This is a genomic window from Pseudomonas sp. IT-P74 (assembly GCF_949768175.1).
In the GTDB taxonomy this organism is placed as follows: Bacteria; Pseudomonadota; Gammaproteobacteria; order Pseudomonadales; family Pseudomonadaceae; genus Aquipseudomonas.
Genome location: NZ_CATKQD010000088.1, coordinates 281047 through 336097 on the forward strand (window position 1 = coordinate 281047; position 55051 = coordinate 336097).

The following is a 55051-nucleotide window of genomic DNA, read 5'->3' on the forward strand; positions in this document are numbered from 1 at the left end:
GCCGATGCGCATGGTGATTGCGTAGGAAATACCCGCCGGGACCATGAACGCTACTGAAACGATTTGCAGGGCGATCTGGTGTGCGCCCAGCTGCGTGCTGCCCATGGTGCCCATGCACAGCGCGGCGAAGGCAAACAGCCCGACTTCCACCGCGTAGGTGCCGCCAATCGGCAGGCCCAGGCGCCACAGTTCCTTCAGGTACTGGCGGTTCAGCCGCGACAGGCCCTGGCGCAGCGGATAGGCCTCATAAGCCGGATGCCGACGAATGTGCCACGCCAGCGCAAGTGCCATCAGGTTGGCGACTATGGCCGTGACCAGACCAATGCCGACCAGTCCCGGTTTCGGCAGACCGAACATACCGGTGATCAGCGCGTAATTGAGCACAAAGTTAGCCACTGTCCCGCCGAGGCTGATGACCATCACCGGCGTCGCACGGCCAATGGCGCTGGTGAACCCGCGCAGGGCCATGAAGCTCAGGTAGCCGGGCAGGGCGAACGGCAGGAAGATCAAAAACTGCCCGGCCATCTGGACGTTGCTTTCGGTCTGGCCGAACAGCAGCAGCATCGGTTTGAGGTTCCATAGCAGCAAGCCGGCGGCCAGTGCCATCAACCACGCCAACCACAACCCGGCCTGGGTCAGGCGAGTGGCACCGACAATATCGCCGGCACCCTGACGGATCGCCACCAGTGTGCCGACCGCCGCGATCACGCCGATGCAGAAAATCGACACGAACGAATAGGTCGCCGCGCCGAGCCCGCCACCGGCCAGCGCCTCGGGGCTCAGGCGCGCCATCATCAGGGTGTCGGTGAGGACCATCAGCATGTGCGCCAACTGCGAGGCAATCAGCGGCCCCGCCAGCCGCAAAATGGCCCAGAGTTCAGTACGTGCTGGATGCTGCATGGTCATCACGCTCGATTATCAAAGGGAACAGGAAACACCGATTCTCGGCGCTCTGCGCGGTTTGCACAAAGGGATAAAAAGGATGGATGGCATGATTAAAACTCATGCTGGAGAGTTTCTGCTAGGGTAGACGAACCCCGCAGTAGGAGCTTTCCCAATGTCTCGTCGTCTTCCTCCCTTGTATGCCCTGCGCGCATTCGAAGCGGCGGCGCGGCACAGTTCGTTTACCCGCGCTGCCGAAGAGCTGTCGATTACCCAAAGCGCGGTCAGCCGACATATTCGTACGCTCGAAGAGCATTTTGCTTGCCGCTTGTTTCACCGCAGTGGCCGCAACCTGCAACTGACCGAGTCGGCCCGTCTGCTGCTGCCGGGCATTCGCGAAGGCTTCACCGCCCTGGAGCGCGCCTGCAATACCTTGCGCGCCGAAGACGACATCCTGCGCATGAAAGCCCCGTCGACCCTGACCATGCGCTGGTTGCTGGCGCGCCTCAGTCGCTTCCGTCATCTGCAGCCGGGCAATGAAGTGCAATTGACCAGTGCGTGGATGGACGTCGATTCGGTGGATTTCAATGACGAGCCGTTCGACTGTGCGGTGCTGCTGAGCAATGGACATTTCCCCCCGGACTGGGAGGCGAGTTACCTGTTCCCCGAGGAATTGATCCCGGTGGGCGCCCCCAACCTGCTGAACGATCAGCCTTGGGATGTCACGCGTTTGGCCAATACCGAATTGCTGCACCCGACACCGGACCGTCGCGACTGGCGCAACTGGCTGGAGCGCATGGGGTTGGCCGATCAGGTGTCGCTCAAGGGCGGACAGGTGTTCGATACCCTGGAGCTGGGCATGATCGCTGCCGCTCGAGGTTACGGTGTGTCCATGGGCGATCTGCTGATGGTGGCGGAGGATGTCGCGCAGGGACGTCTGAGTTTGCCGTGGCCGACCGCCGTCGCCAGTGGTGAGAATTATTACCTGGTCTGGCCGAAAACCCGGCCCGGCGGCGAGCGCATGCGCCGGCTCAGCGACTTTCTGCAAAACGAAGTCCGGGCCATGGAATTGCCGGATGTCGTGCATCTGAGCTGAACGATGAAGCCGGCGCAATGACGGCTTCAGGCAATTGTCTTTCTTGGCATTTGCCATCGATGTTTCGATTTTTATGCTTGCTGAAACGTTTCTTCAGGTCTATAAAAATCGCACAACTCCAAGAAAGGCTGTTGCCATGACTCCACTCAAACTCTTCGTTGCCCTCAGCGCACTGTCCGCTGCCTCCCACGCCGTGGCCTGGGATTACGCCCTGCTCGACACCGACAAAGCCGCCCAGAACTGGCAAATCACCAGCCAGCAACTCGGCGTAAAAACCGACAAACCCTTCAGCGTGACCCTGCGCACCTTGCACGGCGGTCGGCAGGAAGGTGTCAGCATCGTCGACATCGATAACGGCACGATGAAACTTTCGGTAGTTCCTACTCGCGGCATGAACGTCCTGCAGGCCTCGGTCGGTAACGTGCGCATGGGTTGGGATTCGCCAGTCAAGGAAGTGGTCAATCCGTCCTTCATCGAGCTCAACGGCCGTGGTGGCCTGGGCTGGCTGGAAGGCTTCAATGAGCTGGTCACCCGCTGTGGCTACGAATGGGTCGGCCACCCCGGCATCGACAACGGCGAACTGCTGACCCTGCACGGTCGTGCTGCCAATATCCCGGCCAATAAAGTCACCCTGCACATTGATGAAAAACCGCCGTACGCCATCAGCCTGCGCGGCGAGCTGAAAGAGCAGGCTTTCAAGAAAGTCGACTTCTCGGTCGCGACCGAACTGGTCACCGAGCCCGGTAGCGTAGCGTTCGCCCTCAACGACACCCTGACCAACAACGGCGACTATCCGAAGGAATACCAGGCGCTGTATCACAGTAACTTCAGCACCCCGTTCCTGGAGCAGGGCGCCCGCTTCGCCGCGCCGGTGAAACAGGTGTCGCCGTTCAACGATAAAGCCAAAAGCGATTTACCGGACTGGCAAACCTATCGAGGACCCACCAAGGACTACGACGAAACGGTTTACAACGTAGTGCCGTACGCCGATGCCAAGGGCGATACATTGACCGTCCTGTATAACAAGGCCGGCAGCCTGGGCGTCTCGGTCGGCTTCAACACTCAAACACTGCCGGTGTTCTCCTTGTGGAAAAACACCGATACCCAAGGGCAGGGCTATGTCACGGGGCTGGAGCCAGGCACGAGTTTTTCCTACAACCGCCGGTATCAGCGGCCACTGAACCTGGTGCCAATGATCGGGCCGAAGGAGCAGAAGCAGTTCCGCATCAGCTACGCCTTGCTGGCGGATAAGACCGCTGTGGATAAGGCGTTGAAGCAGGTGAGCGAGATCCAGGGTGGGCGGGAGACTGAGGTGCGGCAGACGCCGTTGGTTGATCTCAGCAAGGGGGGACGCTGACTAAAGTGTTGTTGGCCGATATTGCAGCGCTTCGGCCAAGTGCTCGCGTCTGATCTCATCGACTTGTTCAAGGTCCGCAAGAGTGCGCGCTACTTTGAGCAGTCGATGGGCCGCTCGCAGTGACAAGGTCAGTCGTTCACACGCCGTCTCCAGCCAGGTTTCGTCTGTTGTGGATAACTTGCAGTAACTGCGCAGGCCCGGCAAGTCGAGAAAGGCATTGGCACAGCCTTGGCGCTTTTGTTGCCGTTCTCGTGCGTCGGCAACCAACTCGGCGGCGGTGGCAGTGTCGTCGCCGGGTTTTAACGCAGGATTCAATGTCGTGGCTTCGCGAGCAACCGTCAGGTGCAGATCAATACGATCCAGCAGTGGCCCCGACAGTTTGTTGCGATAGCGCTGAACCATGTCCGGCGTACAGGAACAACGGCCACTCGGTTCGCCAAGATATCCACAGGGGCAGGGATTCATCGCGGCGACCAATTGAAAGCGCGCCGGGAAGCGTACGCGGTCCTTGGCGCGGGAAATTACGATGTGGCCGGATTCCAGTGGCTCTCTCAATACCTCCAATACCTTGCGATCAAATTCCGGGAGTTCATCGAGGAACAACACGCCATGGTGAGCGAGGGTGATTTCGCCCGGTTGTGGTTTCGAGCCACCGCCCACCAGTGCCGGTCCTGAGGCGGAATGGTGTGGTTGTCGGAAGGGGCGCTGCGGCCAATGGCTCAGTGGCACACAACTGGCGACGGATTGAATCGCTGCGACTTCCAGTGCTTCGCTCTCGGCCAGGGGTGGCAGCAGCCCTGGTAATCGGCTCGCCAGCAGTGTCTTGCCCGTACCCGGTGGCCCGCTGAACAGCAGGTTATGCGCACCCGCTGCCGCAATCAGCAGCGCGCGTTTGGCCGCCATTTGCCCCTGAACTTCGTTCAAGTCGGGATAGGGTTTGCTGGCGTAGAGCAAACCGTTGGAAACGTAAGGCTCGATGGGGGTGTGCCCATTGAAGTGCGCCACCGCCTGCAGCAGATGGTCCACTGCAATGACCTTCAACCCCGACGCCAGGCAAGCCTCTTCGGCATTCGCCTGCGGCACCATCAACCAGCGCCCGGCCTTGCGCGCCGCTAATGCCGCCGGTAGCACCCCGCGGACCGGCCGCACTGCGCCGGAAAGCGCCAGCTCCCCCAAACACTCCACGTCATCCAGTGTCAGCGTCGGTACTTGCACGCTGGCCGAGAGAATCCCCAGCGCAATCGCCAGATCGAATCGCCCGCCATCCTTGGGCAAATCCGCCGGGGCCAGATTCAAGGTGATCCGTCGCGCTGGAAATTGCAGCCCGGAATTGATGATCGCGCTGCGCACCCGGTCCTTGCTTTCCTTCACTGCCGCCTCGGGCAGGCCGACCATGGTCAGCGATGGCAAACCATTGGCCAAGTGGACTTCAACGGTGACGGCTGGCGCCTCCACGCCGACCTGGGCGCGGCTGTGGACGATGGAGAGGGACATGGTCGTTCCTTGAGCTAAACGGGGGCCGCTTCCTGCGGGTTGTTGAAGGGTAGTCGTGGAGTCTGGCCGGAGAATAGGGAAACGTTCGCAGAATGTTGCCGAAGCCACGATCTTTAACAGCAGCCAAATGCTGCGTTCGGCTGCGGTCATTTATTCCGCGTGTAAAATATTATGTTGCGACAGAGTCTTTGGGAGAGGTTTTGTTGGCAAACAAGCTGCTGTCACCCTTAATGATTTTACTGATGAAGCTCTCAGTGTCCTTGTTCTTTGTACCTTCTGCGATATGCGTAATATAGTTGAAGTCTGAGTCTATCCAGTCTTTAAGCTTGGTTTCGTAGTTGTTTGGATACTGTGCTTGCACCACCGGAGGCAGTCCCTTGTAATGGTCAAGGACACTTTGGAAGAATTTTGTGAGTTTTCCGGTGCTGTTGTATTCAAACTCTGCTTCGGCCACCACTCTCTTTCGCCATGCGTACTCTTGTTTGGCTGATTCTTCCAGTGCTGCCCGTCTTTCATTGACGGTAAAGGTGTCGCTGTCATCGTAAGTGATTAAGGCTAGTTGATCCATGGGCATTCCAGAAAACGGATTTTTGCCGAGCCCGTTTGTATACTGTGTTGCATTTTTTGCACGCGCTAATAATGTGGGGTTATCTGAGTCGGGAATTTCAGCATCGTATTTTGATTTGTTGGCAGTGTAATTGGCGCTCTCCAACTCGTTGAATGTATTTCTAGCCAGCAAACCCAGTTCCGTTCTAGTGAGGCGCGCATCCCGGGCCTGTGCGCGTACTGAGGCTTCGCTCAACTGGTTCGCTAGCGTGGAAACAGTACTGCTGTCTCGTACGTCGCCAGATGGGCCTTGGGGTGTGCTTTGGTTGACAGCTGGTGTTTCGCTGGGAGTCGCTGTCAATGTTTTTGCTCCAGCCAGCGCTGTGCCGCTGTTAGCTGCAAAGTTGATTGGTGAATTAACCATTTATTGCCACTCCCTGCTCGAAGACTAAAATATGATATATCGCCTAATAATATTGATGCTTTAGCAAAACCTTACACGCACCTTAGGAATCGCTATGTGCTTTACTTCATGGTGATTTCTACTGACCAAGCATAGGTGGACGGATTTGTTTTAGTCACTTTTATGGTGCAGGTGGCCCCGCCACTAGGTGTGGCCGTATTATTCCATTTTGGAATTTTGCTCGCGCCTGAGCCAGTTGCGGCCACAAATGTAGCCAGGTAAACGCATTTTTTGTTGCCAATTTGATATCGCAAGTTAGCATGGTTGTAATCAGGCGATATCAGGCTTTGTATGGTGTAGGTGTCTGTGCTATTTGCGATCACGGACGCTTGTGGAGTAGGTGATGCGTTTGCTTTCGTTATAGCTTCGTTGTTGGATATAGGGGTGTACGTAGCAGTCTGGCTTCCAAGATTTTTAAATGTAACCGTTACAGGTGGTCCCGCGACAACTGGGCCTATATAAAGTGCAGTCAGTGCGGCAATCAGAGCCTTATAGGTTTCCATGGGTATTGCTCCTTGTAGAGTTATGAACATTCCTTTGGGTGTATCGCACTCGTCATAATCCATTATTCAAGCTGGACTGAATTTTTTCCGAGTGAGTGCAGCGCTCGCGCTTTGAGATGTGAGCTTAGAAAGGGTGGCTTTGAGGCGCAATCAGACCGCGGACGAGAACGTTGTAGGGCATTGCCGGGATTACTGCGGGTGGAAAGATCGCAGGCTCGGCAATTCCTACAGGTAAATCTGAAGGTCGTTCCGACTTTATCGCGAGCAGGCTCCCACGTAGATCTTCGATCTCCACCGGGTAATCGCCTGGAAGCGTTGGAGGGCGGTCGAAAAGGGCAGCATCTGCATCAACGCTCAATGGCGCATTTGCTTCATTTGGGGTCCTAACGGACCCGAGAATGTCGAAATTGTCGATTTTCACTGAGGTGAGTAATGACTAAGAATGGATTGCGCCCGGTGCATCCTGGCGAGACCCTCAAAGAGGAATACCTGGAGCCTTTGAACCCCACGCCGAAAGCGTGGGGGTTTTTATTCAGAATGCGTGAAGCATCTTGGTGGCTTTCCACCAAGGCGCATTGATAGCAGGCCTGGGAGTAACCTGATCAGGCAATAGCTGCGGCACATCCTGCAGCCGAATCCACGGCTGGTTGTTCCAGTGCAACAGGCTCAATGACCTTTCCGGCCAGTTGAGCAGGCTCAGTTGTGGGCGCTCGATTGTGGTGGGGTGTTGGGCGTCTCGCAGGGCGGGAACGACTTCGTGTGTGAGCCATTCGCGTAAGGCTCGGTATTCGGGGCAGTAGTGATAGACCAGCAAGGCGTAGACGCCGGATTCGCTGATCAGCAGGGCGTTTTCGATGCGGCCGTGGATCAGGATTTTGGTGGTTTGATATTGGTCAGGATCGAGTTTCTGGACTAGGCGTTCGTTGAGATAGATGCGTAGTAGTCGGCCAAGGTCGCGAGCGCAGAGCCACGGTTGGTTTTGAAGGAGTAAGGCGTGGAGGTGAAGCTTGTGGCGGGTGAAGATGTGAGGGATTAGAAAGTTTTCTTCCATGGAGCAGTACCCAAGTTCGCTTGATAGATAACTGCCATTTATCGTCGCCAAACAATAAGGGTGGCAGCTGCGTGCGGGTTGGCGAACCGGCCAAGCGAATACCGGCAGACCTTAAGGTCTCCCACACACAGCCGCCATAATTCGAATCGAGATAATTGCCCGAAAACGGATGGTTGCGGTGCATTGCTTGGTTCCAGGTCGCCAAACCCAGTGCTGAATATTCAGCATTGGGATGAGCTTAGAGACCGGATACCTGGCGACGCAATCGGACGGCGGTGTGATGTTTGTAGGACGTTGCCGGGATTGTTGCGGGGCTGAAGATCAAAAGATCGTCCGAACGCGGCCCGAACCTTTGGCAGGTCCTACAGGTGAAGCGCAAGGTCGTTCCGACCTTCAATCGCGAGCAGGCTCGCTCCCACAGGGGGGCTGCATTTCACATCAGCATTTATTCGGTCGGCGGATTCAGCTTCGCTTCCAGCTCCGCCACTTTCGCTTCAAGGCTCTCCAGCCGCGCCCGCGTGCGCGCCAGCACAACCATCTGGCTATCGAATTCTTCCCGGCTCACCAGATCCAGTTTGCTGAAGCCACTCTGCAGCAACATCTTGAACTGGCTTTCGATTTCAGCTTTCGGCAGAGGCGTGTCGCCGCTGAAGAGGCGGGAGGCGGTGCCGGTGAGGGCGTCGAGGAAGTCTTTTGGCGCGAGCATGGGCAATGTCCTGGAAACAATGACGGGCAGTGTATCACGCAGTGTCTATAGTCATTTGCGCGGGCAAGGGATGCACGCTTTTCGCGCATGGGGACGGGCGGTATCGCACCGTTGTTGTGCGTATCGCGTCGGCTGTTGTTGCGAAGTGGCAGTCATCTGCGGGTAAAGGCTTGAAAACAGTAGTTTTTGTGGAGATGGCAAGCTTTCTGCTTAGACCCTGATGACCCATGCACTGATGCAGTCACTGTGACGAACGCAGTGCGCCAAGCGAAGCGGGGGAGTGTTTCGTGAGGAGCGTCGGACGGGCAGGTCAGGGCCGACGATGCGTTACAAAGCCAGGCACTGCGCTTAGACTTGAGTCGGGTTTGTTTTCCTGGGGCAAGTCCACCAATTCGGGAGAGAGTTTTCATGAAGCTAGTCACTGCCATCATCAAGCCGTTCAAGCTGGACGACGTACGCGAGTCGCTGTCCGAGATCGGCGTGCAGGGCATTACCGTCACTGAAGTCAAAGGCTTTGGTCGGCAGAAGGGTCACACCGAGCTGTATCGCGGCGCGGAATACGTGGTCGATTTCCTGCCCAAGGTGAAGATCGACGTCGCCATCGACGACAAGGATCTGGACCGGGTAATCGAGGCCATCACCAAGGCTGCCAACACCGGCAAGATCGGTGACGGCAAGATCTTCGTGGTCAATCTGGAACAGGCGATTCGCATCCGTACCGGCGAAACCGATACCGACGCAATCTAAGCCGCCACAAACCCAACGCCCCAGGAGAAAACAATATGACTCTGCGTAAATTCGCAGGGCTAGGAGCCCTGTTGTCCATCGTAATGCCCAGCCTTGCTCTGGCGGCAGACGAAGTGGCGGCCCCAGTCCTCAACTCCGGCGACACCGCCTGGATGATGACCTCGACAGCCTTGGTGCTGTTCATGACCATTCCCGGCCTCGCGCTGTTCTACGGCGGCATGGTTCGGTCGAAAAACATTCTTTCCGTGATGATGCAGTGCTTCGCCATTACCGGTCTGATCAGCGTCCTGTGGGTCATCTATGGCTACAGCATCGCGTTCGACACCACGGGCATGGAGCAGGGCGTCGTCAACTTCAACTCCTTCTTCGGCGGCATGGGCAAGGCGTTCCTTGCCGGTATCACGCCAGCCAGCCTGACCGGCCCTGCGGCGCTGTTTCCCGAGGCGGTCTTCGTCACCTTCCAGATGACTTTCGCGATCATCACCCCGGCGCTGATCGTCGGTGCGTTCGCCGAGCGGATGAAGTTCTCCGCGATGCTGGTGTTCATGGGCATCTGGTTCACCCTGGTGTATGCGCCGATCGCGCACATGGTCTGGTCCGGCAACGGTGGCCTGATGTGGGACTGGGGCGTGCTCGATTTCGCTGGTGGCACCGTGGTGCACATCAACGCCGGTGTGGCTGGTCTGGTTGCCTGCCTGGTGCTGGGCAAGCGCAAGGGCTTCCCGACCACGCCGATGGCGCCGCACAACCTCGGTTACACCCTGATGGGCGCGGCCATGCTGTGGGTCGGCTGGTTCGGTTTCAACGCCGGTTCCGCCGCTGCGGCCAACGGCACCGCCGGCATGGCGATGCTGGTGACTCAAATCGCTACCGCTGCTGCCGCACTGGGCTGGATGTTTGCCGAGTGGCTCACCCACGGCAAACCTAGCGCACTGGGCATCGCTTCGGGCGTGGTTGCCGGTCTGGTGGCAATCACCCCGGCTGCCGGCACCGTTGGCCCGATGGGCGCGTTGGTTATCGGTCTGGCGGCTGGCGTGGTGTGCTTCTTCTGCGCCACCACCCTCAAGCGCAAGCTCGGCTATGACGATTCCCTGGACGCCTTTGGTGTGCACGGTATCGGCGGTATCCTCGGCGCAATCCTGACCGGTGTGTTCGCTGCTCCGTCCCTGGGTGGCTTCGGCACCGTGACCGACATCGCCGCACAAGTGTGGATTCAGTGCAAAGGCGTGGGCTTCACGGTGATCTACACCGCGATCGCTACCTACATCATCCTCAAGGTGCTGGATATGGTCATGGGCCTGCGCATCAACGAAGAAGAAGAAGCGGTCGGCATCGATCTGGCGCTTCACAACGAACGCGGCTACAACTTGTAAGCACGCGGATAAAAAACTTGCCCGGCTTGCCGGGCATTTTTTTGTCTGGAATTTGTCATTGAAGGCTGAGCTGAAAGGTTTTTTCCTACAGGTTTTACGATGTTTGCGTCGGGTGTTTTTGTGCAGCCAAAGGCTTACAGGATTGAAGGAATATTAGGGCCTTTGTTTTTTCACAGAGCGCGCTAGAATGCGCCCCGAACGTGCGGAGAACTGTATGTGGCAACAGACTCTGATTACCTTGCGGGCGAGGCCCCGGGGCTTTCATCTGGTAACGGACGAGTTACTCGCCGGCTTGCCTGAACTCAAGGCGTGTCGGGTCGGTCTGTTGCATTTGTGGCTACAGCATACCTCGGCGTCGTTGACCATCAACGAGAACGCCGATCCGGCGGTACGTCGCGACTTCGAACGATTTTTCAATCGTCTGATCCCACAAGGAACAGACGGCTATGAGCATAACGACGAAGGCCTGGACGACCTCCCGGCGCACTTCAAGGCCAGCGTGCTTGGCTGTCAGCTCAGTTTGCCGATTTCGGCAGGCCGGTTGGCGTTGGGGACCTGGCAAGGCGTTTATCTGGGCGAGCACCGTGATCATGGCGGTGCCCGTAAAGTCCTCGCCACCGTGCACGGTGAAGAGGCATAGCCGCTGGTCAGCAGCGGCTGTTGATTTTTTTCCGGCAGCCTTCGACAGAGGGCAAAGCTGGGCTATAACTAATCTGCTTTTCGCAAGTCATGAGGTAGAACATGAGCGACGATGATCTGGAAAACGACGACCTCGAAGTAGGCGACGACGACGAAACCGAGGAAGGTCTGGAAGCAGCGGCGGAAGACGTCGCTGAAGACGACGGCGGTGATGCGCCGGCTCCGACCGCCAAAGGCAAGGCCAAGGCAGCGGTATCGGTCGATGAGCTGCCGAGTGTCGAAGCCAAGAACAAGGAGCGCGATGCTCTCGCGCGGGCCATGGAGGAGTTTTTGGCCAAGGGCGGCAAGGTGCAGGAAGTGGAGGCCAATGTGGTCGCCGATCCGCCCAAGAAGCCGGACAACAAGTACGGCAGCCGGCCTATCTGAGCCTGCTATCCGCTTGCTGAAAAAGCCCGCCGTCGCTGCGGGCTTTTTCATGCCTGAAACAAAACTTCGGGTTGAGCACAGTCCTCTGTGGGAGCGAGCTTGCTCGCGATGACAATTGACGCCGATAGGCTGACTGTCAGTCCGCTATCGCGAGCAAGCTCGCTCCCACAGGTTTTTTTGTCAGGCCGACACCGAATTCCACCGCGCCAGCAACGCCGGCAAATCGGTCAGGCTGCGAATCTCCGCATCGGGCAAGCGGTCGGCTTCCCAGGCCTTGCCCGCCGGGTTGAACCAGATCGCCCGCATTCCCGCCTGCTGCGCACCTGCTATGTCATCCCCCGGATGATCGCCAATGTGCACCGCCGATTCAGCGGTCACGCCACCGCGTTGCAGGGCCTCCTGGAACAGTCGTGCGTCGGGTTTGGCGATGCCGATGTCTTCGGCGCACAACGCAAACTTGAAGTAATCCGCCAGGCCCAGCCGACGCACATCGGCGTTGCCATTGGTGACCACGCCGAGGGCGTAATGGTTGGCGAGGATTTCCAGGGTCGGTTCGACCTCCGGAAACACGTCGATCTGATGGCGAGCGTGCAGAAACACTTCAAAGCTCTTGTCCGCCAGATCCGAGGCTTCGTCATCCCCATAACCGGACTCTTCCAGTGCATGGAACAGTACCCGTCGACGCAGGGCGCTGATGCGGTGCTTGAGGCCAGGCTCGTTGCTCAATACACGCTCGCGAATGGCCCACAGATGTTCAACCGGCACTGCCCCCAGATTGGGCGCGTGCTCGGTCAGCCATTCGCGCAAAACGGCTTCGGCGCTGACGATGACGGGGGCGGTGTCCCACAGGGTGTCGTCGAGGTCGAAGGTGATCAACTGAATGCTCATGAATCGTCGCCCTTAATGCGTTTGGCCCGTGGGTGGGCGCTGTCGTAGACCGTGGCCAGGTGCTGGAAGTCCAGGTGGGTGTAGATCTGCGTGGTCTTGATGTCCGAGTGGCCGAGCAGTTCCTGCACCGCGCGCAGATCCTGGGAGGATTCCAGCAAATGGCTGGCGAAGGAGTGTCGCAACATGTGCGGATGCAGGTTCTGCCCCAGTTCGCGCTCGCCGGCAGCCTTGACCCGTACCTGGATCGCCCGGGGGCCGAGACGGCGACCTTGCTGGCTGACAAATACCGCATCGTCCGCCGGGTTGGCCATGGCTCTCAATGGCAGCCACTGCTCCAGCGCTTCGCGGGCCTTTTTGCCTACCGGTAGCAGGCGGGTCTTGCTGCCTTTGCCGAGCACCTGGACCATGCCGTCAGCCAAGTCGATCTGATCGAGATTGAGCCCCGTCAGCTCCGACAGCCGCAGCCCGGAGGAATAGAACAGCTCGAGAATCGCCTGGTCCCGACGTGCCAGAAAGTCATCCTCGACCCCGCCTTCAAGCAGTTGCAGGGCGCGGTCGGTATCGAGGGTTTTCGGCAGGCGGCGTTCGCCTTTGGGCGGCGCGAGGCCATTGGCCGGATCGTGGTCGCACAGGCCTTCGCGGTTCAAATAGTGATAGAGCCCGCGAACGGCCGACAGCAATCGCGCCAGGCTGCGGGACGATTGCCCCTGGGCATGCAGGCGGGCAACCAGGCTACGCAGGCGCTGGATGTCCAGCGCCGTCCAGCTGCCGATATTCTGTTTGACGCACCAGCCCAGCACTTTATCGAGGTCGCGGCGGTAGGCCGACAGCGTGTGCGGCGACACCTGCCGCTCACTGCGCAGGTGTTCGCAGTAAGCGTCCAGTTGCCGTTCCATGTTCAGCGTACCGAGCGCAGGGAGTTGTTGACCCGTGGCAGCACGCGACCCATGACTTCAGCGATGTAGCTCAGGAACAAGGTGCCCACCGAGCTTTTGTAGTGCTGCGGATCACGGCTGGCGATGGCCAGGATGCCGTGAATGCCCTGGTGGCTGATGGCGACGACCGCGGTGGAACCGATCTGCTTGCGCTGTTCTTCGCCGAACAGGAAGTCCAGTTCATGTTCGCGCAGGCTGCCGCTGACGCTTTTGTCTTCCGAGAGCAAACCGCCGATGGCCACTTGAGCTTCGGCGTGGGTGACCCAGCGGCCCACCGGCATGGCGTTGTCACCGAGCAGGATGAGGCTGACGAAGGGCACCTGGAATTCCTGGCGCAGGCTGTCTTCGACGCACATCACCACATCTTCCAGGCTTGCAGCATCCATCAATGCCAGGATCAGGCGACGAGTCTTTTCGAACAGCCGGTCGTTGTCCCGGGCCACGTCCATCAAATGCGACAGGCGATGACGCAGTTCAATGTTGCGGTCGCGCAGGATGGTCATCTGACGTTCCACCAGCGACACGGTATCGCCGCGCCGATGGGGAATGCGCAGGGACGGGAGCAGTTCTTCGTGCTCGACGAAGAAGTCCGGATGAGCCTCCAGGTACGCGGCTACAGCCGCCGCCTCAAGGCTTTCGGACGGTGATTCGTCAGCTTGTCGTGCGGGTACCTGAGGCTTGTCGGTCATGGATTTCGCTCACTCAAAGACGCACTTGTCCTTCATACACGCGCACTGCCGGGCCGGTCATCATCACCGGTTGGCCAGGGCCTGCCCACTCGATGGACAAGCGCCCGCCAGGCAGGTCGATCAATAGCGGCGAATCCATCCACCCCTGGCTGATCGCGGCCACTGCGGCGGCACAGGCGCCGGTTCCGCAAGCCTGGGTTTCCCCGGCCCCGCGTTCCCAGACGCGCAGCTGCGCGCGGCTCCGGTCGATGACCTGGAGAAAACCGACATTGACCCGTGCCGGGAAGCGGGGGTGATGTTCGATTTTCGGCCCCAGTTCATGCACCGGCGCGTTATTGATGTCGCTGACCCGCAGTACGGCATGGGGGTTGCCCATGGACACGGCAGCCAGATCGACCGGGGTGCCGTCGACGTCGACCTGATAACTCTTGGCCTGCTCCGGTGCCTGGAACGGAATATCCGCCGGCACCAGGCGCGGGGCGCCCATATTGACGCCGATCTGGCCGTCGTTACGCACGTCGAGCTCGATGACGCCGCTTTTGGTCTCGACGCGGATCTGCCGTTTTGCGGTCAGGCGCTTGTCGAGCACGAAGCGGGCGAAACAACGCGCACCGTTGCCGCACTGTTCCACTTCGGAACCGTCGGAGTTGAAGATCCGATAGCGGAAGTCCACGTCCGGGTTGCTCGGCGCTTCGACGATCAGCAGCTGGTCGAAACCGATGCCGGTGTGCCGGTCGCCCCATTGCTTGGCGTGCTTGGGCAGAATATGCGCGTGTTGGCTGACCAGGTCGAGGACCATGAAGTCATTGCCCAGGCCGTGCATCTTGGTAAAACGCAGCAGCATGGTTTTACTCCGGCAGCAGGCTTTCGCCAGCAAACAACTCGGCTACCGTTTCACGGCGACGCACTTCAAATGCCTGATCACCGTCCACCAACACTTCAGCGGCACGGCCGCGGGTGTTGTAGTTGGAACTCATGACAAACCCGTAGGCACCGGCCGAATGCACGGCCAGCAGGTCGCCTTCTTCCAGCGCCAGCTGACGGTCCTTGGCCAGGAAGTCGCCGGTCTCGCAGATCGGGCCGACGATGTCGTAGGCACGGGCAGCAGAGGTGCGCGGGCGTACGGCGGTAACGTCCATCCACGCCTGGTACAGCGCCGGGCGGATCAAGTCGTTCATGGCTGCATCGACGATGGCGAAGTCTTTGTGCTCGGTGTGCTTGAGGTATTCGACCTGGGTCAGCAATACACCGGCGTTGGCGACGATGAAGCGGCCCGGCTCGAACACCAGCGCCAGGTCACGACCGTCGAGACGCTCGCGAACGGCCTTGATGTAGTCGGCAGCCAGTGGCGGCTCCTCGTCCTTGTAGCGCACGCCCAGGCCGCCACCGAGATCGATGTGGCGCAGGTAGATGCCGCAATCGCCGAGGCGATCGACCAGGCCCAGCAGACGGTCGAGAGCGTCGATGAACGGCGGCAGGGTGGTCAGTTGCGAGCCGATGTGGCAATCGACGCCGACCACTTCCAGGTTTGGCAGCTGCGCGGCACGCACGTACACGTCTTCGGCGTCGGCGATGGCGATACCGAACTTGTTCTCTTTGAGACCGGTGGAAATGTACGGGTGGGTGCCGGCATCGACGTCCGGGTTCACGCGCAACGAAATCGGCGCGCGAACGCCGAGTTCGGCGGCGACCACTTGCAGGCGTTCCAGCTCGTCGGTGGATTCGACGTTGAAGCAGTGCACGCCGACTTCCAGGGCGCGACGCATGTCGTCACGGGTCTTGCCGACACCGGAGAACACGATCTTGTCGGCGCTGCCGCCAGCCGCCAGCACACGTTCCAGCTCGCCACGGGAGACGATGTCGAAACCGGCGCCCAGACGCGCCAGGACATTCAGCACGCCCAGGTTGGAGTTGGCCTTTACCGCAAAGCACACCAGGTGCGACATGCCGGCCAGCGCATCGGCGTAAGCCAGGTATTGGGCTTCGATGTGCGCGCGCGAGTAAACGTAGGTCGGTGTACCAAAGCGCTCGGCGATGGCAGACAGGGCAACACCTTCCGCGAACAGTTCACCGTCACGGTAGTTAAAAGCGTCCATGAGGTTCCCTTATTATTGGTAGACGTCGTGCTTGTGTGCTTTGGAAGCAGGCTGCTGCTGCGACGACTTGGCTTGCTCGACAGGGTCCTGGTCTTCATCGGGCAGGTACAGCGGGCCTTTTTGACCGCAGGCCGACACAAGGCAGGCAACCGCGAGGAGCGCAGCAAGGGAAGAGATCAGGCGCTTCATGGCGAAATCCTTGAAAATGCATTAATTGCGCCGGAGTATACCGGCCACCCGGCAGCTTGCCTATGCAACGGACCGCCCGTCCGGCGGGGCTTGGCTCGTGGCCGGCCGGTATCACGCAATCCCTGTGGGAGCGAGCCTGCTCGCGAAGGCGTCGTGTCAGGCGACATCAATGTTGAATGTCAGTCCGCATTCGCGAGCAGGCTCGCTCCCACAAGGGGGCCCTCGGTTGTTATCCTTTGCAATCGACGGGGCTCAGTCGTATCTTGCGGCGCTTGAGCCTGATCAGACACTTTTTGAGGTTGCCGTAATGAGTTTGTCCGAAGCGCGTTTCCATGACCTTGTCGATGCCACCCAGCAAACCCTGGAGGACATCTTTGACGAGAGCGACCTGGATATCGACCTCGAAAGCTCGGCCGGTGTGCTGACCGTCAAGTTCGAGAACGGCAGCCAGTTGATCTTCAGTCGCCAGGAGCCGCTGCGTCAGCTGTGGCTGGCGGCGGTGTCCGGTGGTTTCCACTTCGACTACGACGAAGAAAGCGAGCGCTGGATGTGCGACAAGAGCGAAGAGCAGTTGGGTGAGATGCTTGAGCGTATCGTCCAGCAGCAAGCCGGCGTCGAACTCGATTTCGAAGGCCTGTGAGATCGTGACCCAGCCTGCGCCTGTCCGTGCTCCCAAGCCGCTCTACAGCAACGTCAGCCCGGCGGTACCGTCGCCCTGCAGCGGTGTGTGCCGGCTGGACGAGCGGAAAGTCTGCCTGGGCTGTTTCCGTCACGTCGAAGACATTCGCGAATGGCGTTCGGCCGATGACGAACGTCGACGGGTGATTTGTGCGCAGGCCGCCCGGCGAAAAACCGCTACCAATCCCCTGTAGGAGCGAGCCTGCTCGCGATGGGCGTTAGCGATGACGAGAGCTGTCTGGTTGAACGCGGCGCTTTAACGTTCTTCGCGAGCAGGCTCGCTCCCACAAAAAATGGCTTGGCTTGTATATTTTTTGAGCTGTGATAGTGTCCGGAAACGCCTCAACCCATCGAGGCTTGTGAAAACCCCGCCTTTTTCTGGCGGGGTTTTGCTTTTTTCGTGCAGAAGAAAGGAGTCTGCCCAGACCATGACCGCACCTTCCATCACCCTTACCCGTCTGGACGTCCAGCGTCTGGAGCGTCTGATCGACAGCCTGGACGAGACGCTGCCGGGCGTTATTGCGTTGCAAACCGAACTGGATCGCGCCGATACCCTGGTCGGCCACGATGAAGTGCCGGCGGATGTCGTGACGATGAATTCCCGTGTGCATTGCCGCGAAGAAGGCAGTGGCAAGGACTACCACCTGACCCTGGTGTATCCCAAGGATGCGAACGCCGACGAAGGCAAAGTCTCGATCCTTGCGCCGGTGGGCAGCGCGCTGCTCGGCCTGAAGGTTGGCCAGCACATCGATTGGCCGGCTCCGGGCGGCAAGACCCTGAAGCTGACGCTGCTGGAAGTCGAATCGCAGCCGGCCAATGGCGGCGCGTTCCCGGAGTGACACCCCTCAGACCTGATCGAGCGCCTCGTTCAATGCCAGCTCCAGGTCAGCTTTGAAGCGCAGGTACAGATGGGTGGAACTCTGTCCTTCACCGAGCAGGCCTGACAGGTCGAGGTCGGTGATGTAGCAGCGGTAGCGTTCGGTTTCCCGGCGCTGCCCGACGATTTCCCTGGCGACCACGCGGAACAACTGGTCGCCATGCTCCAGCTCGGAAAACTCCTGTTGATTGCAATACAACGTCACCTGCACCTGACCCGGTGCGGCTTTGCCGACGATCGCCTGCACGTCGTAGAACGGCTTGTTCACCGGCGTCTGCGGCACCGGCCGGGCTTCGATGCGGCGCGCCCGGCCAGGGCCTGACGGCAGCAACTGGCAATACAGGGTGTCGAGGTTCAGGGGGTGGGCCGCGTCCATTGGCATCAGGGCATCGCGACGGTACTGGATCGATTGCAGGAAACGCTGCAGCGGCACTAGCAGGCTTTGCTCGTCGTGCCAGGGCAGGCGTTGCTGCCACAGGGCATTGAACTCATCGAGCACGTACAGATCGGCCTGATCTTCGTTGACCCGGTAGAACACTTGGATGCAGTCCGGCTGGCCCGTTGGCAGGAACAGCGCGAGATCGTGGTCTTCCAAAGCCTTTGGGTCCAGGTGAAGCGGGCTGTAGCTCGCCATTTCCTTGCCCAGGTAATCGATCAGTGCCGGCAGAGTGGCTAGCGCGATGTGCTGGACCTGGCCCGGCACCAACTCCAGAACGTGGTAGTGCTGCTGGACCTGGATCAGGTAGCGATGGTTGAGCCGGCTCAGCAGCAGGTTCTGCGCGGTATCGAGGATTTCTTCCACCCGTTGGGCAATGAACTGCGCGCGGTTATGGCAGAAGCAGCGCACCCTCAGCTTCGGCTGTTGCGGCCCGGCGGGCAGATTGTTGAGGTAGTCGCGGATGCAGTCGAGCAGGGCATGGGGGCCGTCGTAGCGGCCGACCAGCACTTCGTTCCAGCTGTTGAGCGTGACCTGGTCCAGGGTCAGCACCAGATTTTCCCGGACACCTGCGTAGCTCAGGGAGTCGGTGCGCTCGGTGGTCATGAGGATGTTCAGGTCGCGATGGTGCTTGAGCGGATCGATGCCGACATTCACCAGGATCAGCACTTCACTCGGCACGCTGGCGCGCAACAGAGGTTCCTCGGCGACGGTGGGCAAGGGCAGGGCGATAGTCTGTTGCAGGCTGCCGAGCAGGTTGAACAGTTCGAATTCGCTCAAGTCGCTGGTGCCGGGGTGCAGGGCCAGGCGGGTGCTGCTGTCGATCACGCCATTGCGGTGGCACCAGGTCAGCAGCTCGAGCAAGTGACGGCTGCGTTTGATCGGCGCGAAATGCTCCCATTCCAGTGCCGTCAGGCTGCCGTTGTACAAGCCCCACTGGCTTTGCCCCGGTTCTTTCTTGTTCGGTGCGTGCACCAGTGTCAGGGTGTCTTCAGCCAGGTCCGGGGCGATGCCGGGGTTGATGAATTCGATTTTGCCGGCCTTGCGCTCGAAAGCGGCGTACAGGCGACGGCCGAGGACACTCAGGTCGCGCTTGTTGATGCGGCTGACCGTTTGTTCGTGACGGGCAAACTGGGTGAGGAAGCGGTAGCTGTAGTTCAGCTCGTTGACCAGTGCCCGTCGCTCGGAGCTGACCTGACGGACTTTCCACTGGCTGCGACTGTCGAGCAGAGTCAGTTGGCGCTGGTCCCAGTGCCATTCATGGGCCAGGCGTTCGAGCAAAGAGCGCTGCCAGCTCTGGGTGCGGCTGTTGCCGGTGAGTTTGCGATTGACCTTCAGGTACAGCGCGCGACGTACCAGTTCCAGGCGTTCCGGTTCGTTGCGGGCGATCAGGTATTCCTCGATACGCCGGTACACCACGACATACGGATCCAGTTCGTCGAGGTCGAGCTGGTTGGCGAACACCGCTTGCTTGAAGCGCAGGCTCAGGCAATGGACCCTGGGGTGTTCACTGGCGTAAACCTCGGTCAGCAGCAGCTTGAGTACCGACTTGTAGGGCGACTCGATGCCCTTGAACAATTGCCAGAGCCCGGCACCGACAAATTCGCCGGGCGGGATGTAGGCCAGGTTGCCGAGGTCGAGGGTTTCATCGGCACGGATGAAACGCTTGGAAATCAGGGTATGGGTGTAGCGGTCGTAGCTCGACTCTTCGTAGACCGGCACCAGCCACCAGATCGGTGTGCGCCCGGCCAGCCAGATCGCGGTGCGGTAAAACTCGTCCAGCAACAGGTAGTGCTGGGTGGTGCCGCAATCTTCCGAACTCAGCTGGGTATCGCGCTCGCCGCGGACGAAACGGCTCGGGTCGATCAGGAAGAAATGCGCTTCGGCGCCCTGGCTGGTGGCCCAGGCTTCCAGCAACTGGCATTTCTTGCGCAGCTCGGCAAGTTCGTTCTCGGTCAGGTCCGGCCCATGGCAGACCCACACATCCATGTCGCTCTGGTCGGCCTGCGCCAGGGTGCCGAGGCTGCCCATCAGGAACAGTCCGTGAATCGGCCTTGGCGGGTTGCTGCCGTGGCGCGGCTTGTAGGAGAACGAGCGGGTCAGGCGCTGGGCTTCGGCGAGGACATTGGCATCCGGTTCGAAATTCGACAGCCCGGCCGGCGTACTGCCGGAAACGTAGCCGGGCAACAGCGGATGGTTAACGTGGAAAAACAGCGGCAGCAAGGTCAGGACCCCTTGCTGGCGGGTCGACAACCCTTCCATGGCGCGAGCCATGCGTCCTTCGTTGAGTTTCAGAAAGCGTGCGCGCAGCTGGCTGAGAACCTTGCGATCGATTCCCTCGTCCAGATCAGGGCGGATTTCGTGGGTGCGCGTCATGTCAGCTCAAACCGGCTCGCAGGGCTCGGACGTGGGGCTCTTCGGATGAGGGGCAGTTTAGCGCCTTGAGGCGAGGACTTTTAAGCTGATTTTGTTTTTCTGGCGTCAGATTTCTAACGGCTTGAGGCAGGCATCAGGGGAATGTGCCCGCGGAAATCCCTGGATCGGGGTCTCCGTGGGCGATGCGGCAGAATTCAGGCTGTTACTTCGGCGTTAAGAATGGTCAGCACGGATTGCACATTTTGCGCGGCGTCACGACCCAGGCTGGTCAGGTAACCGCCATCAGGCTGGTCGGTCAGTTCTTTTTCAAAGAGGCGTTTGGCGGCGGCGATGTGTTTCGGGGCAGCGGTCTGATGAATTTTCAGACCTTCCTGGGAACTGTCCAGGTTGAAGAGTGCGAGGACTTCCAGTTCGGCAACCAACTCAGGGGTAAGCGACATAAGGACTCCAGACTTTCTAGGAATTGGACGACAGCGCCCCTAAGGTGAGCCCACTTGCGCGGCATGTCCAGTGCTCGCGACAGGGTTTTTTGCCTCTGTAGGAGCGAGCTTGCTCGCGAAGATCGTCAACGATGACGCGTAAACCAGATGCCCCGTGGCGCTCTCGGGTTTTTCGCGAGCAAGCTCGCTCCTACAGGGAGGGCGTGGATTTACTGCTTTTCCGGCGGTAACTCGGGCAATGCGCGCAGGGCAGCTTCGTACCATTCGGTGTTAAACGCGCGGTCTTCTTCGAGAATCGCGTCGATTTCGACCGCCAAAACGTGAGCCATCAGGTTAAGAATTTCTTCGCGTTCGTAACCCACCAGCGTCAGCTTGTTGAACGTCGCCTTGGCAGCCGGCGGGTTGTCGCTTTCGATCTGGTTTTCGATGGCCTGGATCAGGGTACTTTCGGCGAACTCTTCTTCGTCGTTGTCGATATCGGTTGGCTCGCTCATGGCAGGCTCCTCAGGGAAAGGCGGCCAGTTTACCCGTATTCACCTGCATGTTGCTGCTGGCAGGAACGCCTTGAGCGTTCTATAAACAGACACCGCCCACCCCGCACGGCCTGGAGGCTTTGTGATGTTTAAACTTTATGGATTTTGCGTCAGCAACTACTACAACATGGTCAAACTGGCGTTGCTGGAAAAAGGCCTGCCGTTCGAGGAGGTCATGTTCGTCCCGACCCAGACCCCGGAGTCATTGGCGATCAGCCCGCGAGGCAAGGTCCCGGTGCTGGGCGTCGAGCAGGGCTACATTAACGAAACCAGTGTGATTCTCGAGTACATCGAACAAGCCCAAAAGGGCAAGCCGCTGTTGTCGAGTGAGCCGTTCGAGCGCGCGCAGGTGCTGGCGTTGGCCAAGGAAATCGAGCTGTACATCGAACTGCCGGCGCGTGCCTGCTTCCCGGAAGCATTTTTTGGCATGACGGTGCCGGAGGCGATCAAGGAAAAGAGCAAGGCTGAGTTGCTACTGGGGTTTGCCTCCCTGGCCAGGCACGGCAAATTCGCCCCTTATGTGGCTGGAGAAAGCTTGAGCATTGCCGACCTGTACTTCCAGTACAGCGTTTCACTGGCCAGTGCGGTCGGGCAGAAGGTGTTCGGGATTGATCTGTTGGCAGAAATGCCAGCGGCCAAGGCGTTGCTGGAGCGTCTGGGACAGAACCCCAACGTTCAGCGAATTGCGCTGGACAGAGAGGCGGCGATGCCAGCGTTCATGGCGATGGTCGCGGCCAGGAAGTAGTTCTGTGGTGTTCTGAAGTCAGTCATCGCGAGCAGGCTCACACACAGGGTTAGATGTGCGAACACATATCCAATGTTGGAGCGAGCCTGCTTGCGATGCTTTTGGCTTTTAGCGGCTGGCGAGCAACGCCTGGCCGCGAGCCACGGCAGCCTTCACCTGCGCCGGCGCGGTGCCGCCGATGTGGTTGCGGGCATTGACCGAGCCTTCCAGGGTCAGCACGGCGAACACGTCCTGGTCGATCTGGTCGCTGAACTTGCGCAGTTCTTCCAGGCTCATTTCCGCCAGGTCCTTGCCGCTGTCCACGCCATACTTCACGGCATGGCCAACGATTTCGTGGCAATCACGGAATGGCAGGCCGCGACGCACCAGGTAGTCGGCCAGGTCGGTGGCGGTAGAGAAGCCGCGCAGGGCCGCTTCGCGCATCATCGCGTGCTTGGGCTTGATCGCCGGCACCATGTCGGCAAAGGCCCGCAGCGAGTCGCGCAGGGTGTCGGCGGCATCGAACAGCGGTTCCTTGTCTTCCTGGTTGTCCTTGTTATAGGCCAGAGGCTGTCCTTTCATCAGGGTCAGCAGGCCCATCAGCGCGCCGAATACGCGACCGGTCTTGCCACGCACGAGCTCCGGCACGTCCGGGTTTTTCTTTTGCGGCATGATCGAGCTGCCGGTGCAGAAACGGTCGGGCAGATCGATGAACTGGAACTGCGCGCTGGTCCACAGCACCAGCTCTTCGGAGAATCGCGACAAGTGCATCATCGCGATACTGGCCGCCGAGCAGAATTCGATGGCGAAATCACGATCGGAGACGTTGTCCAGCGAATTGCCGCCAACCGCGTCGAAACCCAGGAGTTGGGCGGTGTATTCGCGATCGATCGGGTAGGTGGTGCCGGCCAGCGCCGCGCTGCCCAGCGGCATGCGATTGGTGCGCTTGCGGCAATCGACCAGGCGTTCGTAGTCGCGGCTGAGCATTTCGAACCAGGCCAGCATGTGGTGCCCGAACGTCACCGGCTGTGCGGTCTGCAGGTGGGTGAACCCCGGCATGATGCTGGCGGCTTCGCGCTCGGCCTGTTCCAGCAGGCCTTTTTGCAGGCGGGTGATTTCGGCCAGGATCAGGTCGATCTCGTCACGCAGCCACAGACGGATGTCGGTGGCAACCTGATCGTTACGGCTGCGGCCGGTGTGCAGCTTTTTACCGGTCACGCCGATGCGGTCGGTCAGGCGTGCCTCGATGTTCATGTGAACGTCTTCGAGGTCGATGCGCCAGTCGAACTGGCCGGCCTCGATTTCACCCTGGATAGTGTTCAGGCCATCGATGATGCTGTCGCGCTCGGCATCGGTCAGTACGCCGACCTTGGCCAGCATGGTGGCGTGGGCGATCGAGCCCATGATGTCGTGGCGATACAGGCGCTGGTCGAAGGTGACGGAGGCGGTGAAGCGGGCGACGAAGGCGTCGACGGGTTCACTGAAGCGGCCGCCCCAGGACTGATTGGTCTTGTCAGTGCTCATGAATTCGCTCGTATCGGCTTGAAGTAAGAAGGCGTGGAACGCTGGCGCGGATAATAACAGGGTTGCCAATCCTGTCGCTGACACTGGTCGATACGTTTTTTGGGGGGGCGAGAGCCCGGGCTCGGACAATATTCGCGCATTTTTGCCGAACGATATTTTCCAATTGAGCAATATCGTCCCGGCAACCGTCTACAGTTGGACAGTAGGACCAGCGCACTTCTCGGTGCAGCCGCTGGCTATAAGAAGAGTGGGGTGTTCATATTGCGTATCAGCAAACCCTGTGGCGATGCATCGCCAACGCGGGCCTGGGCCGCCAATCGCCCGGCAGATGAAAATTTAGCCGCCGGACCAACGGCACTTTTTGGCGCTCGCGCTAGTCTTAGCGTGGATCGCGGTGACGGACGTCACTTCACCTGTCTACGCTATCCTTGTGCGAGACTCACGCAGGAATCCAGCGCAATATGAATGTCCTGATCGTTGATGACGAACCCTTGGCCCGCGAGCGCCTGAGCCGAATGGTTGGCGAACTCGAGGGGTACAGTGTCCTGGAGCCTAGTGCCACGAATGGCGAAGAGGCGTTGGCACTGATCGACAGCCACAAGCCGGATATCGTGCTGCTCGATATCCGCATGCCCGGCCTGGATGGCCTGCAAGTGGCTGCTCGGTTGTGTGAACGCGAAACTCCCCCCGCCGTGGTGTTCTGCGCCGGGCCCGATGAATTTGCCGTGGAAGCCTTACAGGCCAGCGCCGTAGGCTATCTGGTGAAACCTGTGAGAACTGAACAATTACATGAAGCATTAAAGAGAGCCGAGCGCCCCAATCGTGCTCAGCTCGGCGCCCTGACCCGCCCCGCTGCCGAAAGCGGCAACGGCCCGCGCAGCCATATCAGCGCCCGGACCCGTAAAGGGATCGAGCTGATTCCGCTGGATCAGGTGGTGTATTTCATTGCCGACCACAAATACGTGACCTTGCGCCACGAAAGCGGCGAAGTACTGCTCGATGAGCCGCTCAAGGCCCTCGAAGATGAATTCGGTGACCGTTTCGTGCGTATCCATCGCAATGCACTGGTCGCCCGTGAGCGTATCGAGCGATTGCAACGCACACCCCTGGGGCATTTTCAGCTATTCCTAAAAGGCCTCAACGGTGATGCGCTGATCGTCAGCCGTCGTCATGTGGCTGGGGTACGCAAAATGATGCAACAGCTTTAAACAGCTGTTCGCAGGCCAATTTTACACCCGATTGCCGGACATCCGGGGCCAGGGAGGCCGAGTAGTATCTGATACAAGTCAAAGTGGATTTGGCTGAGCTGTTATTATCCGTCATATCTATTCAGTACGGATTGATCCATGTCCTCTCGCCAGATCCGCATCGCCACCCGCAAAAGCGCTCTCGCCCTGTGGCAGGCCGAATACGTCAAGGCCCGTCTTGAAGCGGCTCATCCGGGCCTGCTGGTGACCCTCGTCCCCATGGTCAGCCGTGGTGACAAGCTGCTTGACTCACCGCTCTCGAAAATTGGCGGCAAGGGCCTGTTCGTCAAGGAACTCGAAACCGCGCTGCTGGAAAATGAAGCCGACATCGCCGTGCACTCCATGAAGGACGTGCCGATGGACTTCCCCGAAGGCCTTGGCCTGTTCTGCATCTGCGAGCGGGAAGACCCGCGCGATGCCTTCGTTTCCAACACCTACGCCAGCCTGGATGATTTGCCCCGGGGCAGCATCGTCGGCACCTCCAGCCTGCGCCGCCAGGCTCAATTGCTGACCCGCCGCCCGGACCTGGAAATCCGTTTCCTGCGCGGCAACGTCAACACCCGCCTGGCCAAGCTCGACGCCGGCGAATACGACGCCATCATCCTCGCCTCTGCCGGCCTGATCCGCCTGGGATTCGAAGATCGCATCACCTCGGCCATCAGCGTCGACGACAGCCTTCCGGCCGGTGGCCAGGGCGCGGTGGGTATCGAATGCCGCAGCGGTGACAGAGAAATCCATGCGTTGCTGACACCTCTGCATCACCAGGACACCGCCACCCGCGTGACCGCTGAGCGAGCCCTCAACAAGCACCTCAATGGTGGCTGCCAGGTGCCGATTGCCTGCTACGCCGTGCTGGAAGGTGAGCAGGTCTGGTTGCGCGGATTGGTGGGCGATCCAGCCGGGGGCCTGCTGCTCAGCGCACAAGCCCGCGCCCCTCGCGGCGATGCCGAGGCGTTGGGTGTTCGAGTCGCCGAAGACCTGCTCAGCCAGGGTGCCGACGCCATCCTCAAAGCGGTCTATGGCGAGGCTGGTCACGAGTGATCGGTTGGCGCTTGCTGCTGACGCGTCCCGCCGATGAGGCGGCGGCGCTGAGCAGCCTTTTGGCCGAGCAGGGGATATTCAGTAACAGTCTGCCGCTTTTGGACATCATGCCCATTGCGGCCACTGACACAATGCGCCAGGTGATTCTGGCACTGGATCAGTTCTGCGCCGTTATTGTGGTCAGCAAGCCGGCCGCCCGGATCGGCGTCGAACTGCTCGAGCAGTATTGGCCAACACCGCCCGGTGTGAAGTGGTTCAGCGTCGGCGCGGCGACTGCGCAGATCCTCGAGGATCACGGGCTGGACGTGAGCTTCCCGGCAGAAGGCGATGACAGTGAAGCCTTGCTCGAACTTTCCCGACTGCGCGAGGCTATCGCACAACCCGATGCGCGAGTGCTGATCCTGCGAGGGGAGGGCGGACGGGAGTTGCTGGCTGAGCGTTTGCGTGAGCTTGGTGCTAGTGTCGAGTATCTGGAGCTGTACCGCCGGGGATTGCCGATTTATCCGCCGACACTGCTGCCGCAACGGATCCAGGCGGAACGCCTGAACGGGTTGGTGGTCAGCAGTGGACAAGGCTTTGAGCACCTGCATCAACTGGCCGGCGATGCCTGGCCGCAGTTGGCACGGTTGCCGTTGTTTGTACCGAGCCCCAGGGTTGCCGAAATGGCACGTGCCGCCGGGGCCAAAACAGTTGTGGATTGTCGCGGCGCCAGTGCCGCGGCCTTGCTGACGGCGTTGCGGGAGCATCCCGTACCCGTTTTCTGATGCAAAGGATGGATACGTGAGCGAAACAGCCTTGCCTAAAGATGACTCGCGACGGGTGCTCGATGCACCTGTTGATGCTCCTGTTGATGAAATGCCGCCGCCACCACCCGTTGCCGATCAGCGTCGAGGCAATGGTCTGGCAATCATCGCGCTGCTGTTGGGCGCGGCCGGTGTAGCGGTGGGCGGCTGGGGTGTCTGGCAGGTGCGTCACCTGCAGGCCAATAATCAGCAGCAACTGAGCCAGGTGCAGGCGCTGAATGACCAGGCGCAAAGCCTCAAGCTCAATGAGGAACGCCTGAGCGCGCGCCTTGCGCAATTGCCTCCCGCCGATGAACTGGAGGCACGCAGTCGTCTGGTGATTCAACTGCAAGGTGATCAGCAGCGATTGAACCAACGGTTGGAAACCGTACTCGGCGCCAGTCGCAAGGACTGGCGCCTGGCCGAGGCCGAGCACCTGCTGCGTCTGGCCAGCCTGCGACTGTCCGCCTTGCAGGACATCAGCAGCGCCCAGGCACTGGTCCAGGGTGCCGACGAGATACTGCGCGAGCAGAACGACCCGGGCTCCTTTGCCGCTCGCGAGCAGGTGGCCAAGACCCTGATCGCCTTGCGCAGCACCGAACAACCGGATCGCACCGGGCTGTTCCTGCGTCTGGGCGCGCTGCGCGATCAAGTGGCCAGCCTCACCGAGTTGGCACCGGAGTACAAGGACCGTGGCGATTCGTTGCTGGGCCTGACTGCCGATGGCGACGGTGCCAGTCGCTGGGCGCAATGGTGGGATCAGATTTCGCGCTACATCCGTATCGATTTCAATGCCGACAAAAACGTTCGCCCATTGCTGGCCGGCCAGAGCCTGAGTCAGGTACGCCTGGCCCTGAGCCTGGCGCTGGAGCAAGCGCAGTGGGCCGCACTCAATGGCCAGGCGGCGGTTTACTCCCAGGTGCTGGACGAAGCGCGGGACATCCTCAAGGGCAACTTCAACCCGGACAACGCACAAAGCAAAGTCATGCTTGAGCAGGTGGCAGAGTTGAGCGTGCAACCCGTCACGGTCGTCACGCCGGATATGACCGGCACCCTGAGCGCGGTGCAGGGGTATCTGGAGCGGCGCAACGTCAACGCCGAGGATTCGGTCAAGCCACTCGCCAGGCCTGCCGCGAATGCCGCGCCGGAGGCCACGCCATGAGACGCCTCTATGTGATCGTGTTCCTCGTGATCGCCGCTGCCGCTGCGCTGGGGCTGGCGATTGCCGAACACTCCGGCTACGTGCTGATTGCCTACAAGACCTTCCGCTATGAGTCGAGCCTGTGGGCTACCTTGGCGCTGGTGGCTGTGCTCTGGCTGGTGATCTGGGGCATCAAGTCGCTGATCGAGCTGGTGATGGCTTCCAGTGGCGTGGTCAATCCGTGGTCACGACGTAACCGCAGCCGTCGGGTGCAAGTGGCGATCGAGCACGGTCAACTGGACCTGGCCGAGGGTCGCTGGGCCAGCGCGCAACGGCACTTGCATCGGGCTGCCGAAGCCGAGCGGCAACCGTTGCTTTACTACCTCGGCGCTGCTCGTGCGGCGAACGAACTCGGCAACTACGAAGAAAGCGACAACTTGCTGGAGCGCGCCCTGGAGCGTCAGCCTCAGGCCGAGTTGGCGATCGCCTTGAGCCACGCCCAGTTGCAGACCGATCGCGGTGATACCGAAGGTGCCCTCGCCACCCTGCAAGCGATGCGTGAACGCCATCCTCATAACGCACAGACCCTGCGGCAGTTGCAGCGCCTGCTTGCGCAGCGTGGTGACTGGTCGGCGGTGATTCGCCTGCTTCCGGAGCTGCGCAAGGACAAAATTCTTCCGGCGGCCGAACTCGCCGAACTGGAGCGTCGGGCCTGGGGGGCGAACCTGTCCCTGGCGGCGCAACGGGAAGAAGACGGAACGGTGGGGCAGCAATCGCTTGAACGTGCCTGGCAACAATTGACTTCGGCACAGCGTCAGGAGCCGCAACTGGTGCTGGCGTATGCCGAGCAGTTGCGGCAACTGGGGGCTCAGGTCGAGGCCGAAGAAGTGCTGCGCACTGCGCTCAAACGCAGCTACGACAGTCATCTGGCACGCTTCTACGGACTGGTTCGCGGCAATGATCCGGCCCGTCAGCTGCAGGCCGCCGAAGGCTGGCTCAAGGACCATCCGGCTGATCCGGGCCTGCTGCTGACACTGGGTCGTCTATGCCTGCAAAACAGTTTGTGGGGCAAGGCCCGGGACTATCTGGAAAGCAGCCTGCGTGTACAGCGCAATCCGGAAGCCTGTGCCGAGCTGGCACGCTTGCTGGCGCAAATGGGCGATGCCGAGCGCAGCAACCAGCTGTTTCAGGAAGGCCTTGGGTTGTTGGATGAACGCTTGCTCGCGGCCCCTCTGCCAGTGCCGGTCCGCGCTTGAACCATTCGCTGGCGCCGGGCTCCGGCGCCTGAGCGATGACCTGCGGCGAGAGAGCAATCGCCCTCGCCTCCGTGCGATGAATCGTTGAAATTCAGTCGCAAAATTTCGTCGCGGGCAAAGTCCTACAGAGGACTACATTTTATCCTCTCGCCTGCGTCGGGATTTCCCTACACCTGTGCTGAAGTCTCCGTGGGCGCTTGCCTTGAAAGGCCGTCGCGCTTTCCTCTACCGTAATGGTCTGTCACTACTTTTACGGAAAAGCCATGTCTTTGGCCTGCTCACGCTCCTTGTTTTTCATGGCTTTCATTGCGGGTGCCCTGGCGATGGGTGTTTCCTATTACCTGGAATACGCAGTCGGCCTGCGGCCTTGCGGCTTGTGTCTGGTGCAGCGGTTTTGCCTGGCGCTCCTTACCGGTGTCTGCCTGATGGCTTCGGTCCATGGCCCCGGTCGCATCGGTAACGTTCTGTATTGGCTGCTCAGTCTTTGTTGCAGCCTGGCCGGCACTGTCACTGCATGGCGACAAGTCCTGCTGCAAAGCCTTCCGGCTGAACAGGTCGCAGCGTGCTCGACGCATCTGGCGGACCCGTTGACCAATTCGCCGTGGCTATCGGTCGTACAGCAAATGTTGAAGGGTGCTGCCGATTGCGTGGAAATTTCCTGGACGCTGTTCGATTTGAGTCTCACCGAGTGGAGCCTGCTGTTCTTTGTCGCGATGATGATTCTGGCCGTTTACCAGTCGCTGCGACTGGTCTGGACCCGCTATCAGCGACCACTCAGCGGCGAGTCGTCGCACCGGGCCCTTGCGGGCGATTAAACACTTGTATGAACTTTATCGCCTGCGTACCTTGAAGCCAGTGTCGTGCGGGCATAATCTGGCCCGCACGTGTCATTGGAATTATGTTGCTCGATGACGCTCTGCCTGAAATCGCCCCCGACGTAACAAGAGGGCGACGGGCATTGAGCAGCTGACCCACAAGGGAAGAGAGATCACCATGCTCGAAAGTTGTCAGAATGCTCAGGAACGCTGGGGTGGAGTGCACCTGCTGATCGATCGCTGGTTGCAGGAGCGCAAAGAGCTGATCGATGCATACGACAAGCTCGGTGCCGATCCAGAGACACTGTCCACGAATCGCAAGCCTTTGCAGGAGTTCTGCGGCGTGCTGGTCGATTATGTATCGGCTGGGCATTTCGAGATCTACGAGCAACTGACGGGGGAGGCCAAGGCCTTCAACGACAAGCGTGGGCTGGAGCTCGCCGAGACCATCTACCCGCGCATCGATGTCATCACTGAAAAGCTGCTTGCGTTCAATGACCTTTGCGACGAAGGCAAATGCGTTGCGCAGAAGTTCAAGGAACTGGGTGGCCTGTTGCACGAACGCTTCGAACTGGAAGATTGCCTGATCGAAGTGCTGCACACCGCTCACAAGGAAGCCGATCCGGTTCAGGCCTGAAGCGCTTCCTGCAAGACCCTGAAACGGCGTGCCAAGGCACGCCGTTTTTCATTTGTGTTGTCAGCCGGTAGCGCCGCGCAATTCGACTTCGAATACCAGCGGAGTGAACGGAGCGATCACGTCACCGGCACCGTCGGCGCCATAGGCTTGAGCCGATGGAATCACCAGTCGCCATTTCGCCCCGACCGGCATGTTTTGCAGCGCGCTGCGCCATCCGGCGATCACGCTGTCGAGGCTGAACCATTGTGGCTGACTGTTCTGATCGAACACCGTACCGTCGGGCAAGCGACCGATGTACAGCACCTGCACCTTGCCGTTCGGTCCGGCCTTGGCGCCAGTGCCTGGCGTCAACTCGGTCAGCAACACGCCATCAGCCAGTTCGCGCACGCCGGGTCTGGCTTTCTCCGTGGCGAGAAAGCGCTGCTCTTTTTCCAGTGCCATTTCGCTTTGCGGCCCGGCTGACTGCATGGCGATCCGGGCCTCATGCTCGGCCAATATCTGTTGGATCTGCTCGTCCTTCAGCGCCAGCGGTTTGCCCTGATAGGCCTGCTGCAATCCTTCGACCAGTGCCTGGAGTTGCAGGTCGGGAACCTCCTGGCGCAAGCGTTCGCCAAGGCTTGCACCCAGGCTGTAAGCGAGATCGCGGGCTTCATTTTCCTGCGTTGTTTCGCCGGCCTGGGCCACCGAAAAAAACACGCACAGCGATAAAAAAAGGTAGCGTGACATGATCACTCTCCGACCTGAATTGCGGGCGATTATGCCAGCGAGAATGCGCACAGCGGTGAACTGCTTTTGCGCTGATGCAGAAGTTTTTCAATCCTTTGCAACACAGCGCTTTCGATAGTGTCAACATGCCCTAGCGGCGGTTGCAGCAGAGGTCTAGTATGAGCCGCACGCACTTCAGCCAGGAGGTAAACCATGTCGGCCACCAAGAAGCCAGTAAACACTCCGTTGCACTTGCTCCAACAACTCTCGGGCAGCCTGCTCGAGCATCTGGAAACCGCTTGTTCCGAAGCCTTGGCTGATGCTGAAAAACTGCTCGCCAAACTGGAAAAGCAGCGCGGAAAAGCGCAAGAAAAACTGCACAAATCCCGCACCAAATTGCAGGACGCCGCGGCGACCGGAAAAGCCAAGGCACAAGCCAAGGCCAAGGGCGCGGTGAGCGATCTTGAGGAGCTGCTCGATGCCCTCAAGAATCGTCAATCGGAAACCCGTGGCTACATTCTGCAACTCAAACGCGATGCTCAGGAAAGCCTGAAACTGGCCCAGGGCATCGGTCGTGTACAAGAGGCTGTCGGCAAGGCGTTGTCCCTGCGTGCAGCCAAGCCTGCTGCGGCACCTGCGAAGAAAGCCGCCGCCAAACCGGCTGCTGCAAAAGCACCGGCCAAGCCTGCTGCTGCCAAAACAGCCACTGCCAAGCCAGTCGCTAAAACTGCCGCAGCCAAACCTGCTGCCAAACCGGTTGCGAGAAAACCGGCTGCTGCCAGCGCTGCAAAACCTGCGGCTAAAACCACGGCTGCCAAACCAGCCGCCGCCCGACCTGCCGCTGCAAGAGCTGCTGCTGCCAAACCAGCCGTGGCTAAAACCGCTGCCGCTAAACCGGCTGCCAAACCAACTGCAAAACCGGCCGCTAAACCAGCTGCCCGCACCGCGGCGGCGAAACCTGCTGCCAAGCCGGCTGCAAAACCTGTCGCTGCGAAATCGGCAGCAAAACCCGCTGCCAAGCCAGCGGCAAAACCTGCTGTAAAAGCGGCTGCCAAACCCGCTGCTAAACCTGCTGTAAAAGCGGCAGCAAAACCTGCTGCCAAACCAGCCGCAAAACCAGCTGCAGCGAAACCAGCCGTTGCCGCCAAGCCAGCCGCTGCCAAGCCAGTTGCCGCCAAACCGGCTGCTGCAAAACCCGCTGCAAAACCAGCAGCCAAACCTGCAGTGAAAAAGCCGGTTGCCGCCAAGCCAGCCACCGCGCCGGTTGCCAAGCCAGCCGCTCCGGCTGCGCCGGCAGCACCTGCTCCGGCAGCAACTACCTCGACAGCCGCGCCAGCGCCAACGCCTGCCGCAACTTCGAGTGTTGTAACCACCCCAGCCAGCGCTTCCTAAGTGCCGGTTACCGCGACGCGCAGCTGATGCAGCGCGTCGCGGTGCAGGTGGGCGGCTTCAGCTGCCACACCTTCCAGCCAGGCCGATAGATCGGTCTCGGCATTTTGCGGCCAACTCTGCGCCGCTCTCTCCAGCCGCAACAACAGATGCCGTTCGGCTTCCAGCTCCAGTGCCTTCACTTGTTCGCGCAAGGTATGCAAGTCGGCGTCTTGTGTGGCCGTAGCTTTCCACTGTGTGCGCAAGGCACGTAGCGGCCGCACGACATCGGTGTCCCAGGCGACAGCCACGCTGCGTAGTTGCTGCAAGCGCTGCTCATCGCAGGCCACGCCTCGTTGTCCCAGCCACGCACTGCACAGCAACAGGCACACATTGGCTCCCGCCGACTGCAATTGCAGGCAAGCCTGCTCAACACCCGGACGGGCGTAAGTGGTCAGGGAAAAGCTCCACAGGTCAGAGGACATAGTGCTACTCGCGCCAGTTGCGAGCGAAGCTGGTAGACTCCGCCGCCATTATGATTCGACTTCAGAACCTGACTTTACAGCGTGGCCCGCAACGTCTGCTAGAAGACGCCGAGCTGACCCTGCACGCCGGCCAGAAAGCCGGCCTCATCGGTGCCAACGGCGCCGGCAAATCGAGCCTGTTCGCCTTGCTTCGAGGCGAGCTGCACCCTGACTCGGGTGATTGCTTCCTGCCGGCCGACTGGCGTATCGCCCATATGCGCCAGGAGGTCGACACACTCGAGCGCCTGGCGGTCGACTACGTGCTCGATGGCGACCTGCGCCTGCGCCAGGTGCAACGCGACCTGGCGGCCGCCGAAGCGGCCCATGACGGTGCCGCTCAGGCCCGTCTGCACTCCGAACTCGACAGCGCCGACGGTTACACCGCCGACGCCCGGGCGCGCAAGTTGCTGGCCGGCCTTGGGTTCACCAACGAGCAGATGGATCGCCAGGTCGGGGATTTTTCCGGCGGCTGGCGGATGCGTCTGAACCTGGCGCAGGCCCTGATGTGTCCATCGGACCTGCTGCTGCTCGACGAACCGACCAACCACTTGGACCTCGACGCCATCATCTGGCTCGAAGAGTGGCTCAAGAGTTATCCCGGCACCCTGATGCTGATCTCCCACGACCGGGATTTCCTCGATGCCGTGGTTGACCACGTGGCCCACGTCGATCAGCGCAAGATCACCCTGTACCGCGGTGGCTACAGCGCCTTCGAGCGCGCCCGTGCCGAACGCCTGGCCCAGCAACAGCAGGCGTACGAGAAGCAGCAGGTGCAACGTGCACACATGGAAAGCTACATCGCCCGCTTCAAGGCCCAGGCCACCAAGGCCCGTCAGGCCCAGAGCCGGATCAAGGCACTGGAGCGGATGGAGGAGCTGACCGCTGCCCACGTCGATTCGCCGTTCGACTTTGTCTTCCGTGAATCGCAGAAGATTTCCAGCCCGCTGATCGACCTGTCCGATGCCCGTCTGGGTTACGGCGACAAAGCCGTGCTGGAGAAGGTCAAGCTGCAACTGACCCCGGGTGCGCGAATCGGTCTGCTCGGCCCGAACGGTGCCGGTAAATCGACCCTGATCAAGAACCTTGCCGGTGAGCTCTCGCCATTGGCCGGCCGCTTGACCCGTGGTGAGAACACCGTGGTCGGTTACTTCGCCCAGCATCAACTCGATTCTCTGGACTCCAAGGCCAGCCCGTTGCTGCACTTGCAGCGCCTGGCACCGACCGAGCGCGAACAGACCCTGCGCGACTTCCTCGGCGGTTTCGACTTCCGTGGTGCGCGAATCGACGAGCCGGTGCTGAATTTCTCCGGTGGCGAGAAAGCGCGCCTGGCGTTGGCCTTGATCGCCTGGGACCGACCGAACCTGTTGCTGCTCGACGAACCGACCAACCATCTGGACCTGGAAATGCGCCTGGCACTGACCATGGCCCTGCAGGAATTCAGTGGTGCGGTATTGGTGGTTTCTCACGATCGGCACTTGCTCAAAAGCACCACCGACAATTTCTATCTGGTGGCGGACGGCAAGGTCGAGGAATTCGACGGCGACCTGGAGGACTACACCCGTTGGCTGGTGGAGTATCGCCAGCGCAACGCCCCGGTCAGCAACACGCCGGTCAACCCGGACAAGACCGACAAGAAAGCCCAGCGACAGGCCGCTGCGGCGCTGCGCCAGCAACTGGCGCCGCACAAGCGCGAAGCCGACAAGCTTGAAGCCGAACTCGGCAAGCTCCACGAAAAACTGGCGAAGGTCGATACCAGCCTCGGCGACAGCGACATCTACGAACCGGCGCGCAAGAACGAATTGCGTGATCTGCTGGCCGAACAGGCCAGGCTGAAGGTGCGTGAGGCGGAGCTGGAAGAAGCGTGGATGGAAGCCCTGGAGTTGCTGGAAGGCATGCAGGCGGAGCTGGAGGCACTGTCCTGATGGATGCCTTCAAACTGCCGCTGCCTGCGGTGTGGGCCGAGCCGATCTGGCTTGGCGTGCAAATTCTGCTGATCCTGCTCGCCGGCTACTTCACCCAGCGCTTCGTCGCCAAAGGCCTGAGCCGCCTCGGTGAGCGTTACCCGTTCCCGCCGCAACTGATGATGCCGCTGCGGGGCGGATTGCGCTGGCTGATCATGGGCAGTGCGTTGATATTCGTCCTGGAACGACTCGGGGTCTCGGCAACAGTGCTCTGGACCGCGTTGTCCGGTTTCGTCGCGGTTGCGGCGGTGGCGTTTTTCGCCATATGGAGCGTGCTCTCGAACCTGCTGTGCGCGATCCTGATCTTTACCGTCGGCCCGTTTCGCATAGGTGACGTGGTCGAGTTGGTGGACACCACCGACAAACCCGGCGTCAAAGGCAGGGTGGTGGCGATCAACCTTCTTTACACCACGCTGATCGAGGCCGAAGAACTCGGCACTGGCAGCGCCATGGTGCAGGTGCCCAACAGTTTGTTCTTCCAGCGTTCGGTGCGGCGCTGGCGCGGGACGGATGTGTTTCCTTCCAGCGGGTTTGAGAAGTAAGGACTCTGTTGCCTGACAGATTGCTTTCGCGAGCAGGCTCGCTCCCACAGTTGATCTTCAGCGAACACAATTCTTGTGAGCAGCAGAGACCTTCCTGTGGGAGCGAGCTTGCTCGCGATGGGGGCCTCAAGTCAGCAGTCGCCCTGTCCTACAAAAAATCGGTAGTCATCCAGTCAAAGCCGCATTAGCTTAGACGTCTGTCACGAGTCTGAGTCGAGGTGTGCAATGGAGCTTCAAACATGGCTGGCGTTTTTTGCCGCCTGCTGGGTGATCAGCCTGTCCCCCGGTGCCGGCGCCATTGCGTCGATGTCCAGCGGCCTGCAATACGGTTTCTGGCGCGGCTACTGGAACGCCCTGGGCCTGCAACTGGGCCTGGCTTTGCAGATCGCCATCGTCGGTGCCGGTGTCGGCGCCATTCTCACGGCGTCGGCCACGGCGTTCTACGCCATCAAATGGTTTGGCGTGGCGTATCTGGTATACCTCGCGATCAAACAATGGCGCGCGCTGCCCAACGATATGAGCGATGACGCGGCGCTGCGACAGATCGGCAAGCCGATGTCCCTGGTGTTCCGTGGTTTCCTGGTGAACATCAGCAACCCCAAGGCGCTGGTGTTCATGCTGGCGGTGCTGCCGCAGTTCATCGACCCCCATGCTCCACTGCTGATTCAGTATCTGGTAATCGGCGTGACCATGGTCTGCGTCGACCTGATCGTCATGGCCGGCTACACCGGTCTGGCGTCCAAAGTGCTGCGTCTGTTGCGCACACCGAAACAGCAAAAACGCATGAACCGCACCTTTGCCGGGCTGTTCATCGGGGCGGCGGCGTTCATGGCGACGTTGCGCAAGGCCGCCGTTTAAAACGGCGACTGACAAAAAAGGCGACCCTGGTGGTCGCCTTTTTCGTTTGGGGAGCAATTCCAGAAACCAATGCAATTACGAAGAAGTATCAACAAAGCTTGAGCGAAACCCCTCTGGCGTTAACAATATGTAACTTCGTATTTCCAATTGAGATTCATTCATGATTGCCCCCTCCCGTTTCCTGGCCTGGCTGTTGCTGCCGCTGTTGGCTGCGTGCAGCTTTCAACTGCTGGCCGCTCCCGCCGAAGGTGCACCGCAGGCGCTGCACTTGCTCGATTACATCGGCGTGGATTACCCGGACACGGTGCAGGCGGGCAGCATCACGGACCCGGCCGGATTTCGCGCGCAGCAAGAATCGCTCAAGACGCTGGGGAGTCTGATTGCAGCCATGCCGGCCAAGCCGGAAAAAGCCGCGCTGGAGCAAAGCCTGGCTGCGCTGGGAAATTCCGTCGGTGCCCGTCAGGAGGGTACCGGGGTCACTCGCCAGGCCCGGCAACTGAGTGCGAAGCTGGCCGTGGCCTATGAAGTCAGCCAGGCCCCGGTGATTACACCGGACCCGGCGCGTGGCGCGCCGCTGTACGCTCAGCATTGCTCGGTCTGCCATGGCGATACAGGGGCCGGCGACGGCCCGGCGGGTGTCGGCATGACGCCTGCGCCCTCCAATCTGCGTGATACCACACGACTGGATCGACTGAGCCTCTACGCGATCTACAGCACCTTGGGCCTGGGCGTTGAAGGGACCGACATGCCGGCCTTTGCCGATCAACTGGATGATCGTCAGCGTTGGGACCTGGCCACCTATATCGCCAGTTTCAGTGTTGACCCGGCGGCGGGCAAGGCTGAAAAGACCTACAACATCGCCGATCTGGCTCGTCAGACCCCGGCCGAAATACAGGCCGTCGAAGGCCCGCAAGCCGCCGCGACCTTCCGTGCCCAGCGGGCGCAACCGCCGCAGGTCAAGCGTGGCCCGGCGCAACTGCTCGACTACACCGCGGCCACTCTGGACAAGAGCATCGCGGCGTATCGTTCGGGTGAACATGATCAGGCTTACGACTTATCGGTAGCAGCGTATCTGGAGGGCTTCGAACTGGTTGAGAGCTCGCTGGACAACATCGACGCCAACGTGCGCAAAGACACTGAAAAATCCCTGATGGCCTACCGTCAGTCGTTGCAGGACGGCCTGCCGGTGAGCGAGGTCGAGCAGCGCCTGGACGTGGCCAAGGACAAGTTGAAGGCATCGGCGGGTCTGTTGGGCAACGAGGGTTTGAGCTGGTCGCTGAGTTACATTTCCGGCCTGCTGATTCTGCTGCGCGAAGGTCTGGAAGCGATTCTGGTGCTGGCGGCGATCCTCGCTTTCCTGCGAAACACAGATCAACAGGCGGCGGTGCGCAGCGTTAACCTCGGCTGGGGCCTGGCGTTTGTGGCGGGGCTGGGCACTTGGGCGCTGGCAGCCTATGTGATTGACGTCAGCGGTTCACAACGCGAATTGCTGGAAGGCGCGACGGCGTTGTTCGCCAGCGTCATGGTGCTGTGGCTGGGTGTGTGGATGCACGATCGTCGTCACGCGGCGGCCTGGCAGGACTACATCAAGACCAGCCTGGTGGGCGGCGGCGGGCGCTTCGGTTTTGCGACCCTGGCGTTCTTCTCGGTGTATCGCGAATTGTTCGAAGTGATTCTGTTCTACGAAACCCTGTGGTTGCAGGCAGGCCCCGCGGGGCACAACGCCGTGCTAGCCGGTGGGGCCACGGCACTTGTGCTGCTGGTCGGCCTGGCCTGGGTGATTTTGCGCGGTTCGGCGAAGTTGCCGCTGGCGCTGTTCTTCAGCATCAATGCCGGTCTTTTGTGCGCCTTGTCGGTGGTGTTTGCCGGACATGGCGTGAAAGCGCTGCAGGAAGCCGGGATTTTCGGCACGCGGCCGGTGCCGTTCTTTGACTTTGAATGGCTGGGGATCCATGCCGATGCGTATTCGTTGAGCGCCCAGGCTATGGCGATCATTGCGATTGTCGTGTTGTACGGTCGTAGCCGGGTGGTTGAGAGGCAGCGGGTGCAGGTTTCTTAAACGGCATTCGCTTCGCTCATATTCGCGAGCAGGCTCGCTCCCACAGGATTGGGTATAACCTGTGGGAGATTCTATGGTTGAGGAAAAACCAATGCGTGTGTGGATCGATGCCGACGCCTGTCCGCGGGCTGCCAAGGATCTGGTGGTGAAGTTCGCCCTCAAGCGCCAGTTCGAAGTGGTGCTGGTGGCCGGGCAGCCGCAGATCAAGCCGGGGCTGGCACTGGTCAAGCTGATCGTGGTGCCGAGCGGCCCGGATGCGGCCGATGACTACCTGGTGGAGCACGCGGTGCCTGGTGAGTTGGTGATCTGCAGCGATGTGCCGCTGGCCGATCGCCTGGTGAAGAAGGGCGTGGCAGCGCTCGACCCACGGGGCAAGGAGTTCGATGCGCAGAACATGGGTGAGCGGCTGGCGGTTCGCAACCTGTTCACTGATTTGCGTGAACAGGGGCAAATGGGCGGTGGACCGGCGCCGTTTGGCGACCGTGAGAAGCAGGCGTTCGCCAATGCGCTGGACCGGATATTGACCAGGCTTACCCGAAAAGCCTGAGCCTGCCAGTGACCCCTGTGGGAGCGAGCCTGCTCGCGATAGCGGACTTACAGACAACAATGTGCCGGCCCCATCGCGAGCAGGCTCGCTCCCACATTTTTAGAGGGTGTCAGGCGTCGTTTTCGTGGGTCAGTTCGAGCACGCGGTCGACCAGTTTATTGATGCCTGACGCCGCTTCACTGATCGATTGCGCCAGCATGTAGGCCGGGGTGCTCACCAGTTTGCGTGCCTTGTCCTCGACGATCTCAGTGACCGCGCAATCGGTATGGGTCGCGCCCATCTTGTTCATCGCGGCAGCCGTGTCGGTATCGTTGCCAATGGTGCAGGTGACGCCCGGGCCGTAGATCTTTGCCGCCAGGGCAGGGGAGATGCACATCAACCCCACCGGTTTGCCGGCCTCGGCAAAGGCTTCGGTCAGTGCCAGGACATCCGGTTGAACGGTGCAACCGGCGCCTTCGATGGCGAAGCTGGACAGGTTCTTGGCCGAGCCGAAGCCGCCGGGCACGATCAGCGCATCGAACTCATCGACGTTCGCGTCACGGATATCCTTGATGTTGCCCCGGGCAATCCGCGCCGACTCCACCAGCACGTTGCGCGATTCGGGCATTTCTTCGCCGGTCAGGTGGTTGATCACATGCAACTGCGCGATGTCTGGTGCAAAACACTGCACTTGGGCACCGCGCTGGTCCAGGCGCAGCAGGGTGATGACGCTCTCGTGGAGCTCGGCGCCGTCGTACACGCCACAACCGGAAAGGATCACTGCAACTTTTTTGCTCATGGGCTTTTCTCCAGATTCATGGCGTTAAATGTCCACTAATTTGTCCTGCGTTGCCATAGGGTTAATTCACGGCTGCACATAGCATCTGTCCTCAAGATTCCGATCAGGGCGCGTCATGGACTTCATTCTGTATGCGGTGCCGTTTTTCTTTGTGCTGATCGTCTTCGAGTTGCTGGCCGACCGTTGGAGCGGGGTAAGCAATTATCGGGTGGCGGACGCGATCAACAGCATCAGCACCGGCGTGCTGTCGACCACCACGGGTCTGTTGACCAAGGGTGTGGGGCTGGTGATCTACGCCTTTACCCTCAAGCACCTGGCGCTGTTCGAGCTGTCGGCCGACAGCGTCTGGACCTGGGTGTTTGCCTTTGTCTTCTACGATTTCTGCTACTACTGGCTGCATCGCATGGGCCACGAGCGCAACATCCTCTGGGCCGCCCATTCGGTGCATCACCAGAGCGAGGACTACAACCTGTCCACGGCGTTGCGCCAGACCAGTACCGGATTCCTGTTGAGCTGGATCTTCTATCTGCCGATGGCGGTGTCCGGCGTGCCGCTGCCGGTATTCGTCAGCGTCGCGGCGCTGAACCTGCTGTACCAGTTCTGGGTGCACACGCGGCACATTCCCAAGCTTGGCTGGTTCGAATGGTTCTTTGTCACGCCGTCCAATCATCGGGCTCACCATGCGCAGAACGCTCTCTACATGGATCGCAACTACGGCGGCGTGTTCATTATTTGGGACCGCCTGTTCGGCTCGTTCCAGGAAGAAGACGACAACGAGCCGGTGGTCTTCGGCGTGACCACACCGCTGGCGAGCTGGAACCCCGTGTGGGCGAACGTGCAGTTCTACGCGCAGTTGTGGGCAGACGCGTGGCGTACCGAAAGCACCTGGGACAAGCTGCGGATCTGGTTCATGCGCACCGGCTGGCGCCCGGCGGACGTGGCGGCCAGATACCCGATGAACAAGCCGCACCTGAGCCAGTTTCGCAAATTCGAGGTGGCGCTGGACGGGCGTCAGCAGCTCTACGTCTTCTTGCAGTTCTGCGTCTATATTGCGCTGGGCAGTTACTTGATGAATCTTGAGGCGAAGCTGCCAGTCGCCGCCCTGGTGTTGGGCTGGGGGACGGTGGCGTTCGGTCTGTTTGTACTGGGCGTGGCCCTGGAGAATCGCCCGTGGGCGTTGAAGCTGGAGCTGGTGCGGCTGGCGTCGAACCTGCCATTGGCATGGCTGGCCCCGATGGTGGGGCTGTGGCCGGCCAGCGTCGTGGGCTGGGTCGGCCTGTTCAGTTACAGCCTGTTGAGCGGCGTCGGTCTCTACTGTTGCAGGAACCGCATCACTCGGCTGGCGTCGTAGGACCTTCAGTGTTGGTCCGCGCAGCTTTCAGGGCTTGTTCGTCGGCGTAGACCTGCTTGGCCAGGCGGGCATTCTTGAAGCGCCGACGCAGCCACAGCACGAAGCCCAGGACCAGCAGCGCGCCAAGCACCCAGAGTTCATACTTCTTCACACTGCCGAGCATACCTTCGAGCACCGCGCCGAAATGGTAAGCGGCAGCAGCGAGGGCAGCGGCCCAGATCGCCGCGCCAATCCCGTTGAGCAGCAGGTAACGGCCCGGCGGATAGCCCGACAGCCCGATGGCCACCGGCATGACCGTGCGCAAACCGTAGACGAAGCGAAAACTCAGTACCCAGATGTCCGGGTGCTTGCGAATGTGTTCCAGCGCCCGGTCGCCCATCATCTGCCAGCGGGGTTTGCGCGCCAGCAGTTTGCGGCCGTGCTTGCGTCCCAGGAAATACCACAGTTGGTCGCCGGCATAACTGCCGAAGAAGGCCACGACCACTACCAGGTTGATGTCCATGTATCCACGGAACGCGAGGAAGCCCGCGAGCACCAGGATGGTTTCGCCTTCGAAGAACGTGCCTAGAAAAAGGGCAAAGTAGCCGAAGTCATGCAGAAATTGTTGGAGCATTGTCTGGGTGCTGGCGAAATGAACGCGCAGCCTAACCCTTCGGACACATTCAGGAAAGTGTCCAAATGTGTCTCGACGTGAACATTTCCTACAACGACAATGGAATGCGACTACCTGTCGCAGCGTGCACATAACTGTCACGCGTTCGTCATAATGGCCGCTTATAACTGTCACGCTCGCACGTCTGCGGGCTCAGGAGTCTGCCGTGAGCTTTACCCCCGCCAACCGTTTGTTCCCAGCAACCCGCCTGCGCCGTAATCGCCGTGACGACTTTTCGCGTCGTCTGGTGCGGGAAAACGTCCTGACCGTCGATGATCTGATCCTGCCGGTGTTCGTGCTGGATGGTGAAAACCGTCGCGAAGCGGTGGCTTCGATGCCGGGCGTCGAACGTCTGACCATCGACCTGTTGCTGGAGGAAGCGGCCAAGTGGGTCGAGCTGGGGATTCCGGCGCTGGCACTGTTCCCGGTGACGCCCTCGGAACTCAAGTCGCTGGACGCCGCCGAAGCGTGGAACCCCGAAGGTATCGCCCAACGCGCGACCCGTGCGTTGCGTGTGCGATTCCCTGAGCTGGGGGTGATCACCGACGTCGCCCTGGACCCGTTCACCACCCATGGCCAGGACGGCATCCTGGATGAAGAAGGCTACGTGCAGAACGACATCACCGTCGACGCACTGGTCCGGCAAGCCCTGTCCCACGCCGAAGCCGGCGCTCAGGTCGTGGCCCCATCGGACATGATGGACGGTCGCATCCAGGCGATCCGCGAAGCCCTCGAAGTGGCCGGTCACGTCAACGTGCGGATCATGGCCTACTCGGCCAAGTACGCCAGTGCCTATTACGGTCCGTTCCGCGATGCGGTCGGTTCGGCGCTGAACCTGGGCAAGGCCAACAAGGCCTCCTATCAGATGGACCCGGCCAACAGCAACGAAGCCCTGCACGAAGTGGCGGCGGACTTGTCAGAAGGTGCAGACATGGTCATGGTCAAGCCGGGCATGCCGTACCTGGACATCCTGTGCCGGGTAAAAGAAGAATTCAAAGTGCCGACGTTTGTTTATCAAGTCAGCGGCGAATACGCCATGCACATGGCGGCGATCCAGAATGGCTGGTTGAGCGAAGGGGTTATCCTCGAGTCCCTGACCGCTTTCAAACGTGCAGGGGCTGATGGCATCCTGACGTACTTTGCCGTTCGTGCCGCTCAATTGTTACGAGAGCAAAAATAGCCCTCCCAGGAACATTCGATGAATACCGAAGTACTCACTGAAGTTGCCGTAAAAGACGCTCAACCTGTGGTGGAACAGGTCGCCGAGACCCCGCCGGCGCTGGAGCCAGCTCCGCCCGCGGCGGTCGTCGAAACCGCCGTGACAGCGCCAGCGCCGGTGCTGGCCATTCCCGGCCTGGATGACAGCAGCCTGTACATCCACCGCGAGCTCTCGCAACTGCAGTTCAACATCCGCGTGCTGGAGCAGGCGCTGGACGAGTCCTATCCATTGCTGGAGCGGCTGAAGTTTCTGTTGATCTTCTCCAGCAACCTGGACGAGTTCTTCGAAATTCGCGTCGCCGGCCTCAAGAAGCAGATCACCTTTGCCCGTGAACAGGCCGGTGCCGATGGTCTTCAACCGCATCAGGCCCTTGCACGCATCAGCGAGCTGGTCCACGGTCACGTCGATCGCCAGTACGCGATCCTCAACGATATTCTGTTGCCGGAACTGGAAAAGCATCAGGTCCGCTTCATCCGTCGCCGTAACTGGACGACCAAGCTCAAGACCTGGGTCCGCCGCTATTTCCGTGACGAGATCGCACCGATCATCACCCCGATCGGCCTCGACCCGACTCACCCGTTCCCGTTGCTGGTGAACAAGAGCCTGAACTTCATCGTCGAGCTCGAAGGCGTCGACGCCTTTGGTCGCGATTCCGGTCTGGCGATCATCCCGGCGCCACGCCTGCTGCCGCGCATCATCAAGGTGCCGGAGGAAGTCGGCGGCGCTGGCGACAACTATGTATTCCTGTCGTCGATGATTCACGCCCACGCCGATGACCTGTTCCAGGGCATGAAGGTCAAGGGTTGCTACCAGTTCCGCCTGACCCGTAACGCCGACCTGGCGCTGGACTCCGAAGACGTCGAAGACCTGGCCCGCGCCTTGCGCGGCGAGCTGTTCTCCCGTCGCTACGGCGATGCGGTGCGTCTGGAAGTGGCCGACACGTGCCCGAAACACCTGTCTGACTACCTGCTCAAGCAATTCAACCTGAGTGAGTCGGAGTTGTATCAGGTCAACGGTCCGGTGAACCTGACGCGGCTATTCAGCATCACCGGCCTGGACAGTCAGCGCGAGCTGCAATACCTGCCGTTCACCCCGCAGATTCCGAAACTGCTGCAGAACAGCGAGAACATTTTCAGCGTGGTCAGCAAGCAGGACATCCTGCTGCTGCACCCGTTCGAGTCGTTCACCCCGGTGGTCGACCTGCTGCGCCAGGCCGCCAAGGACCCGCACGTGCTGGCGGTGCGCCAGACCCTGTACCGCTCCGGCGCCAACTCGGAAATCGTCGATGCGCTGGTGGATGCGGCGCGTAACGGCAAAGAAGTCACGGCGGTTATCGAATTGCGCGCGCGGTTCGACGAAGAGTCCAACCTGCAGCTGGCCAGCCGTCTGCAAGCGGCCGGTGCGGTGGTGATCTACGGTGTGGTCGGCTTCAAGACCCACGCCAAGATGATGCTTATTTTGCGGCGCGAAGCGGGTGAAATCGTGCGTTACGCGCACCTCGGTACGGGTAACTACCACGCCGGCAACGCCCGCCTGTATACCGACTACAGCCTGCTGACCTCCGACGACGCCTTGTGCGAAGACGTCGGCAAACTGTTCAGCCAGTTGATCGGCATGGGTAAGACGCTGCGCATGAAGAAACTGCTGCACGCGCCGTTCACCCTGAAGAAGGGCATGCTCGACATGATTGCCCGGGAAACCCAGTTCGCCCTCGACGGCAAACCGGCGCACATCATTGCCAAGTTCAACTCGCTGACCGATCCGAAGATCATCCGCGCGCTGTACAAGGCCAGCCAGTCAGGCGTGCGCATCGATCTGGTGGTGCGTGGCATGTGCTGCCTGCGGCCGGGCATCGCCGGGGTTTCCCACAACATCCACGTGCGCTCGATCATCGGCCGCTTCCTGGAACACACCCGGGTCTTCTACTTCCTCAACGGTGGCGATGAGCAGATGTTCCTGTCCAGTGCCGACTGGATGGAACGCAACCTCGACAAGCGCGTTGAGACTTGCTTCCCGGTGGAAGGCAAGAAGCTGATCATGCGGGTCAAGAAAGAGCTGGAGTTGTATCTGACCGATAACACCCACAGCTGGAGCCTGCAGTCGGACGGCCGTTACATCCGTAACACACCGACCGGCAACCAGAACCCGCGCAGCGCCCAGGCGACGTTGCTGGAGCGTTTGGGTAGTCCGATTCTGGCTGTGCGGTAACGGGAGTCAGCGGGTGAAAAAAGGGCGATCCATGTGGATCGCCCTTTTTGCTGTAGGAGCGAGCTTGCTCGCGAAAAACGTGAGGGCAACGCGTATCCAGATAACACGCGTTATCGTTAGCCTCCATCGCGAGCAAGCTCGCTCCTACAGGGGGATTAGCGAGCGCTCAACACGATATCGACCCGGGTCAGCCATTGCGCTTCGATTTCGAAGTCGGCCTGGGTCAGCTGGTTTTCGTCCAGCCAGTTTTCCGGGAACACCACTTCCAGGCTGTTGCCATGGGCGTTCAGTTCCACCTGAGGCATTTGCTGGGTGCCACGGATGTGGTGGAACAGGATCGCAAAACGCAGCAGCACGCACAGGCGAATCAGCTTGATGCCGTCATCGCCGAAATCGGCGAACTTGTCCTTGGGAATGTTGCGTCGGTGGCCGCGTACCAGCAGCGCGAGCATCAACTGGTCTTCGCGGGAGAACCCGGCGAGGTCCGAGTGCTCGATCAGGTAGGCGCCGTGCTTGTGGTACTGGTAGTGAGCGATGTCCAGGCCCACCTCATGGACCTTGGCTGCCCAGCCGAGCAGTTCGCGCCAGACGCCGTCTTCCAGATCCCAGTCCTCGGCCACCTGATCGAACGCATGCAGTGCTTTGCGCTCGACCCGTACCGCCTGTTCCTGATCGACGTGGTAGCGCTCCATCAGCGAAGTGAGGGTGCGTTCGCGCACGTCTTCGTGATGATGGCGGCCCAGCAGGTCATAAAGCACACCTTCGCGCAGGGCACCTTCGCAGTGATCCATGCGTTGCAGTTCGAGGGAGTCGAAGATTGCTTCGAGGATCGCCAGGCCCGCCGGGAAGATCGCCCGGCGATCCGGTTTGATACCTTCGAAATCGATTTTCTCGACGTCGCCCATCTTGATCAGTTTGCGCTTGAGCCAGGCCAGGCCTTCGGCGTTGACCTCGCCGGTACCATGACCGCCAGCCTTCAGCGCCAGACCGATGGCGCGGATGGTGCCCGAGGAGCCGATGGCTTCATCCCAGGTCAGGCGGTGCAGGGCGTGCTCGATGCTCATGATCTCCAGCCGCGCCGCGGTGTACGCCTGAGCGTAACGGGCCGGGGTGATCTTGCCGTCCTTGAAATAGCGTTGGGTGTAGCTGACGCAGCCCATTTGCAGGCTTTCGCGCAGCAGCGGTTCGAAGCGCTGGCCAATGATGAATTCGGTACTGCCGCCACCGATGTCGGCCACCAGGCGTTTGCCCGGGGTATCGGCGAGGGTGTGGGACACGCCGAGATAGATCAGGCGCGCTTCTTCACGGCCGGAAATGACTTCCACCGGGTGGCCGAGGATTTCTTCGGCGCGATGGATGAATTCGGCGCGGTTGCGGGCTTCACGCAAGGCGTTGGTGCCGACGATGCGAACGGCGCCGGTAGGCATACCGCTGATCAGTTGGGCGAAGCGCTTGAGGCAATCGAGCCCGCGCTGCATCGATTCTTCGCTGAGATGGCGCTCTTCGTCGATGCCGGCGGCCAGCTGAACCTTCTCCCCGAGACGCTCGAGAATACGGATCTCGCCGTTCTGGGCTTTGGCCACGACCATGTGAAAGCTGTTGGAGCCCAGGTCGATTGCTGCGATCAGGGACAGATTCTTGGCTTTGGATTGCGGCATGGTCAGGGGTCTCGGTCGATAACCTCGACATCGTGCCACGATCAAAGGCTGGCGCCAACGCGCAGTGTTCAAAGCCTTGATCCAGTGCATGCAAACGGTGACCGCTGCGCGGTCAATCGCTAGCAGGCTAGCTCCCACATTGGAATGCGTCCCCCTGTGGGAGCTAGCCTGCTAGCGATGGCGGCCTTCCAGACACCGAAGATCTGTCAGCCCGCCGCCTCAACCGTCCCAATGAAGTTCGCCAGCTCCGCCGTCTGCGGATTGGCAAACAACACTTTCGGGTCGCCCACCTCATGCACCTTGCCCATGTGCATGAACACCAACTTATCCCCAACCTCCCGGGCGAACCGCATTTCGTGGGTAACCATGATCAACGTCATGCCTTCCCTGGCCAGTTGCCGGACCACGCTCAGCACTTCATTGACCAGTTCCGGGTCCAGCGCCGAGGTAATTTCGTCGCAGAGCAAAACCTTCGGCGACATCGCCAGTGCCCGGGCAATCGCTACACGCTGTTGCTGCCCGCCGGACAAGCGATCCGGGAAAGCATCGAACTTTTCCCCCAGTCCGACCCTTTCCAGCATCTGCCGCGCCAGTTCGGCGGCCTTGGCTTTCGGTACTTTCTGCACCACTTGCGGCGCGAGCATGACGTTCTCGCCGACGGTCAGGTGCGGGAACAGGTTGAACTGCTGGAACACCATGCCGACTTTCTGCCGCAGGCTGCGCAGGTCGGCGCGGGCGGCGTCGAGGTACTCGCCGTCGACTTCGATCACGCCGTCGTTGATCGATTCCAGGCCGTTGAGGGTGCGCAGCAGGGTGGACTTGCCCGAGCCGCTGCGGCCGATGATCGCCACCACCTGGCCTTCCTCGATGCTCAGGTCGATGCCTTTGAGCACATGGTGATCGCCGTAGTATTTATGCAGGGCGGAAATTCTAAGCAGAGGCATGCAGTCTCCTTTCCAGATAGCGCGCACTGAGCGACAAGGGGTAGCAGAGCAGGAAGTAGCCGAGGGCGACGAGGCCGTAGACCATGAACGGTTCGAAGGTGGCGTTGGCGAGCATGCCGCCGGTCTTGGTCAGCTCGGTGAAGCCGATGATCGAGGTGACGGCAGTGCCTTTGACCACTTGCACCGAAAACCCCACGGTCGGCGCCACGGCGATGCGCAACGCCTGAGGCAGGATCACATGGCGCAATTGTTCCAGCGGGGTCAGCGCCAGGCTCGATGAGGCTTCCCATTGGCCGTTTGGAATCGAATCGACGCAACCGCGCCAGATCTCCGCCAGATAAGCGCTGGTGAACAACGTCAGTGCAATCGCCGCCGCCATCCACGGCGAAATCTCTATCCCGGCCAGCGCGACGCCGAAAAACACCAGGAACAACTGCATCAATAGCGGTGTGCCCTGGAACAGTTCGATGTAAGTGCGGGCGAAACTGCGCGGCAGGGATTTTTTCGAGATGCGCATGATCATGATCAACAAGCCGATCAGCCCGCCGCCAATGAACGCCACCAGCGACAGCGCCAGCGTCCATTGCAGACCCATGAGCAGGTTGCGCACGATGTCCCAGAAGGTGAAGTCGCTCATCGGCTGCTCCTTGCAATGAAGCGGTGGCCGATCCAGTTCAATAGCTGGCGGATCAGTAGCGCCATGCACAGGTACAGCAGCGTGGTGAGTGCGTAGGTTTCAAAGGCGCGGAAGTTGCGCGATTGAATGAAGTTGGCGGCGAAGCTCAGCTCTTCGGTGGCGATCTGCGAGCAGACTGCCGAGCCGAGCATGACGATGATGATCTGGCTGCTCAGCGCCGGCCAGACTTTGCCCAGTGCCGGCAGCAGCACCACATGACGGAACGCTTCGAAGCGTGTCATCGCCAGTGCCGCGGCGGCTTCCAGCTGACCCCGGGGAATCGCCTGGATGCCGGCGCGGATGATCTCGGTGGAATAAGCGCCGAGGTTGATGACCATTGCCAGCACCGCCGCCTGCCATTCGGAAATCTGCACGCCCAGGGACGGCAAGCCGAAGAAGATGAAAAACAACTGCACCAGGAATGGCGTGTTGCGGATCAACTCGACGTAGACCGCGAAAATCCCCGCGAAAGGCCGGATGTTCCACGCCCGCACCAACGCCCCGACGATGCCCAGCCCCACGCCGAGCAAAGCGCCGATGGCGGTCAGCTCAAGGGTGAACAGCGCACCGCGCAGCAACAGGTCGGTGTTGTTCACCACCGGCAGGAAATCGAACTGATAAGCCATAAAACGTCTCCAGCGCGCCGAATCAGAGATCGGCCGGCAACGGTTCTTTCAGCCAGGTCAGGGCGTTCTTTTCCAGCGCGCCGTCGCTCTTGGCGGTCACGAGGATCTGGTTGACCTTGCCCAGCAGCGCCGGCTCGTTCTTGTTGACGCCGACGTAGACCGGCGAATCCTTGAGCTTCAGTTTCAGCGCCGGCACGCGTTTCGGGCTTTTCTCGCTGATGGCGACCATCACCACGTTGCCGCTGGCGATCAGGTCGACTTGCCCGGCCAGGTACGCGGCAATGGTCGAGTTGTTGTCTTCGAAACGCTTGATGGTCACGCCTTCGGGGGCGACCTTGGTCAGCTCGATGTCTTCGATGGCGCCACGGGTGACGCTGATGGTCTTGCCCTTGAGGTCGTCCAGGCTCTTGATGTCGGCGTCTGGCGGACCGAACACGGCGAGGTAGAACGGCGCGTAGGCACGGGAGAAGTCGATGACCTTTTCACGCTCCGGGTTCTTGCCGAGGCTGGAGATCACCAGGTCGACCTTGCCGGTGGTGAGGAACGGGATGCGGTTGGTGCTGTTGACCGGGGTCAGTTCGAGTTTGACCTTGAGCTGGTCGGCCAGCAGTTTGGCTGTATCGATGTCGAGGCCGCGGGGTTTCATGTCCGGGCCGACCGAACCGAAGGGCGGGAAGTCCTGGGGCACGGCCACCTTGAGGACGCCGCGCTTGACCACATCCTCCAGGCCGTCGGCGTGGGCGGGTGCCTGGCTCAGCATCAGGCTGGCAAACAGGGCTTTGATGAGGGCGCTGTAACGCTGGGTCATGGAAAATCTCCGGATCGGCAAGAAGTGATTTCTGCGGATCGACAGAGCATGGGCCATGCCAACTTAGGGTTTTGGGGGCGCCAGAGCGCGGTTTTGCTGGTGCCGAACGGTCTTACTGGTCTGAACAGTCAGGTTGTATTTCGCACTCCGATAGCGCAGCCAGGAAAATTGCCGAACCCCCATGGGGCACGACTTGCCGGGCGTCGTGAATAGCTTTACAACTGGGGCCACCTTGGCCTGGTTCGTCTGGAAAACCATGAACTCGATCTCTCGCGCCGTACCTGAAGTGGCGCTGCAAGCCATCCGCAAACTGATTACCGAACAGGGCTTCGGGCCGGGGGATGCCTTGCCCTCGCAACGGGGCCTGGCGGTGCAATTGGGGGTCAGTCGGGCGTCGTTGCGCGAGGCGTTGTCATCGCTGAGCGCACTGGGCGTCATCAGCATCCAGCCGGGCAAAGGCGTGTTCGTGCAGTCGCCGGTGGAGTTGCCGCGCGGCGATGCGGTGCCGGGCTGGCCGTTCGCGGCACAGGCTTCGCCGCTGGACATCTTTCAGTTGCGCTATGCGCTGGAAGGTTTTGCGGCGGGGTTGGCGGCCGTAACCTTGAGCACCGACGAACTCGATGCACTGGAAGACAATGTCGCCGCCATGCGCAACGAGTTGAAGTCCGGCGACTTCGAAGCCGCGGCCCGCCTGGATTTCGAATTCCACCGCCGCATCCTGCGGGCCAGCGGCAATCAGGCGATGCTGAGCATCCTGACCGCCAGCGCCGACATCTTCCTGGAAAGCCAGAAGCTACCGTTCATCCGGGTCGAGCGGGCCATGGAAACCTGGCAGGAGCACCGCAAAATCCTTCGTGCGCTGGCCCGCCGAGCGTCTGGCGCCGCGCAAAAGGCCATGCAGGAGCACGTACGCAATGCCGCGTTGCGCACCGGAATCGCGTTCATCGCTCCCGTCACTTCATGACCTGAGCTATACCCAAACTCATGAATCACCATAGCGAGACTCAATCATCTGCACCTTCCTGAACGAGGGAAGGGCAGCTATGATGGGCCACGTTTTTTTGCTTACAACCTGGAGAATTCCATGAGCAGCGATCTTATCAAACACGTTAGCGACGCTAGCTTCGAGGCCGACGTACTCAAGGCCGAAGGCGCTGTACTGGTCGACTACTGGGCTGAATGGTGCGGCCCTTGCAAAATGATCGCTCCGGTTCTGGACGAAATTGCCGAGACTTACAAAGGCAAGCTGACCGTTGCCAAGCTGAACATCGACGAAAACCAGGAAACCCCGGCCAAGCACGGCGTACGTGGTATCCCGACCCTGATGCTGTTCAAGAACGGCAACGTTGAAGCGACCAAAGTCGGCGCACTGTCGAAGTCGCAACTGGCTGCCTTCCTCGACGCCAACATCTAAGCGTCGCTGCAAAGTATCCTGAAAAAGCCCCGCAAATAGCGGGGCTTTTTGCGTATTCAGGGCTAGACGCTCCTAAACTCAGGTGGTACATTCGGCCCCGCACTGGTTTCTCCACTGCCCCCTGCTAGCCGTCGCCGACGCACTCCTTTTCGAATAAGTACGCGATCCTGTCGCCTTCTCTGCGGCGCGGCCTCATTAAGCCAAAAGCTTAATTTCCCCCCTCCATAAATGATTACGTCATTCCTATATGAATCTGACTGAACTCAAGCAAAAGCCGATTACCGAACTGCTCGAATTGGCCGAACAGATGGGCATAGAAAATATGGCCCGTTCGCGCAAGCAGGACGTGATTTTCTCCCTGCTCAAAAAGCACGCTAAAAGCGGCGAGGAAATCTCCGGTGATGGCGTGCTGGAGATTCTCCAGGACGGCTTCGGCTTCCTGCGCTCCGCTGACGCTTCCTATCTCGCCGGTCCAGACGATATCTACGTCTCGCCGAGCCAGATCCGTCGTTTCAACTTGCGCACCGGTGACACCATCGTTGGCAAGATCCGTCCTCCAAAGGAAGGCGAGCGTTATTTCGCGCTGCTCAAGGTCGACACGATCAACTTCGACCGTCCGGAAAACGCGAAAAACAAGATTCTCTTCGAGAACCTGACTCCGCTGTTCCCGACCGTGCGCATGAAGATGGAGGCCGGTAACGGTTCCACCGAAGACTTGACCGGTCGTGTCATCGACCTGTGCGCCCCGATCGGTAAAGGCCAGCGCGGTCTGATCGTTGCACCGCCGAAAGCGGGCAAGACGATCATGCTGCAGAACATCGCCGCGAACATCGCGCGTAACAACCCAGAAGTTCACCTGATCGTGCTGCTGATCGACGAACGTCCGGAAGAAGTAACCGAAATGCAGCGCACCGTGCGCGGCGAAGTGGTTGCCTCGACGTTCGACGAGCCGCCAACCCGCCACGTGCAGGTTGCCGAAATGGTGATCGAGAAGGCCAAGCGCCTGGTCGAGCACAAGAAAGACGTGGTGATCCTGCTCGACTCCATCACCCGTCTGGCTCGCGCCTACAACACCGTGATCCCGAGCTCCGGCAAGGTACTGACCGGTGGTGTCGATGCCCACGCCCTGGAGAAACCGAAGCGTTTCTTCGGCGCGGCGCGGAACATCGAAGAAGGCGGCTCGCTGACCATCATCGCCACCGCGTTGGTTGAAACCGGCTCGAAGATGGACGAAGTGATCTACGAGGAATTCAAAGGCACCGGCAACATGGAGTTGCCGCTGGATCGCCGTATCGCTGAAAAGCGCGTCTTCCCGGCCATCAACATCAACCGTTCCGGTACCCGCCGCGAAGAGTTGCTGACTGCCGACGACGAGCTGCAGCGCATGTGGATCCTGCGCAAGCTGCTGCATCCGATGGATGAAGTCGCTGCCATCGAGTTCCTGGTCGACAAGCTGAAAACGACCAAGACCAACGATGAATTCTTCCTGTCGATGAAACGCAAGTAACATCGCCCGTTGAGTTCAAGAGAATGGCGCCCCGGTGGGGCGCCATTTTTTTTGCCTGCAATTTTTTGCCCGGACCATGGGAGGTTTTTGATTGGCCAGGGTCAGTTGGTTAGCACTTCAACCAGCCGCGTCAGCAGTCATCTCCGGGGACGATGCTCAAGCGCGCTGAAACAACGATCTGACTGGTTTAATTTTTATGAGCTCACTGGCTTATCGAAGGGATATCGACGGCTTGCGCGCAGTGGCGGTGATCGCTGTCGTGCTGTTTCATTTTGGCGTTCCGGGGTTTACCGGCGGCTTTGTCGGCGTGGACGTGTTTTTCGTGATTTCCGGTTACCTGATCACGTCGATCATCTGGAATCAGCGCCAGACCGGGCAATTCAGCTTCGTCGATTTCTGGGCCCGGCGTGCGCGGCGGATTTTGCCGGCGTTGTTCGCGATGATCGTCGCGGTGCTGGCGGTCGGCTGGTATTTGCTGGCACCGAAGGATTACGAGGAACTGGGGCGGTCGGTGCGTTACCAGGTGATGTTCGTGTCCAACATCCTGTTCATGCGCCAGGACGGCTATTTCGATGTCGCCTCCGATCTCAAACCTCTGCTGCACACCTGGTCGCTGGCGCTGGAGGAGCAGTTTTACATTGTCTTCCCGTTGCTGCTGACACTGCTGTCGAGTCGTCTGAAACACTGGCGGCCGGCGCTGTTCGGCGTATTGCTGCTGTCTTTTGGCTTGAGCGTGTGGGCCGTCGCCCATCATCCGGAAAAAGCCTTCTTCCTGCTGCCGATGCGTGCGTGGGAGCTATTGGCCGGTGCGATGCTGGCGGTAGTGCCCAAGTCTGCATGGCGTCTCAAGCCGATGGCGGCGCAGTGGCTGAGCCTGTTTGGCATGGTGCTGATCCTGTTGGCGGTGTTCGGTTATGACAAGGCCACGCCATTTCCTGGCGTCGCGGCGTTGCTGCCGGTGCTTGGCGTGGTGCTGATGATTTTGACCAACGGTCATCGTGAAACCTGGATTGGTCAGTTTTTGAGCAGTCGGATAATGGTAGGCCTCGGCCTGATTTCTTATTCCTGGTACCTGTGGCACTGGCCGGTGTTCGTATTCTCCCGCTATGCCAGCGTCAGTGAACCGGGTGCTTTCGACAGTGCCGGGTTGATTCTGCTGACGCTGGTGCTGGGTTATCTGTCGTGGAAGTTCGTCGAAACCCCGTTTCGTGAGCGTCGCCTGTTCGCTGGACGCCGGCAGATTCTGCTCGCCGGCGCCTGCGGTGTCCTGGTACTCGGCCTGGCCGGGCAGACCTTGCGATGGACCGACGGCATGCCGTGGCGTCTGTCTGACCAGGCCCTGCAATACGCCAAGGGGCGCGAATGGCGGCCAGAGCTCATGGCCTGCCTGGCCGATGACAAGACGCCGGATGACAAATTGTTCTGCCGTTATGGCGCGCAAAACCGCCTGCCCCCAGCGCTTGTCTGGGGCGATAGCCATGCCACGGCGTTGATTCCGGTTTTCAACGAGGGGGCCAAGACCCATGGCGTCAACGTGATGCTCACCAGTTCTGCTGGTTGTTTGCCTGTCGAAGGCCTGGAGCATGATGCGCGTTGTGCGCGGTTCAATCGACGCGTTGAACAGGCCTTGAAGCCGCAAGCTGTCGCCGATGTGGTGTTGGTCGCGCACTGGAGCCTGTACCTCTACGGCGACGGCAAAGGTGATCTGGGCCACGCGCTGAAAAACACTGATGGGCACTACGACCGCGCCCGTGCCGAACAACGTCTGGCCGATGGCTTGCGTGCACGAGTCGCGCAATTGCGTGCCGGCGGGCATCGGGTCTGGCTGGTAAAAGAGGTGCCGTTGCAGGCCTTCAGTCCACCGTATCGTCTCACCCGTCTGGCAATGCTGGCCCGTCCTGTCGACGATGTCGGGCTGGCACTCGCAGAGCACCACACGCGCCAGGCATTCATCAGTCAATTGTTCGCACAACTGGCGCAAGACCCGGCGGTACAGGTGGTGGACCCGGCGCCGAGGTTATGTGATGCAAACGGCCTGTGCCGCGCCGAACGCGGCGGC

Annotated in this window: 55 protein-coding genes and 3 pseudogenes (2 of these 58 running past the window's edge); 33 read left to right on the top strand and 25 right to left on the bottom strand. The window is 60.3% G+C overall.

All coding sequences use genetic code 11. The annotated features are described in order from the left end of the window. Positions 1-900 carry the 5' portion of a NorM family multidrug efflux MATE transporter gene (locus ACM6J5_RS27300; protein WP_414929683.1) on the bottom strand. Its footprint begins 498 nt before the window's first position, so 900 of the gene's 1398 nt are visible here — the first part of the coding sequence; it begins with the start codon at positions 898-900; the stop codon falls past the left edge of the window. Positions 901-1057: 157 nt separating this feature from the next. Between ACM6J5_RS27300 and ACM6J5_RS27305 the strand changes: the two genes are divergently transcribed. After that, positions 1058-1978: a LysR substrate-binding domain-containing protein gene (locus ACM6J5_RS27305; RefSeq protein WP_414929684.1), complete on the top strand. Its 921-nt coding sequence runs from the start codon at positions 1058-1060 to the stop codon at positions 1976-1978. 136 nt (positions 1979-2114) lie between these two features. Further along, entirely contained in the window at positions 2115-3335 is a 1221-nt protein-coding gene (locus ACM6J5_RS27310; RefSeq protein WP_414929685.1) for an aldose 1-epimerase family protein, read from the top strand. On the opposite strand, the gene ACM6J5_RS27315 is transcribed toward ACM6J5_RS27310, so the two are convergent. From ACM6J5_RS27315 to ACM6J5_RS27325, 3 genes are all read right to left on the bottom strand, one after another. Beyond that, the gene (locus ACM6J5_RS27315; protein WP_150671955.1) at positions 3336-4829 is read right to left on the bottom strand and encodes a YifB family Mg chelatase-like AAA ATPase; all 1494 of its coding nucleotides are present in this window, start codon (positions 4827-4829) and stop codon (positions 3336-3338) included. It abuts the gene before it with no gap. 169 nt (positions 4830-4998) lie between these two features. Continuing rightward, positions 4999-5799 carry a hypothetical protein gene (locus ACM6J5_RS27320; protein ID WP_414929686.1) on the bottom strand — a complete coding sequence of 267 codons (801 nt, stop codon included), beginning with the start codon at positions 5797-5799 and terminating at the stop codon, positions 4999-5001. Positions 5800-5900: 101 nt separating this feature from the next. Next, on the bottom strand, positions 5901-6341 hold the full coding sequence (locus ACM6J5_RS27325) for a hypothetical protein (RefSeq protein WP_414929687.1): 441 nt from the start codon (positions 6339-6341) through the stop codon (positions 5901-5903). A 237-nt stretch (positions 6342-6578) separates the two neighbouring features. On the opposite strand from ACM6J5_RS27325, the pseudogene ACM6J5_RS27330 reads away from it, so the two are divergent. Together ACM6J5_RS27330 and ACM6J5_RS27335 are read left to right on the top strand one after the other, a co-directional pair. Beyond that, a pseudogene (locus ACM6J5_RS27330) lies at positions 6579-6765 on the top strand (type II toxin-antitoxin system RelE/ParE family toxin). Between the two features lie 8 nt (positions 6766-6773). Next, positions 6774-6860: pseudogene (locus ACM6J5_RS27335) on the top strand (addiction module antidote protein, HigA family); the annotation flags it as partial. Between the two features lie 13 nt (positions 6861-6873). Here ACM6J5_RS27335 and ACM6J5_RS27340 read toward each other — a convergent pair. Both ACM6J5_RS27340 and ACM6J5_RS27345 read right to left on the bottom strand, forming a co-directional pair. Next, on the bottom strand, positions 6874-7392 hold the full coding sequence (locus ACM6J5_RS27340; protein WP_414929688.1) for a Bro-N domain-containing protein: 519 nt from the start codon (positions 7390-7392) through the stop codon (positions 6874-6876). Between the two features lie 445 nt (positions 7393-7837). Continuing rightward, the gene (locus ACM6J5_RS27345) at positions 7838-8098 is read right to left on the bottom strand and encodes an accessory factor UbiK family protein (RefSeq protein WP_046038993.1); all 261 of its coding nucleotides are present in this window, start codon (positions 8096-8098) and stop codon (positions 7838-7840) included. Positions 8099-8506: 408 nt separating this feature from the next. Here ACM6J5_RS27345 and glnK point away from each other — a divergent pair, with 408 nt between their 5' ends. The 4 genes from glnK (at position 8507) to sutA (ending at position 11283) form a co-directional block, all read left to right on the top strand. Continuing rightward, entirely contained in the window at positions 8507-8845 is a 339-nt protein-coding gene (gene glnK, locus ACM6J5_RS27350) for a P-II family nitrogen regulator (protein ID WP_002555808.1), read from the top strand. Positions 8846-8880: 35 nt separating this feature from the next. Continuing rightward, entirely contained in the window at positions 8881-10218 is a 1338-nt protein-coding gene (locus tag ACM6J5_RS27355; RefSeq protein ID WP_095943370.1) for an ammonium transporter, read from the top strand. 214 nt (positions 10219-10432) lie between these two features. Further along, complete coding sequence (locus tag ACM6J5_RS27360; protein ID WP_008015517.1) at positions 10433-10858, top strand: secondary thiamine-phosphate synthase enzyme YjbQ; 426 nt, start codon at positions 10433-10435, stop codon at positions 10856-10858. Between the two features lie 101 nt (positions 10859-10959). Beyond that, a complete protein-coding gene (gene sutA, locus ACM6J5_RS27365) occupies positions 10960-11283 on the top strand; it encodes a transcriptional regulator SutA (protein ID WP_095943368.1) in 324 nt (107 codons plus the stop codon). A gap of 180 nt (positions 11284-11463) precedes the next feature. Here the strand turns inward: sutA and ACM6J5_RS27370 are convergent, their stop codons facing one another. Genes ACM6J5_RS27370 through lptM form a run of 6 tightly spaced genes read right to left on the bottom strand, consistent with a single transcriptional unit; the run spans position 11464 to position 16080 of the window. Beyond that, positions 11464-12171 carry an HAD family hydrolase gene (locus tag ACM6J5_RS27370; RefSeq protein WP_414929689.1) on the bottom strand — a complete coding sequence of 236 codons (708 nt, stop codon included), beginning with the start codon at positions 12169-12171 and terminating at the stop codon, positions 11464-11466. Next, positions 12168-13067 carry a tyrosine recombinase XerC gene (xerC, locus tag ACM6J5_RS27375; RefSeq protein ID WP_150671961.1) on the bottom strand — a complete coding sequence of 300 codons (900 nt, stop codon included), beginning with the start codon at positions 13065-13067 and terminating at the stop codon, positions 12168-12170. Before xerC ends, ACM6J5_RS27370 begins: the two co-directional genes overlap by 4 nt. Positions 13068-13069: 2 nt before the next feature. Then, complete coding sequence (locus ACM6J5_RS27380; protein WP_015097340.1) at positions 13070-13795, bottom strand: DUF484 family protein; 726 nt, start codon at positions 13793-13795, stop codon at positions 13070-13072. A 13-nt stretch (positions 13796-13808) separates the two neighbouring features. Further along, positions 13809-14639, bottom strand: coding sequence for a diaminopimelate epimerase (gene dapF / locus ACM6J5_RS27385; protein WP_150671962.1), 831 nt, complete (start codon positions 14637-14639; stop codon positions 13809-13811). 4 nt (positions 14640-14643) lie between these two features. Beyond that, positions 14644-15891 carry a diaminopimelate decarboxylase gene (gene lysA / locus ACM6J5_RS27390; RefSeq protein WP_150671963.1) on the bottom strand — a complete coding sequence of 416 codons (1248 nt, stop codon included), beginning with the start codon at positions 15889-15891 and terminating at the stop codon, positions 14644-14646. A 12-nt stretch (positions 15892-15903) separates the two neighbouring features. Further along, on the bottom strand, positions 15904-16080 hold the full coding sequence (gene lptM, locus ACM6J5_RS27395) for an LPS translocon maturation chaperone LptM (RefSeq protein ID WP_007980804.1): 177 nt from the start codon (positions 16078-16080) through the stop codon (positions 15904-15906). Between the two features lie 307 nt (positions 16081-16387). On the opposite strand from lptM, the gene cyaY reads away from it, so the two are divergent. From cyaY to rnk, 3 genes are all read left to right on the top strand, one after another. Continuing rightward, positions 16388-16720, top strand: a complete 333-nt coding sequence (gene cyaY, locus ACM6J5_RS27400) for an iron donor protein CyaY (RefSeq protein WP_008050853.1) — start codon at positions 16388-16390, stop codon at positions 16718-16720. 4 nt (positions 16721-16724) lie between these two features. Next, entirely contained in the window at positions 16725-16952 is a 228-nt protein-coding gene (locus tag ACM6J5_RS27405) for a DUF1289 domain-containing protein (protein ID WP_414929690.1), read from the top strand. Between the two features lie 234 nt (positions 16953-17186). Next, complete coding sequence (rnk, locus tag ACM6J5_RS27410; protein WP_095943361.1) at positions 17187-17597, top strand: nucleoside diphosphate kinase regulator; 411 nt, start codon at positions 17187-17189, stop codon at positions 17595-17597. 6 nt (positions 17598-17603) lie between these two features. Here rnk and ACM6J5_RS27415 read toward each other — a convergent pair whose 3' ends face one another. From ACM6J5_RS27415 to ACM6J5_RS27425, 3 genes are all read right to left on the bottom strand, one after another. Continuing rightward, complete coding sequence (locus ACM6J5_RS27415; RefSeq protein ID WP_414929691.1) at positions 17604-20447, bottom strand: class I adenylate cyclase; 2844 nt, start codon at positions 20445-20447, stop codon at positions 17604-17606. Between the two features lie 194 nt (positions 20448-20641). Next, positions 20642-20887 (bottom strand): TIGR02647 family protein, encoded by a 246-nt coding sequence (locus ACM6J5_RS27420; RefSeq protein ID WP_007980796.1) that lies wholly within the window; start codon positions 20885-20887, stop codon positions 20642-20644. A 209-nt stretch (positions 20888-21096) separates the two neighbouring features. Beyond that, positions 21097-21381: a hypothetical protein gene (locus ACM6J5_RS27425; protein WP_046039010.1), complete on the bottom strand. Its 285-nt coding sequence runs from the start codon at positions 21379-21381 to the stop codon at positions 21097-21099. A 124-nt stretch (positions 21382-21505) separates the two neighbouring features. Here ACM6J5_RS27425 and ACM6J5_RS27430 point away from each other — a divergent pair, with 124 nt between their 5' ends. Then, positions 21506-22165: a glutathione S-transferase gene (locus ACM6J5_RS27430; RefSeq protein WP_150671966.1), complete on the top strand. Its 660-nt coding sequence runs from the start codon at positions 21506-21508 to the stop codon at positions 22163-22165. Between the two features lie 108 nt (positions 22166-22273). On the opposite strand, the gene argH is transcribed toward ACM6J5_RS27430, so the two are convergent. Beyond that, positions 22274-23668 (bottom strand): argininosuccinate lyase, encoded by a 1395-nt coding sequence (argH, locus tag ACM6J5_RS27435; RefSeq protein WP_008001478.1) that lies wholly within the window; start codon positions 23666-23668, stop codon positions 22274-22276. A 348-nt stretch (positions 23669-24016) separates the two neighbouring features. On the opposite strand from argH, the pseudogene ACM6J5_RS27440 reads away from it, so the two are divergent. From ACM6J5_RS27440 to rsd, 8 genes and pseudogenes are all read left to right on the top strand, one after another. Then, a pseudogene (locus ACM6J5_RS27440) lies at positions 24017-24133 on the top strand (sensor histidine kinase); the annotation flags it as partial. Further along, positions 24130-24876 carry a LytR/AlgR family response regulator transcription factor gene (locus tag ACM6J5_RS27445; RefSeq protein ID WP_095943358.1) on the top strand — a complete coding sequence of 249 codons (747 nt, stop codon included), beginning with the start codon at positions 24130-24132 and terminating at the stop codon, positions 24874-24876. The pseudogene ACM6J5_RS27440 and the gene ACM6J5_RS27445, both read left to right, overlap by 4 nt. A gap of 138 nt (positions 24877-25014) precedes the next feature. Next, positions 25015-25956, top strand: a complete 942-nt coding sequence (gene hemC / locus ACM6J5_RS27450) for a hydroxymethylbilane synthase (protein ID WP_414929692.1) — start codon at positions 25015-25017, stop codon at positions 25954-25956. Then, positions 25953-26720, top strand: coding sequence for a uroporphyrinogen-III synthase (locus ACM6J5_RS27455; RefSeq protein WP_150671968.1), 768 nt, complete (start codon positions 25953-25955; stop codon positions 26718-26720). Before hemC ends, ACM6J5_RS27455 begins: the two co-directional genes overlap by 4 nt. A gap of 16 nt (positions 26721-26736) precedes the next feature. Next, a complete protein-coding gene (locus tag ACM6J5_RS27460; protein WP_414929693.1) occupies positions 26737-27900 on the top strand; it encodes a uroporphyrinogen-III C-methyltransferase in 1164 nt (387 codons plus the stop codon). Beyond that, positions 27897-29135, top strand: a complete 1239-nt coding sequence (locus ACM6J5_RS27465; RefSeq protein WP_150671969.1) for a heme biosynthesis protein HemY — start codon at positions 27897-27899, stop codon at positions 29133-29135. Before ACM6J5_RS27460 ends, ACM6J5_RS27465 begins: the two co-directional genes overlap by 4 nt. 263 nt (positions 29136-29398) lie before the next feature. Next, positions 29399-29950, top strand: a complete 552-nt coding sequence (locus ACM6J5_RS27470) for a disulfide bond formation protein B (protein ID WP_414929694.1) — start codon at positions 29399-29401, stop codon at positions 29948-29950. A 178-nt stretch (positions 29951-30128) separates the two neighbouring features. Beyond that, positions 30129-30587, top strand: a complete 459-nt coding sequence (gene rsd / locus ACM6J5_RS27475; RefSeq protein WP_095946287.1) for a sigma D regulator — start codon at positions 30129-30131, stop codon at positions 30585-30587. Between the two features lie 60 nt (positions 30588-30647). Here the strand turns inward: rsd and ACM6J5_RS27480 are convergent, their stop codons facing one another. Next, positions 30648-31313, bottom strand: a complete 666-nt coding sequence (locus ACM6J5_RS27480; RefSeq protein WP_095946288.1) for an FKBP-type peptidyl-prolyl cis-trans isomerase — start codon at positions 31311-31313, stop codon at positions 30648-30650. Between the two features lie 192 nt (positions 31314-31505). Between ACM6J5_RS27480 and ACM6J5_RS27485 the strand changes: the two genes are divergently transcribed. Beyond that, a complete protein-coding gene (locus tag ACM6J5_RS27485) occupies positions 31506-32684 on the top strand; it encodes an AlgP family protein (protein WP_150671970.1) in 1179 nt (392 codons plus the stop codon). Here ACM6J5_RS27485 and ACM6J5_RS27490 read toward each other — a convergent pair. Continuing rightward, a complete protein-coding gene (locus tag ACM6J5_RS27490) occupies positions 32681-33145 on the bottom strand; it encodes a TIGR02444 family protein (protein WP_095946291.1) in 465 nt (154 codons plus the stop codon). The genes ACM6J5_RS27485 and ACM6J5_RS27490 overlap by 4 nt on opposite strands. Positions 33146-33195: 50 nt before the next feature. Between ACM6J5_RS27490 and ACM6J5_RS27495 the strand changes: the two genes are divergently transcribed. The 5 genes from ACM6J5_RS27495 (at position 33196) to ACM6J5_RS27515 (ending at position 39151) form a co-directional block, all read left to right on the top strand. After that, positions 33196-35106 (top strand): ATP-binding cassette domain-containing protein, encoded by a 1911-nt coding sequence (locus tag ACM6J5_RS27495; protein ID WP_095946292.1) that lies wholly within the window; start codon positions 33196-33198, stop codon positions 35104-35106. Then, on the top strand, positions 35106-35687 hold the full coding sequence (locus ACM6J5_RS27500) for a mechanosensitive ion channel family protein (protein ID WP_008048654.1): 582 nt from the start codon (positions 35106-35108) through the stop codon (positions 35685-35687). The genes ACM6J5_RS27495 and ACM6J5_RS27500 overlap by 1 nt, the downstream gene beginning before the upstream one ends. A 225-nt stretch (positions 35688-35912) precedes the next feature. Continuing rightward, the gene (rhtB, locus tag ACM6J5_RS27505) at positions 35913-36545 is read left to right on the top strand and encodes a homoserine/homoserine lactone efflux protein (RefSeq protein ID WP_095946294.1); all 633 of its coding nucleotides are present in this window, start codon (positions 35913-35915) and stop codon (positions 36543-36545) included. 160 nt (positions 36546-36705) lie between these two features. Beyond that, complete coding sequence (locus ACM6J5_RS27510; RefSeq protein ID WP_414929695.1) at positions 36706-38604, top strand: FTR1 family protein; 1899 nt, start codon at positions 36706-36708, stop codon at positions 38602-38604. 91 nt (positions 38605-38695) lie between these two features. Further along, a complete protein-coding gene (locus ACM6J5_RS27515; RefSeq protein WP_095945531.1) occupies positions 38696-39151 on the top strand; it encodes a YaiI/YqxD family protein in 456 nt (151 codons plus the stop codon). A 109-nt stretch (positions 39152-39260) separates the two neighbouring features. Here the strand turns inward: ACM6J5_RS27515 and elbB are convergent, their stop codons facing one another. After that, positions 39261-39929: an isoprenoid biosynthesis glyoxalase ElbB gene (elbB, locus tag ACM6J5_RS27520; protein ID WP_095945532.1), complete on the bottom strand. Its 669-nt coding sequence runs from the start codon at positions 39927-39929 to the stop codon at positions 39261-39263. 115 nt (positions 39930-40044) lie between these two features. Between elbB and ACM6J5_RS27525 the strand changes: the two genes are divergently transcribed. Next, complete coding sequence (locus ACM6J5_RS27525; protein ID WP_414929696.1) at positions 40045-41280, top strand: sterol desaturase family protein; 1236 nt, start codon at positions 40045-40047, stop codon at positions 41278-41280. Here ACM6J5_RS27525 and ACM6J5_RS27530 read toward each other — a convergent pair. Further along, complete coding sequence (locus tag ACM6J5_RS27530; protein ID WP_008048667.1) at positions 41261-41893, bottom strand: DedA family protein; 633 nt, start codon at positions 41891-41893, stop codon at positions 41261-41263. The genes ACM6J5_RS27525 and ACM6J5_RS27530 overlap by 20 nt on opposite strands. Before the next feature lie 205 nt (positions 41894-42098). Here ACM6J5_RS27530 and hemB point away from each other — a divergent pair, with 205 nt between their 5' ends. Next, positions 42099-43112, top strand: a complete 1014-nt coding sequence (gene hemB, locus ACM6J5_RS27535; RefSeq protein WP_414929697.1) for a porphobilinogen synthase — start codon at positions 42099-42101, stop codon at positions 43110-43112. Between the two features lie 18 nt (positions 43113-43130). Next, positions 43131-45359: a polyphosphate kinase 1 gene (gene ppk1, locus ACM6J5_RS27540; RefSeq protein WP_095945536.1), complete on the top strand. Its 2229-nt coding sequence runs from the start codon at positions 43131-43133 to the stop codon at positions 45357-45359. A 155-nt stretch (positions 45360-45514) separates the two neighbouring features. On the opposite strand, the gene ppx is transcribed toward ppk1, so the two are convergent. From ppx to ACM6J5_RS27565, 5 genes are all read right to left on the bottom strand, one after another. Next, positions 45515-47017 carry an exopolyphosphatase gene (ppx, locus tag ACM6J5_RS27545; protein WP_095945537.1) on the bottom strand — a complete coding sequence of 501 codons (1503 nt, stop codon included), beginning with the start codon at positions 47015-47017 and terminating at the stop codon, positions 45515-45517. Between the two features lie 206 nt (positions 47018-47223). Then, a complete protein-coding gene (locus ACM6J5_RS27550; RefSeq protein ID WP_095945538.1) occupies positions 47224-47961 on the bottom strand; it encodes an amino acid ABC transporter ATP-binding protein in 738 nt (245 codons plus the stop codon). Further along, entirely contained in the window at positions 47948-48598 is a 651-nt protein-coding gene (locus ACM6J5_RS27555; RefSeq protein ID WP_095945539.1) for an amino acid ABC transporter permease, read from the bottom strand. The genes ACM6J5_RS27550 and ACM6J5_RS27555 overlap by 14 nt, the downstream gene beginning before the upstream one ends. Continuing rightward, positions 48595-49263, bottom strand: a complete 669-nt coding sequence (locus ACM6J5_RS27560) for an amino acid ABC transporter permease (protein ID WP_095945540.1) — start codon at positions 49261-49263, stop codon at positions 48595-48597. Before ACM6J5_RS27560 ends, ACM6J5_RS27555 begins: the two co-directional genes overlap by 4 nt. Before the next feature lie 22 nt (positions 49264-49285). Continuing rightward, positions 49286-50071, bottom strand: coding sequence for a transporter substrate-binding domain-containing protein (locus tag ACM6J5_RS27565; RefSeq protein WP_095945541.1), 786 nt, complete (start codon positions 50069-50071; stop codon positions 49286-49288). 256 nt (positions 50072-50327) lie between these two features. On the opposite strand from ACM6J5_RS27565, the gene ACM6J5_RS27570 reads away from it, so the two are divergent. From ACM6J5_RS27570 to ACM6J5_RS27585, 4 genes are all read left to right on the top strand, one after another. Then, positions 50328-51035, top strand: coding sequence for a FadR/GntR family transcriptional regulator (locus ACM6J5_RS27570; protein ID WP_150671978.1), 708 nt, complete (start codon positions 50328-50330; stop codon positions 51033-51035). 120 nt (positions 51036-51155) lie between these two features. Continuing rightward, positions 51156-51485: a thioredoxin TrxA gene (trxA, locus tag ACM6J5_RS27575; protein WP_003206727.1), complete on the top strand. Its 330-nt coding sequence runs from the start codon at positions 51156-51158 to the stop codon at positions 51483-51485. 247 nt (positions 51486-51732) lie between these two features. Further along, a complete protein-coding gene (rho, locus tag ACM6J5_RS27580) occupies positions 51733-52992 on the top strand; it encodes a transcription termination factor Rho (RefSeq protein ID WP_003206716.1) in 1260 nt (419 codons plus the stop codon). A 196-nt stretch (positions 52993-53188) separates the two neighbouring features. Next, a protein-coding gene (locus ACM6J5_RS27585) for an acyltransferase family protein (protein WP_414929698.1) crosses the window boundary here: on the top strand, positions 53189-55051 show its 5' portion. Its footprint extends 123 nt past the window's final position; the window shows 1863 of its 1986 coding nt (coding positions 1-1863); its start codon is at positions 53189-53191; the stop codon falls past the right edge of the window.

What these genes read in the sequence shown, in the direction of transcription:
- ACM6J5_RS27325 (WP_414929687.1), bottom strand. Translation starts at nt 6,341, where the DNA reads ATGGAAACCTATAAGGCTCTGATTGCCGCACTGACTGCACTTTATATA.
- ACM6J5_RS27465 (WP_150671969.1), top strand. Translation starts at nt 27,897, where the DNA reads ATGAGACGCCTCTATGTGATCGTGTTCCTCGTGATCGCCGCTGCCGCT.
- ACM6J5_RS27490 (WP_095946291.1), bottom strand. Translation starts at nt 33,145, where the DNA reads ATGTCCTCTGACCTGTGGAGCTTTTCCCTGACCACTTACGCCCGTCCG.
- ACM6J5_RS27495 (WP_095946292.1), top strand. Translation starts at nt 33,196, where the DNA reads ATGATTCGACTTCAGAACCTGACTTTACAGCGTGGCCCGCAACGTCTG.
- glnK (WP_002555808.1), top strand. Translation starts at nt 8,507, where the DNA reads ATGAAGCTAGTCACTGCCATCATCAAGCCGTTCAAGCTGGACGACGTA.
- ACM6J5_RS27470 (WP_414929694.1), top strand. Translation starts at nt 29,399, where the DNA reads ATGTCTTTGGCCTGCTCACGCTCCTTGTTTTTCATGGCTTTCATTGCG.
- elbB (WP_095945532.1), bottom strand. Translation starts at nt 39,929, where the DNA reads ATGAGCAAAAAAGTTGCAGTGATCCTTTCCGGTTGTGGCGTGTACGAC.
- hemC (WP_414929692.1), top strand. Translation starts at nt 25,015, where the DNA reads ATGTCCTCTCGCCAGATCCGCATCGCCACCCGCAAAAGCGCTCTCGCC.
- ACM6J5_RS27430 (WP_150671966.1), top strand. Translation starts at nt 21,506, where the DNA reads ATGTTTAAACTTTATGGATTTTGCGTCAGCAACTACTACAACATGGTC.
- rnk (WP_095943361.1), top strand. Translation starts at nt 17,187, where the DNA reads ATGACCGCACCTTCCATCACCCTTACCCGTCTGGACGTCCAGCGTCTG.
- ACM6J5_RS27315 (WP_150671955.1), bottom strand. Translation starts at nt 4,829, where the DNA reads ATGTCCCTCTCCATCGTCCACAGCCGCGCCCAGGTCGGCGTGGAGGCG.
- ACM6J5_RS27355 (WP_095943370.1), top strand. Translation starts at nt 8,881, where the DNA reads ATGACTCTGCGTAAATTCGCAGGGCTAGGAGCCCTGTTGTCCATCGTA.
- ACM6J5_RS27485 (WP_150671970.1), top strand. Translation starts at nt 31,506, where the DNA reads ATGTCGGCCACCAAGAAGCCAGTAAACACTCCGTTGCACTTGCTCCAA.
- ACM6J5_RS27360 (WP_008015517.1), top strand. Translation starts at nt 10,433, where the DNA reads ATGTGGCAACAGACTCTGATTACCTTGCGGGCGAGGCCCCGGGGCTTT.
- argH (WP_008001478.1), bottom strand. Translation starts at nt 23,668, where the DNA reads ATGAGCACTGACAAGACCAATCAGTCCTGGGGCGGCCGCTTCAGTGAA.
- ACM6J5_RS27380 (WP_015097340.1), bottom strand. Translation starts at nt 13,795, where the DNA reads ATGACCGACAAGCCTCAGGTACCCGCACGACAAGCTGACGAATCACCG.
- sutA (WP_095943368.1), top strand. Translation starts at nt 10,960, where the DNA reads ATGAGCGACGATGATCTGGAAAACGACGACCTCGAAGTAGGCGACGAC.
- dapF (WP_150671962.1), bottom strand. Translation starts at nt 14,639, where the DNA reads ATGCTGCTGCGTTTTACCAAGATGCACGGCCTGGGCAATGACTTCATG.
- cyaY (WP_008050853.1), top strand. Translation starts at nt 16,388, where the DNA reads ATGAGTTTGTCCGAAGCGCGTTTCCATGACCTTGTCGATGCCACCCAG.
- lptM (WP_007980804.1), bottom strand. Translation starts at nt 16,080, where the DNA reads ATGAAGCGCCTGATCTCTTCCCTTGCTGCGCTCCTCGCGGTTGCCTGC.
- ACM6J5_RS27570 (WP_150671978.1), top strand. Translation starts at nt 50,328, where the DNA reads ATGAACTCGATCTCTCGCGCCGTACCTGAAGTGGCGCTGCAAGCCATC.
- ACM6J5_RS27525 (WP_414929696.1), top strand. Translation starts at nt 40,045, where the DNA reads ATGGACTTCATTCTGTATGCGGTGCCGTTTTTCTTTGTGCTGATCGTC.
- ACM6J5_RS27565 (WP_095945541.1), bottom strand. Translation starts at nt 50,071, where the DNA reads ATGACCCAGCGTTACAGCGCCCTCATCAAAGCCCTGTTTGCCAGCCTG.
- rsd (WP_095946287.1), top strand. Translation starts at nt 30,129, where the DNA reads ATGCTCGAAAGTTGTCAGAATGCTCAGGAACGCTGGGGTGGAGTGCAC.
- ACM6J5_RS27560 (WP_095945540.1), bottom strand. Translation starts at nt 49,263, where the DNA reads ATGGCTTATCAGTTCGATTTCCTGCCGGTGGTGAACAACACCGACCTG.
- ACM6J5_RS27550 (WP_095945538.1), bottom strand. Translation starts at nt 47,961, where the DNA reads ATGCCTCTGCTTAGAATTTCCGCCCTGCATAAATACTACGGCGATCAC.
- ppx (WP_095945537.1), bottom strand. Translation starts at nt 47,017, where the DNA reads ATGCCGCAATCCAAAGCCAAGAATCTGTCCCTGATCGCAGCAATCGAC.
- ACM6J5_RS27555 (WP_095945539.1), bottom strand. Translation starts at nt 48,598, where the DNA reads ATGAGCGACTTCACCTTCTGGGACATCGTGCGCAACCTGCTCATGGGT.
- ACM6J5_RS27420 (WP_007980796.1), bottom strand. Translation starts at nt 20,887, where the DNA reads ATGTCGCTTACCCCTGAGTTGGTTGCCGAACTGGAAGTCCTCGCACTC.
- ACM6J5_RS27340 (WP_414929688.1), bottom strand. Translation starts at nt 7,392, where the DNA reads ATGGAAGAAAACTTTCTAATCCCTCACATCTTCACCCGCCACAAGCTT.
- ACM6J5_RS27445 (WP_095943358.1), top strand. Translation starts at nt 24,130, where the DNA reads ATGAATGTCCTGATCGTTGATGACGAACCCTTGGCCCGCGAGCGCCTG.
- rhtB (WP_095946294.1), top strand. Translation starts at nt 35,913, where the DNA reads ATGGAGCTTCAAACATGGCTGGCGTTTTTTGCCGCCTGCTGGGTGATC.
- ACM6J5_RS27510 (WP_414929695.1), top strand. Translation starts at nt 36,706, where the DNA reads ATGATTGCCCCCTCCCGTTTCCTGGCCTGGCTGTTGCTGCCGCTGTTG.
- ACM6J5_RS27305 (WP_414929684.1), top strand. Translation starts at nt 1,058, where the DNA reads ATGTCTCGTCGTCTTCCTCCCTTGTATGCCCTGCGCGCATTCGAAGCG.
- ACM6J5_RS27500 (WP_008048654.1), top strand. Translation starts at nt 35,106, where the DNA reads ATGGATGCCTTCAAACTGCCGCTGCCTGCGGTGTGGGCCGAGCCGATC.
- lysA (WP_150671963.1), bottom strand. Translation starts at nt 15,891, where the DNA reads ATGGACGCTTTTAACTACCGTGACGGTGAACTGTTCGCGGAAGGTGTT.
- ACM6J5_RS27425 (WP_046039010.1), bottom strand. Translation starts at nt 21,381, where the DNA reads ATGAGCGAGCCAACCGATATCGACAACGACGAAGAAGAGTTCGCCGAA.
- ACM6J5_RS27415 (WP_414929691.1), bottom strand. Translation starts at nt 20,447, where the DNA reads ATGACGCGCACCCACGAAATCCGCCCTGATCTGGACGAGGGAATCGAT.
- ACM6J5_RS27530 (WP_008048667.1), bottom strand. Translation starts at nt 41,893, where the DNA reads ATGCTCCAACAATTTCTGCATGACTTCGGCTACTTTGCCCTTTTTCTA.
- ppk1 (WP_095945536.1), top strand. Translation starts at nt 43,131, where the DNA reads ATGAATACCGAAGTACTCACTGAAGTTGCCGTAAAAGACGCTCAACCT.
- xerC (WP_150671961.1), bottom strand. Translation starts at nt 13,067, where the DNA reads ATGGAACGGCAACTGGACGCTTACTGCGAACACCTGCGCAGTGAGCGG.
- ACM6J5_RS27320 (WP_414929686.1), bottom strand. Translation starts at nt 5,799, where the DNA reads ATGGTTAATTCACCAATCAACTTTGCAGCTAACAGCGGCACAGCGCTG.
- ACM6J5_RS27310 (WP_414929685.1), top strand. Translation starts at nt 2,115, where the DNA reads ATGACTCCACTCAAACTCTTCGTTGCCCTCAGCGCACTGTCCGCTGCC.
- ACM6J5_RS27515 (WP_095945531.1), top strand. Translation starts at nt 38,696, where the DNA reads ATGCGTGTGTGGATCGATGCCGACGCCTGTCCGCGGGCTGCCAAGGAT.
- ACM6J5_RS27370 (WP_414929689.1), bottom strand. Translation starts at nt 12,171, where the DNA reads ATGAGCATTCAGTTGATCACCTTCGACCTCGACGACACCCTGTGGGAC.
- trxA (WP_003206727.1), top strand. Translation starts at nt 51,156, where the DNA reads ATGAGCAGCGATCTTATCAAACACGTTAGCGACGCTAGCTTCGAGGCC.
- ACM6J5_RS27480 (WP_095946288.1), bottom strand. Translation starts at nt 31,313, where the DNA reads ATGTCACGCTACCTTTTTTTATCGCTGTGCGTGTTTTTTTCGGTGGCC.
- ACM6J5_RS27345 (WP_046038993.1), bottom strand. Translation starts at nt 8,098, where the DNA reads ATGCTCGCGCCAAAAGACTTCCTCGACGCCCTCACCGGCACCGCCTCC.
- rho (WP_003206716.1), top strand. Translation starts at nt 51,733, where the DNA reads ATGAATCTGACTGAACTCAAGCAAAAGCCGATTACCGAACTGCTCGAA.